The sequence below is a fragment of the Brucella anthropi genome, from assembly GCF_046630315.1.
In the GTDB taxonomy this organism is placed as follows: domain Bacteria; phylum Pseudomonadota; class Alphaproteobacteria; order Rhizobiales; family Rhizobiaceae; genus Brucella; species Brucella anthropi_A.
Window position 1 is genome coordinate 56,083 of sequence record NZ_LQBD01000006.1, and the last position, 54,737, is coordinate 110,819.

The following is a 54,737-nucleotide window of genomic DNA, read 5'->3' on the forward strand; positions in this document are numbered from 1 at the left end:
GGCTCGCCCGCGCGCGTTCTGCGCGAACTGGACGAGGCTGCGGTCGCAAAGCTCAAACTGTCCGCGGAACATTATGTCGAGAAGGCCCGGTCCTTCATGCGTGGGCTGGAACCGGCCTGAAAAGAAAAAGGACGGGGCCAGAGGGAGACTGGCGGCCCGTCCTTGTCCTGTCAGATAATCAGTTCTTGATGCTGCCGACGAGAAGTTCGCGGCCGCTCTTGATCGAAACCCAGCTGCCGGTATTGGTGGTCGACTGGCGCTTCAGATATGTATAGTCGGTCTTGTTCCAGGCGAGGACGCGGGGATCGAGATTGTCGAGAATGAAGTCGCCGCGGTCGGTGCGAACCGTCAGGACGGCATGGCCTTCGCCGTTTTGCTGGCGAACCACCGTGAAAAGCAGCGTGTTGGCCGGGATGCCGAGCGCCATCAATTCGCGGCGCTTCAAAAGCATGTAGTCGTCGCAATCGCCAACCGTTGTCGGATATTCCCAATATTCCTCGCGGCCCCAGGCTTCCATGTCGGTCATCGGCGCGATCTTTTCGTTGACGCGCGCATTGACCGCAACGATCTCTTTCCAGTTTTCCGGGGTCAGCTTCAGCATGGCGCTGTTGCGGCTGGTGATGTTGCACTCGGACTGGTAGCGCTCGCAGAATTCGTAATGGCCAATCGGCTGCGAGGTGCGCTCGCCGGTGGTCATCCATGGTGAATTGGAGGCGGGGCTTGCCGCCTCCGCCAGTCCTGTTCCAAGCAGCATCAGGATGGCTGCGATGATGGTTTGTCTGGTCATTCTTTTGTCTCCCTGTTGGGGACCAAGATGACTTGGACAATTTGAAGGCACGCAAATTTACGCGCGAAAATGCGAGTCAAATTCGATTAAAACTGCAAATAACGCTGAAACTTTTTGTCAACGAACGGACAAATTCAGGGCAAATCGGGCTGTTTTTACGGCTTTTTTGTGATTGGCCGCATTTTGCGGTTTGCCATTGCGTAACCTTGACGCGCGTTTATCTTTTCAATGGATGCTTTCAGCCGAAAAGATTGTCCAGTGTCGTGCTCGTCTGGATGGTGGCGAACTCGATGGCGAAACCGCCCTGGAAATGACGGACGACAGTTCCCCGGACCGGGCCCAGCATGACGCCGCTCTTGATCGCGGGCCTGAACTCGCTTTCGATGGCCGCGCCGGAAAGCGAAAGGTCGGCAATGCGGCACAGTCTTTGGCTGCCATCGGCAAAAGTGATGTTGTGCAGGGTCTTGCGCGGGGCAACGCGTTCGTGACGGCGATCTTCGGGCAGGGCAAGCTCGTGCTTGTTGGCAAGCCAGGTCAACTGCGCGGAAAGCTTGTCCTTCTTCTGTTCGGAAGTCGACAGGAGAATATGAAACCCCTCCGATGTGATTTCGTTGGCAATGCCCTCGATGCGTCCCACATGGTCGATATAGGCGATGATCCGTTCGCCGTTGCGCGGTGTTGCAATGCCGCTCAACAGCGCGGTTCCCGGCGACATGCGCTTGACGATGCAGGGAAATTCGCTGCGGTTTTCCAGCATGTAGCGGCCATTGAGATCGACATTGACGGCGTTGAAATTTTCCTGCCGCACATTGCCCGCAGAAGATCTGTTCATCACAGCCGATCCATTCCGAATTTTGCCCATTCTTCCTGCAGCGCACATTACATCACGGGCCGATAAAGCGAAATCGCGATTTCAGCCCTGTTTCAAGCCTTGCCGCCCTTGATGAGGCGCAGTTTCGGCGCCGCCTGTTCGTGCGGCCTTGTCAGCCGCATATTTGTCCACGATCTGCCTGTTGCGGGCGCGTTGACCCGGATGGCTGCCGGTTTGTGGATGTCATCTGCGAGAATGAGATCGGGCGCCAGCGGTTCGATCGCATTCAGATGGCCGAGGACGATCGGATCGGCGCCGACCCAGGGAACGCAATCAAGCACGGCGATGCTGCCAAGGAGACTGACCTGCCCGTCCGGCGCTTCAAGCGGGGCGAGGAACATTTCCAGGCCGAGACTGCGCCCGGACATGCTGATTCCCACATGCGAAACGAGGGCAGGGACTTCCAGCCCACTGACATTTTCCGACAATTCCCGAAGGGCTTCCCGGTCGCGTTCGGACCAGAGCGAGAGAAAGCGCGTATTCTTCAGTTCACGCCCGAACAGGGTGCAGATGCCTGTTCCGGCAAGACGAAACGACAGATCGCCGTGTTTGCCGGCTTCAAGGAAGAAGAGGTCGGACAGATGGCGTCCAAGCTTGCGCGGCTCGATCCGTTCGCGCATCGGGGCGCGAAAGGCGCCGCGTTCCGTGCGGGCCAGGCGCTGCCATTCGCTGAAGATCGCGATCGTCGTGCGGTGTTTCATCATGCGCCGTTGATTTGTCGGTTGCACGCGGAGGCGGGCTCCGCTGGTGAACGCATTAAAATAGTATTAACGGCGAGGATGCCAGTTTAACCCTTTCTTCATCCACCGGGCTCGTCCGTTAAGGTTAACAATAAGTAATGGTTGCGCGGCGCTGGAAGACGCGCTTTGATAAGACATCAGACGAAGCCTTTGACTTGGTTATGGTTTTTCTGAGCTCCAGATTTGATTTCGCGAAAGATTTCTGTTCGCGTCAAGGCCGGCCGGGAACCTCCGTCGGCCTTTATTTTTAACGGATTGTGCCCTATCAACAGGCATCGACCCATGCAAACGGCTCCTTCGATCCGATTGCGGTGTTTCGCATAAAAGAGAAGGCAGCAGTTCATGAGCGTTCCCCAGCCGGAAATGAACGGCAGCAACCGCCGGTCGGGCGGCGGCGAGCCGATATTCAACATTCCAGGTGTCGTGATCGCCCTGATCGGCCTGTGCGTCGCGGTCTATGTCTATCAGAACTACCTCATCAGCGAGCAGCAGGACTATGCGTTCATGCTGAATTTCGCGCTCATCCCGGCGCGGTTCTCGCTCGCAGGCGGTTTTACCGATCCGGCAGCGCTTTTCACGCTCATCAGCTATTCCTTCATGCATGGCGGCATTGCCCATATCGTGGTCAACATGATCTGGCTTGCCGCTTTCGGTTCGCCGCTTGCGGGGCGCATCGGCACGGGGCGGATGATCATTTTCTGGATATTCACCGCGGTCATCGCCGGATTGACCCATTATGCGATCTATCCGGAGAGCGTGACGCCGCTGGTGGGCGCTTCGGGCGCGATTTCGGGAATGATGGGGGCTGCTGCGCGCTATGGTTTCCGGCGCATCGGCCATGGGCGCAGATCCGAATTCGCAGGCCCCGTCCTGCCCGTGGGGCTGACCCTGACGCTGAAACCGGTCCTGACCTTTGTGGGTGTCTGGTTCCTGATCAATATCATTACCGGCCTTTACTCGACCGGCGGCGCCGATCTTTCCAGCATCGCCTGGGAAGCGCATATAGGCGGCTTCATCGCCGGGTTTTTCGGGATTCCACTGATGGACCGCCCGCGCAGCTATGACGCTGTGTTGCGGCGATAGGGCCCCGCGCCGGTTCCGGCCCTGACCGGGCCGTCCCCCATTTGATGCCACTTGCCAATCAGACGATCAAAGCGCACCATCATGGAACGTGGTGGGGGGAACTGCGTTCTGGTTCCGATGGCGTTTCCAACGCCGGAAGCAGCGAGTGCTCAATTCTGGAGGAGTTTGGCATGACCGTAAGATCGATTCTCGAGACAAAGGGCAGGGATGTGGTGGTGATCGCGCCTGCCGACACGCTTTCCCATGCCGTCGCCATGTTGAACAAACACAAGATCGGTGCGCTGGTGGTGTGCGACGAGGCCGGTCGAATCAAGGGTATTCTGTCCGAGCGCGATGTGGTGCGCGCCGTGGCTGCGCAGGAAGGCAAGGCCATGAGCATGGCCGTCGCGGATGTCATGACGGCGAAAGTGCAGGTCTGCCGCGAACATCACACGATCAATCAGGTCATGGAAATCATGACGCGCAGCCGCTTCCGCCATATGCCGGTGGAAGAAAGCGGCAAGCTGGTGGGAATCATCTCCATCGGCGACGTTGTGAAACGGCGCATCGAGGATGTGGAGCGCGAGGCGGAGGATATTCGCACCTATATCGCCACGGCTTGAGAGCCGAACGATCCGCTTTTGCCTGTTCTCCCGGATGGAAAGACCCGCCGGGAGAGGCTTTCATAGTCGAATCAGCGAGCGAATCAACGGGCGCGCAAATACCGCTCGGCGGCATAGAGGGAGATTGCAGCCGCATTCGAAACATTGAGCGACTTGATCTCGCCCGGCATGTCGAGGCGGGCAAGCGCGGTCACGGTTTCGCGCGTCTTTTGCCGCAGGCCCTTGCCCTCCGCACCAAGCACGAGAGCGATTCGTCCGCCGGACAAGGTCGCCTCCATTTCCAGCGGCCCTTCCGAATCAAGGCCGATGGTCTGGAACCCGAGGCTATGCAGCTCTTCAATCGCTTCGGCCAGATTGCGCACTTCGATATGCGAGATCATTTCCAGCGCGCCGGAGGCGGCCTTCGCCAGAACGCCGGTTTCCTGCGGGCTGTGGCGGCTTGTGGTGATCAGCGCGCCGGCGCCGAACGCAACGGCGGAGCGCATGATGGCGCCGACATTGTGCGGGTCCGTCACCTGGTCGAGGACGAGAAGCAGCGGGCTGTCCTTCAATTCGGACAGTTTGCGGGCGCGAAGCGGTTCGGCCTCGATCATGACGCCCTGATGCACGGCTTCCGACCCGGTTTCCTTGTCGATATCGCGCGGATCGACGATTTCGACGGGGAAGGGGAGAGATTCGGCCTCTCCGATCTCCAGACGTGCGAATCCGTTGCGCGTGGCGCGCATGCGCAGAATCCTGCGTTGCGGGTTTTCCACGGCGGCGCGGACCGTATGCAGGCCATAAAGGCGCACGGTTCCTTCCGTGACGGCGCTTGCCGGAATCGAAGCACGCTGCGGTTTGCGCGGCGATTTGCCTTCCGCGCCGGCCTTCTGGTCGCGATGCTGGCGGCGCAGGCGCGCATAATGAGAATCTTTTGGTGTGCGGGGCGAATTTTGATCGGTCATGGCGTGCTTATAGCGCTTTGGCGGGGCAGAAGATAGCGGCTTGCCCCGCAAATGCTATCAGGCTGTTCTGATTGCGGAATAATGCGCAAAGCCCGCTAAACCGGGCCTTTCATTCGCTATCGACGGTCAGGCGGAGGCAATGTTTCCACGAGCTTGTGGCCGGACATGCATTCTTTTCGCTTTTACCCTGTTGACAGGGGATAAGCTTATCGTCATAAGGCCCCTCGCGGATCGACGGCTGGCCCAACAGTCAGCCAGAAGCCCCGCGGAAATGCCTAGTCGCTCGACTCTGCTGATAGTGATATCTGGAGGGATGCCCGAGTGGTTAAAGGGGACGGACTGTAAATCCGTTGGCTATGCCTACGTTGGTTCAAATCCAACTCCCTCCACCACTGTCGGATCAGGGTCAAGAGTGCGCGGGTATAGCTCAATGGTAGAGCAGCAGCCTTCCAAGCTGAATACGCGGGTTCGATTCCCGCTACCCGCTCCAAATTTTTCCGAGCGGTTTGGCGTGTAAGGAATCATCGACGGGCGGTTCGCCGTTCCGTTTTGGCATAAATGCTGGCCCGGAAGCCAAACGGCTTTTGTGCTGGCGCTTGAGCGGTTCTAGAACAAAGAGAACAACGGCGATGGCAAAGAGCAAATTCGAACGTACGAAGCCCCACGTTAACATCGGCACGATTGGTCACGTTGACCACGGCAAGACGTCGCTGACGGCGGCGATCACGAAGTTTTTCGGCGAGTTCAAGGCGTATGACCAGATCGACGCCGCTCCTGAAGAGCGCGCCCGCGGCATCACGATCTCGACGGCGCACGTCGAGTACGAAACCGCAAACCGTCACTACGCACACGTCGACTGCCCCGGCCACGCCGACTATGTGAAGAACATGATCACCGGTGCCGCCCAGATGGACGGCGCGATCCTGGTTGTTTCGGCTGCTGACGGCCCGATGCCGCAGACCCGCGAGCACATCCTGCTCGCCCGTCAGGTCGGCGTTCCGGCAATCGTCGTGTTCCTCAACAAGTGCGACCAGGTTGACGATGCTGAACTGCTCGAACTGGTTGAACTGGAAGTGCGCGAACTTCTGTCGAAGTACGACTTCCCGGGCGACGAAGTTCCGATCATCAAGGGCTCGGCTCTTGCTGCTCTGGAAGATTCCTCGAAGGAACTGGGCGAAGATGCCGTCCGCAACCTGATGGACGCCGTCGACAGCTACATTCCGACCCCGGAACGTCCGATCGACCAGCCGTTCCTGATGCCGATCGAAGACGTGTTCTCGATCTCGGGCCGCGGTACGGTTGTGACGGGTCGCGTTGAGCGCGGTATCGTCAAGGTTGGTGAAGAAGTTGAAATCGTCGGCATCAAGGCGACGACGAAGACGACGGTTACCGGCGTTGAAATGTTCCGCAAGCTGCTCGACCAGGGCCAGGCCGGCGACAATATCGGCGCTCTGATCCGCGGCGTTGGCCGTGAAGACGTTGAACGCGGCCAGGTTCTCTGCAAGCCGGGTTCGGTGAAGCCGCACACCAAGTTCAAGGCAGAAGCCTATATTCTGACCAAGGACGAAGGTGGCCGTCATACGCCGTTCTTCACGAACTACCGTCCGCAGTTCTACTTCCGCACGACGGACGTGACCGGTGTTGTCACGCTGCCGGCCGGCACCGAAATGGTCATGCCTGGCGACAACGTCGCCATGGACGTCACCCTGATCGTGCCGATCGCCATGGAAGAGAAGCTCCGCTTCGCTATCCGTGAAGGCGGCCGCACCGTCGGTGCAGGCATCGTCTCCTCGATCATCGAGTAATGATTTCGACTGGCGGTCACGCCGCCAGTCTGGCATTGTAAATGCCGCATAGGGGTATAGCTCAGTTGGTAGAGCGACGGTCTCCAAAACCGTAGGTCGCGGGTTCGAACCCTGCTGCCCCTGCCATTTCGGAACGGGTGCTCATGGCTTGACTGTGGGCGCCCGTTTTCTATATGATGATCCGGGCGGCAATCGATGCCGCCCTGCCTTTTCGATGATGGCGCCGGTTTCAGTTCGGCGACGCCGTCGAAAATGATAATTCCCCGTCGGATTTGTTGGCCGGACGGGGAAGGATCGCCGCCGCACGATTGGATGGTGCGCCGAGTGATATTCGCAAGGATCGGATTTCCGATAAGCCTGTATGGTATTCTTTTAACCTTTGGGCTTGTTTTTTTGGGGAATCGATTCTATGTAGCGTCAACAGACACGCGGCGCGTGGGGCTGATATTACAGCTTTGCGTGCCGTATACGCGTGACTTCAGGCTTTTGATTCGTTTCGACGGGCGGGTCTGGAGAGAGCGCCGGATCAATGACAGAGCGGCAGATGGCATCCAAGACGAATCCGATCACCTTTTTTCAGCAGGTACGCGCCGAAACGGCGAAAGTAACCTGGCCGACCCGGCGTGAAACGGTCATCTCCACCATCATGGTGGTGATCATGGCGTTTCTGGCTGCTGCATTCTTTTTTCTTGCCGACCAGCTTATGGCCTATGGCGTGGAATTTATTCTCGGCCTTGGTCGATAAGTCAGGATTGGGGAGTTTTTAGATGACGGCGCGCTGGTACATCGTTCATGCCTATTCCAATTTCGAAAAGAAGGTCGCCGAGGATATCGAGGCCAAGGCAAAGCAGAAGGGTCTGTCCGAGCTGATCGAACAGATCGTCGTGCCGACCGAGAAGATCGTTGAAGTGCGCCGCGGCCGCAAGGTGGACGCAGAGCGCAAGTTCTTTCCGGGCTATGTGCTGGTTCGCGCAAACCTGACCGACGCCGTCTTTTCGCTTATCAAGAATACGCCGAAAGTCACTGGTTTCCTTGGTGATTCCAAGCCGGTTCCGGTTTCCCAGAAGGAAGTCGACCAGATTCTGAACCAGGTTCAGGATGGCGTCGAACGTCCGAAGACGTCGGTATCCTTCGAGATCGGTGAAAACGTTCGCGTTTCCGACGGTCCGTTCGCCTCGTTCAACGGCATCGTTCAGGAAGTCGATGAAGAGCGCGCGCGTCTCAAGGTCGAGGTTTCCATCTTCGGGCGCGCAACGCCCGTGGATCTGGAATACGGTCAGGTCGACAAGCTCTGATCGTTTGGCCCGCAAGGGCTTCATCCGGGCCGGGTTTCGGGCCGGGTGAACATGGTGGAAGGGAAGGCGGCTTAGCCGGCCGTCGATCTCCGGACCACCGAACTGCCCGCCAGTTGAACTGGCGTCAGTCGAGAGCCGGATTTTCCGGCATGAATCGAGAAAGCCGGATTGTCCGGCAAATTATGAAGGCAGAAAGCAATGGCTAAGAAAATTGCAGGCCAGCTGAAGCTCCAGGTAGCGGCAGGTGCGGCCAATCCGTCGCCCCCGATCGGTCCGGCCCTGGGTCAGCGCGGCATCAACATCATGGAATTCTGCAAGGCGTTCAACGCTGCCTCGCAGGACATGGAAAAGGGTTCGCCGATTCCGGTCGTGATCACCTATTACCAGGACAAGTCCTTCACTTTTGTGATGAAGACGCCTCCGGTGACTTACTTCCTCAAGAAGGCCGCCAACCTCAAGTCCGGTTCGAAGACGCCGGGCAAGGCAAGCGCCGGCACGATCACGCGCGACAAGGTCCGCACGATCGCTGAAGCGAAGATGAAGGATCTGAACGCCGCTGACATTGAAGCAGCGATGCGCATGATCGAAGGTTCTGCCCGTTCGATGGGCCTGGAAGTGGTGGGCTGAGACGATGGCGAAGATTTCCAAGCGCATTAACAAGATCCGCGAAGGCGTCGATCGCAACAAGCTGTACGATCTGTCGGCTGCCATCGGCCTCGTCAAGGAACGTGCTGTCGCCAAGTTCGATGAAACCATCGAGATCGCGATGAATCTCGGCGTCGATCCGCGCCATGCCGACCAGATGGTCCGCGGCGTCGTCAACCTGCCGAACGGCACGGGCCGCACGGTTCGCGTTGCTGTTTTCGCCCGCGGCGACAAGGCTGAGGAAGCCAAGAAGGCCGGCGCCGACATCGTCGGTGCGGAAGACCTGTTCGAAATCGTCAATGGCGGCAAGATCGACTTCGATCGCTGCATTGCAACCCCGGACATGATGCCGCTCGTTGGCCGTCTCGGTAAGGTTCTCGGCCCCCGCGGCATGATGCCGAACCCGAAGGTCGGCACCGTCACCACCGACGTCGCAGCCGCTGTTGCTGCTTCCAAGGGCGGTGCAGTCGAGTTCCGCGTCGAGAAGGCTGGTATCATCCATGCCGGCATCGGCAAGGTCTCCTTCGACAATGCCAAGCTCGAAGAAAACATCAAGGCTTTCGCAGACGCCGTCATCAAGGCAAAGCCGTCGGCTGCCAAGGGTGAATACGTCAAGCGCGTGTCGATTTCCTCGACCATGGGCGTTGGCGTCAAGGTCGATCCGGCAACCGTCAAGGTCGTCGCCTAAGTTTTCAGGGCTCCGGTTCGCCGGGGCCCAAGCCTTTCCGATGGGGAGGCATGGCCGCCAGCCAGTTCTGCGATGCAGGGCGAAAGGCAAGAATTCCGGATCGCAAGATCCGGATAGCCGGATGAAAATCCGGTTATCCTGTCCGAGATTGCAGGCGGATCATCATCTTCGGGTGATAATCCTTAAACATATGGCCTGCATGAGACGTGGAATAACCCTGTTTCGCACGAATGTGCATGCAAGGTTTGAACCGTAGTTGCCTTTGAGTGAAGCCTGTTCGCAGGCGGAGCTGAAGGGGACAGGATCCTCGAACGTCGGACCGGCTGTGAAGTTTGTCCGGCAAAGGCAACCCGGCAGGGCATATGTTGTCCTGTCAACTGGAGAGAGACAGTGGATAGAGCGGAAAAGCGCGAATTTGTCGCGTGGCTGAACGGCGCTTTCAAAGAGTCCGGTTCGGTCGTCGTGGCCCACTATACCGGTCTCACCGTTGCGCAGATGAGCGATCTTCGCTCGAAGATGCGTGATGCAGGTGGGTCCGTTAAAGTCGCGAAAAACCGCCTTGCCAAAATCGCTCTTCAGGGCACGGAATCGGAAGGTATTGCTGACCTGTTTACGGGTCAGACGGTCGTTGCTTATGCAAACGATCCGATCACCGCTCCGAAAGTAGCCGTCGAATTCGCCAAGGCCAACGACAAGCTCGTTATCCTCGGCGGTGCAATGGGTGCAACGACGCTTAACGCCGAAGGCGTCAAGTCGCTTGCTTCGCTCCCGTCGCTCGACGAACTGCGCGCAAAGCTGGTTGGTATGATCCAGACCCCGGCCCAGCGTCTTGCAGTACTTACCAGCGCTCCGGCGGGCCAGATCGCCCGCGTTATCGGCGCGCACGCCCGGAAGAACGAGGCGGCTTAAGGCCGTTTCTCGCTGTCAACAGTTCAAACCTTTATAATAGGAAGTACAAAAATGGCTGATCTCGCAAAGATCGTTGAAGACCTTTCGGCCCTGACCGTTCTGGAAGCCGCTGAGCTGTCCAAGCTTCTCGAAGAGAAGTGGGGCGTTTCGGCTGCTGCTCCGGTCGCTGTTGCTGCTGCCGGTGGCGCTGCCCCTGCTGCTGCTGCAGAAGAAAAGACCGAATTCGACGTCGTTCTCGCTGACGGCGGCGCTAACAAGATCAACGTGATCAAGGAAGTGCGCGCAATCACCGGTCTCGGCCTCAAGGAAGCCAAGGACCTGGTCGAAGGCGCTCCGAAGGCTGTCAAGGAAGGCGCTTCGAAGGACGAAGCTGAGAAGATCAAGGCACAGCTCGAAGCTGCTGGCGCCAAGGTCGAACTCAAGTAAGTTCGGACACTTCTGGCGGATGGTTTTCCATCCGCCAGTTCCCGCCGGACTTTCCCGGTGGGTCGGTTGACTGGAACCCTTTTCCTGAGTGCCGGAACGGCTTTCAGGAAACGGGTTTTAGCCCGTTAAGAGCGCCGCGCATCGGCAACGATGCCAAAGGCTGCTCCGGAAAGTTTGCACATGATCCTTTTCGATCCATCCGATCTGAAGGGGCCGATCTGAAGGACTGTGTGCTCGAAGGACCGCTGAAAGGCGGCGATGATAAAGGCCGCAAGGCGTGAGCAAGCCGCAAGGCTATAGAACGAGGAGCGACGATGGCTCAGACCCATTCTTTCAATGGTCGCAAGCGCGTACGCAAATTTTTCGGCAAGATCCCAGAGGTCGCCGAGATGCCGAACCTTATCGAGGTTCAGAAGGCGTCTTACGACCAGTTCCTTATGGTTGAAGAACCATCCGGCGGGCGTCCTGACGAGGGTTTGCAGGCGGTTTTCAAGTCTGTTTTCCCTATCCAGGATTTCTCCGGCGCTTCCATGCTCGAATTCGTCCGTTACGAATTCGATCCACCGAAGTTCGACGTTGACGAATGCCGCCAGCGCGACTTGACCTATTCGGCGCCGCTCAAGGTGACGCTGCGTCTTATCGTGTTCGATATTGACGAAGATACCGGTGCGAAGTCGATCAAGGACATCAAGGAGCAGGATGTCTACATGGGCGATATGCCGCTCATGACCGACAACGGCACCTTCATCGTCAACGGCACCGAGCGCGTGATCGTTTCGCAGATGCACCGTTCGCCGGGCGTCTTCTTCGATCATGACAAGGGCAAGACCCATTCGTCGGGCAAGCTCCTGTTCGCGGCTCGCGTCATCCCTTATCGCGGTTCCTGGCTCGATATCGAATTCGATTCCAAGGACATCGTCTATGCGCGCATCGACCGCCGCCGCAAGCTGCCGGCAACGACGCTGCTGATGGCGCTTGGCATGGACGGCGAAGACATTCTGTCGACGTTCTACAAGACCGTCACCTATACGCGTGACGGCGACAACTGGCGCATTCCCTATTCGGCTGACCGCTTCAAGGGCATGAAGATCATCTCCGATCTCGTCGATGCGGACACCGGCGAAGTCGTTCTGGAAGCCGGCAAGAAGCTGACCGCCCGTTCGGCCAAGCAGCTTGCCGAAAAGGGCCTCAAGGCCATCAAGGCGACGGAAGACGATCTGTTCGGCTCCTATCTTGCGGAAGATGTCGTCAATTACGCAACCGGCGAGATCTATCTCGAAGCCGGTGACGAAATCGACGAGAAGGTCCTCAAGACCCTGATCGACACCGGCGAAACGGAAATCAACGTTCTCGATATCGACCATGTCAATATCGGCGCCTATATCCGCAACACGCTGGCTGTCGACAAGAACGAGAGCCGCCAGGAAGCCCTGTTCGACATCTATCGCGTCATGCGTCCGGGCGAGCCGCCCACGATGGATTCCGCCGAGGCGATGTTCAATTCGCTGTTCTTCGATGCCGAGCGCTACGATCTTTCGGCCGTCGGCCGCGTCAAGATGAACATGCGTCTGGACCTCGACGCGGAAGACACCGTGCGCGTCCTGCGCAAGGAAGACATCCTGGCCGTGGTCAAGATGCTGGTGGAACTGCGCGACGGTCGCGGCGAAATCGACGATATCGACAATCTCGGCAACCGCCGCGTGCGTTCGGTCGGCGAACTGATGGAAAATCAGTATCGCGTCGGTCTGCTGCGCATGGAGCGCGCGATCAAGGAACGCATGTCCTCGATCGAGATCGACACGGTCATGCCGCAGGACCTGATCAACGCGAAGCCGGCAGCCGCTGCCGTGCGCGAGTTCTTCGGCTCCTCGCAGCTGTCGCAGTTCATGGACCAGACCAACCCGCTTTCGGAGATCACCCACAAGCGCCGTCTTTCGGCTCTTGGACCGGGCGGTCTGACCCGCGAGCGCGCCGGCTTCGAAGTCCGCGACGTGCATCCGACCCATTATGGCCGTATCTGCCCGATCGAAACGCCGGAAGGCCCGAATATCGGTCTCATCAACTCGCTCGCAACCTTTGCCCGCGTCAACAAGTACGGCTTCATCGAAAGCCCGTACCGCAAGGTTGTCGACGGCAAGGTGACGAACGACGTTGTCTATCTGTCGGCCATGGAAGAAGCCAAGCACTCGGTCGCGCAGGCTAACGTCGAGCTGGACGAGCAGGGCGGTTTCGTTGACGAATTCGTCATCTGCCGTCATGCGGGCGAAGTGATGATGGCGCCGCGTGAAAACGTGGACCTGATGGACGTGTCGCCGAAGCAGCTCGTTTCGGTTGCCGCGGCTCTCATCCCGTTCCTGGAAAACGACGACGCCAACCGCGCTCTCATGGGCTCGAACATGCAGCGTCAGGCTGTGCCGCTCGTGCGCGCTGAAGCGCCGTTCGTCGGCACGGGCATGGAACCGATCGTCGCCCGCGATTCCGGCGCCGCCATTGCGGCGCGCCGCGGCGGTATCGTCGATCAGGTCGATGCAACGCGTATCGTCATCCGTGCGACCGAAGATCTCGATCCGTCCAAGTCGGGCGTCGATATCTATCGCCTGATGAAGTTCCAGCGTTCGAACCAGAACACCTGCATCAACCAGCGTCCGCTCGTGCGCGTTGGCGATCGCATCCATAAGGGTGACATCATCGCCGACGGTCCGTCGACGGATCTGGGCGATCTGGCTCTCGGCCGCAACGTGCTCGTCGCGTTCATGCCGTGGAACGGCTACAACTACGAAGATTCGATCCTTCTTTCCGAGAAGATCGTTTCGGACGACGTGTTCACCTCGATCCATATCGAGGAATTCGAAGTTGCCGCCCGCGACACCAAGCTTGGACCTGAGGAAATCACCCGCGATATTCCGAACGTTTCGGAAGAAGCGCTGAAAAACCTCGACGAAGCCGGTATCGTCTATATCGGTGCCGAAGTGCATCCTGGCGACATTCTCGTCGGCAAGATCACGCCGAAGGGCGAAAGCCCGATGACGCCGGAAGAAAAGCTTCTGCGCGCCATCTTCGGTGAAAAGGCATCGGATGTCCGCGACACCTCCATGCGCATGCCGCCCGGAACCTACGGTACGGTTGTGGAAGTTCGCGTTTTCAATCGCCACGGCGTTGAAAAGGACGAACGCGCCATGGCGATCGAGCGCGAGGAAATCGAGCGTCTCGCCAAGGACCGTGACGACGAACAGGCGATCCTGGACCGCAACGTCTATGGCCGTCTGGCCGACATGATCGATGGCAAGGTTGCCGCAGCCGGTCCGAAGGGCTTCAAGAAGGGCACGGCGATCACCCGTGAACTGATGACCGAATATCCGCGGTCGCAGTGGTGGCAGTTCGCCGTCGACGACGAGAAGCTCCAGGGCGAACTCGAAGCGCTCCGCAGCCAGTACGACGATTCCAAGAAGCTGCTCGAAGCACGCTTCATGGACAAGGTCGAAAAGGTACAGCGCGGCGACGAGATGCCTCCGGGCGTCATGAAGATGGTCAAGGTCTTTGTCGCTGTGAAGCGCAAGATCCAGCCAGGCGACAAGATGGCTGGCCGTCACGGCAACAAGGGTGTGGTTTCGCGCATTCTGCCGGTGGAAGACATGCCGTTCCTCGAAGACGGTACGCATGCCGACATCGTGTTGAACCCGCTCGGCGTTCCAAGCCGCATGAATGTGGGCCAGATTCTGGAAACCCACCTCGGCTGGGCATGTGCCGGCATGGGCAAGAAGATCGGTGAGCTCATCGACGTTTATCGCAAGACGGCCAATATCCAGCCGCTGCGCGAAACGCTGGAGCACATCTATCCCGACAACGACCGCAACGAGCCGGTCCGGTCTTATGACGACGATTCCGTCCTCATGCTGGCCAACCAGGTGAAGCGCGGCGTGTCGATCGCAACGCCGGTCTTCGACGGTGCGGTGGAAGCCGACATCAATGCGATGCTGACGGATGCCGGACTTGCAACGTCGGGTCAGTCGACGCTTTACGATGGCCGTACGGGTGAGCCGTTCGACCGTCAGGTGACCATGGGCTACATCTATATGCTGAAGCTCCACCACCTGGTCGACGACAAGATCCACGCGCGTTCGATCGGACCTTACTCGCTCGTCACGCAGCAGCCTCTGGGCGGCAAGGCCCAGTTCGGCGGCCAGCGCTTCGGCGAAATGGAGGTCTGGGCTCTGGAAGCATATGGTGCGGCCTACACGCTGCAGGAAATGCTGACCGTCAAGTCGGACGACGTTGCGGGCCGTACCAAGGTCTACGAAGCGATCGTGCGCGGCGACGACACGTTCGAAGCGGGCATTCCGGAGAGCTTCAACGTTCTCGTCAAGGAAATGCGTTCGCTCGGCCTCAATGTCGAGCTGGACGATACGCGCGACGCGGAACAGCCAGCCCTGCCGGACGCGGCGGAATAAACATCGAGGCGCGCCATGGTATCGCCGTGGCGCGCCCGTATTGTCAGTTAAGAACTGAATAATACCGCGATTTCTTTTCAGGATGGCAAGGGTTTTCAGCTTGTCATCGACGACACAGGGCGACGGATCGCCCTCAAGGAGAACGGCATGAACCAAGAGGTCATGAATCTTTTCAATCCTCAGGCTCCGGCACAGACGTTCGATTCCATCAGAATCTCGATTGCCAGCCCTGAGAAGATTCTGTCCTGGTCATACGGCGAGATCAAGAAGCCGGAGACGATCAACTACCGTACGTTCAAGCCTGAACGCGATGGTCTCTTCTGCGCGCGCATCTTCGGCCCGATCAAGGACTATGAATGCTTGTGCGGCAAGTACAAGCGTATGAAATACAAGGGCATCATCTGCGAAAAATGCGGCGTGGAAGTCACGCTCTCGCGCGTTCGCCGCGAGCGCATGGGCCATATCGAACTCGCTGCCCCGGTTGCCCACATCTGGTTCCTGAAGTCGCTGCCAAGCCGCATCGGCACGCTGCTGGACATGACGCTCAAGGATATCGAGCGCGTCCTGTACTTCGAGAACTACATTGTCACCGAACCGGGCCTGACCTCGCTGAAGGAGCATCAGCTTCTTTCGGAAGAGGAATATATGATCGCCGTCGATGAATTCGGCGAAGATCAGTTCACGGCCCTGATCGGCGCTGAAGCTATCTATGAGCTTCTGGCTTCGATGGAACTCGAAAAGATCGCCGCCGACCTGCGCGTCGATCTGGCCGAGACGACCTCGGACCTGAAGCAGAAGAAGCTTATGAAGCGTCTGAAGATCGTCGAGAACTTCCTGGAGTCGGGAAACCGCCCGGAATGGATGATCATGAAGATCGTTCCGGTGATCCCGCCGGACCTGCGCCCGCTCGTGCCGCTGGATGGCGGTCGTTTCGCGACGTCGGATCTGAACGATCTCTATCGCCGCGTCATCAACCGCAACAATCGTCTGAAGCGCCTGATCGAACTGCGCGCGCCGGGCATCATCATCCGCAACGAAAAGCGCATGCTGCAGGAAGCTGTCGATGCGCTGTTCGATAACGGCCGTCGCGGCCGCGTCATCACCGGCGCCAACAAGCGTCCGCTGAAGTCGCTGTCCGACATGCTCAAGGGCAAGCAGGGCCGCTTCCGTCAGAACCTGCTCGGCAAGCGCGTCGACTATTCCGGTCGTTCGGTCATCGTGACCGGCCCGGAACTCAAGCTGCACCAGTGCGGCCTGCCGAAGAAGATGGCGCTCGAACTGTTCAAGCCGTTCATCTATGCCCGCCTTGACGCCAAGGGTTACTCCTCGACCGTCAAGCAGGCAAAGAAGCTGGTTGAAAAGGAACGTCCGGAAGTCTGGGATATCCTCGATGAAGTGATCCGCGAGCATCCGGTGCTGCTCAACCGCGCGCCGACGCTGCACCGTCTGGGCATCCAGGCCTTCGAACCCACCCTGATCGAAGGCAAGGCCATCCAGCTGCATCCGCTCGTCTGTACAGCGTTCAACGCCGACTTCGACGGCGACCAGATGGCCGTCCACGTTCCGCTGTCGCTTGAAGCCCAGCTTGAAGCCCGCGTGCTGATGATGTCGACCAACAACATCCTGCATCCGGCCAACGGCGCGCCGATCATCGTTCCGTCGCAGGACATGGTTCTCGGCCTCTATTATCTGTCCATCGTGGCGGAGAAGGAGCCCGGCGAGGGCATGATGTTCGCCGATATGGGCGAGTTGCAGCATGCGCTTGAAAACAAGGTCGTCACGCTGCACACCAAGATCAAGGGCCGCTTCAAGTCGGTCGATGCCGAAGGCAAGCCGGTGTCGAAGATCTACGACACGACGCCTGGCCGCATGATCATCGGCGAGCTTCTGCCGAAGAACGTCATGGTGCCGTTCGACATCTGCAATCAGGAGATGACCAAGAAGAACATCTCCAAGATGATCGACCACGTCTACCGCCATTGCGGTCAGAAAGAGACGGTTATCTTCTGCGATCGCATCATGCAGCTCGGCTTCGCCCATGCCTGCCGCGCGGGCATCTCCTTCGGCAAGGATGACATGGTCATTCCGGACACGAAGGCGAAGATCGTTGCCGACACCGAAGCGCTCACGACCGAATATGAACAGCAGTACAATGACGGCCTGATCACACAGGGCGAAAAGTACAACAAGGTCGTCGACGCCTGGGGCAAGGCCACCGACAAGATCACCGAAGAGATGATGGCGCGCCTGAAGGCCGTCGAATTCGATCCGGTGACCGGTCGCCAGAAGCAGATGAACTCGGTCTACATGATGTCGCATTCGGGTGCCCGCGGTTCGGTCAACCAGATGCGTCAGCTTGGCGGCATGCGCGGCCTGATGGCCAAGCCGTCGGGTGAAATCATCGAGACCCCGATCATCTCGAACTTCAAGGAAGGCCTGACCGTGAACGAGTACTTCAACTCGACCCACGGCGCCCGCAAGGGTCTGGCAGACACCGCCTTGAAGACGGCCAATTCGGGCTACCTGACTCGCCGTCTCGTTGACGTTGCACAGGATGCGATCATTTCGGAAGTCGATTGCGGCGCCGAAATCGGTCTCACCATGCAGCCGATCGTCGATGCCGGCCAGATCGTGGCTTCCATCGGCCAGCGCGTTCTGGGCCGCACGGCCCTCGATCCGATCCTGCATCCGGCAACCGGCGAAGTCATCGTCGAAGCCGGCCGCATGATCGAGGAAAAGGACGTCGAGATCATCGAGAAGGCCGGTATCCAGTCGATCCGCATCCGTTCGGCCCTGACCTGCGAAACCCGCAACGGCGTTTGCGCCAAGTGCTATGGTCGCGACCTTGCACGCGGTACGCCGGTCAACCAGGGTGAAGCGGTCGGCGTTATCGCCGCGCAGTCGATCGGCGAGCCGGGCACCCAGCTCACCATGCGTACCTTCCACCTGGGCGGCACCGCACAGGTCGTCGACAGCTCCTATCTCGAAGCGTCGTATGAAGGCACCGTCAAGCTGCGCAACCGCAATGTGGTTCGCAACTCCGATGGCAACCTCGTGGTGATGGGCCGTAACATGGCTGTCCTGATCCTCGATGCGACGGGCAAGGAACGTGCGGTCCATCGCGTGACCTACGGTTCGCGTCTGTTCGTGGACGAGGGCGACACGGTCAAGCGCGGCCAGCGCATTGCCGAGTGGGACCCGTATACCCGTCCGATCATGACCGAAGTCGAAGGCTATGTTGAGTTCGAAGATCTCGTCGATGGCCTGTCGGTTTCGGAAACGGCCGACGAGTCGACCGGCATCACCAAGCGCGTCGTCATCGACTGGCGTTCGACCCCGCGCGGTTCGGATCTCAAGCCTGCCATGGTCATCAAGGACAAGGCCGGCAAGATCCTTAAACTGTCGAAGGGTGGCGATGCCCGCTTCCTGCTCTCCGTGGAATCGATCCTTTCGGTCGAGCCCGGCGCGCATGTGAAGGCCGGCGACGTTATCGCCCGTCTGCCGATGGAAAGCGCCAAGACCAAGGACATCACCGGCGGTCTGCCGCGCGTGGCCGAACTGTTCGAAGCCCGTCGTCCGAAGGATCACGCCATCATCGCCGAGATCGATGGTACGGTCCGCTTCGGCCGCGACTACAAGAACAAGCGCCGCATCATCATCGAGCCGAACGACGAAACGATCGAGCCGGTCGAGTATCTCATTCCGAAGGGCAAGCCGTTCCATCTTCAGGACGGCGACGTCATCGAAAAGGGTGAGTACATCCTCGACGGCAACCCGGCGCCGCATGACATTCTGGCGATCAAGGGCGTCGAAGCTCTGGCTTCGTATCTCGTGAACGAAATCCAGGAAGTCTATCGCTTGCAGGGCGTTTTGATCAACGACAAGCACATCGAAGTGATTGTCCGTCAGATGCTGCAGAAGGTGGAAATCACGGAATCCGGCGATACGGGCTATATTCCGGGCGACCACGTCGACCGCATCGAGCTGGAAGAGATCAACGAGCGTCTTATCGAAGAAGGCAAGAAGCCGGGCTCCGGCAACCCTGTCCTCCTCGGTATCACCAAGGCTTCGCTGCAGACGCCTTCGTTCATCTCGGCGGCGTCGTTCCAGGAAACGACCCGCGTTCTCACCGAAGCTGCGGTTGCCGGCAAGATGGACACGTTGCAGGGTCTGAAGGAAAACGTCATCGTCGGCCGTCTCATCCCGGCCGGTACCGGTGGCATGACCAACCAGATCCGTCGCATCGCAACCGCGCGCGACGAACTGATTATCGACGAGCGCCGCAAGACTTCCGGTTCTGCCGAAGCCAATGCGATGCTGGTCGACATGACCAACAACGCTGCCGAATAAGACCGGCAGATATGAAACTGAAAAAGGCCGCCTTTCGGGGCGGCCTTTCTGTTTCCAACGCAGGATAAAAAAGAGCCGGTCGGAACCGGCACTTTCTTTCTGATCCTTACTCTTCCTCTTCGTCGTCGCCGTCGAATTCGATCAGCGCGACTTCACCGGAAAGCGCCGTCGCCCAGGCGCTCTTGTGCGGTTCTTCTTCCGGTTCTTCGGTGAGCGTGCCCATCTCCAGAAGTTCGGCTTCATGATAGCCTTCTTCGGCAAGAATGCTGAGAACGGTCTGGACGAGATCTTCATTCTCATCCGATTTCAGGAGCAGGTGCACTTCGACCGGGGATTCTTCACCCTCGTTCCAGACATCGGCAATGACCAGATGGACGGTTGGCGAATCGTCGCCGTTTGTTGTGGACGTGGATGACATTGAGAAACCCTTAATATTGTGTTGCGTTTCGACTCGGATGTGCTTCAATAGCCTGAGCTGAGTGGCTGCGCCATGCTTGCATAAGAAAATGACGGTTTTGATCGCGAAATATGTGCGAATAGACGTCAAATGCGGCGCAACAACATGTCCGGCCGCAACCAAAACGCCGGTTTTAGGACCTCTGTTGAAGAAACTTGAGCCGCTGCCCTTGACGAAAGGCTGCTAAAGACGTATCAGCAGCCCATCTGAGCCGATGTGAGACAGGCTTTTTCGGGACGACGCGTCCTGAAGTTCATCTCAAACAGGGTTCGTTTTACGATCGAAATGCAACTTGCCGTTCGCATGAAGCGTCAGCTTCCTCTGCTTTTGTTCGGGGTGGCCACCGGTTGACGAGGGCTGACTCCGAATTTGCGCATGAGCATGCCGGTGAAACGGCCCTTTGGGGCGTGGATACGAGATTTTTTAAAGAGGAAGGTTGTATGCCAACCGTAAACCAGCTTATCCGCAAGCCGCGCATTGCGCCGGTAAAGCGTAATAAGGTTCCTGCATTGCAGGCAAACCCTCAGAAGCGCGGCGTTTGCACCCGCGTTTACACGACGACCCCGAAGAAGCCGAACTCGGCTCTGCGTAAGGTTGCCAAGGTTCGTCTGACGAACGGCTTCGAAGTCATCGGTTATATCCCTGGTGAAGGGCATAACCTGCAGGAGCACTCCGTCGTCATGATCCGCGGCGGTCGTGTGAAGGACTTGCCGGGTGTGCGTTACCACATCATCCGCGGCGTTCTCGACACCCAGGGCGTCAAGAACCGCAAGCAGCGCCGCTCCAAGTACGGTGCAAAGCGTCCGAAGTAAGATTTTCCGGGGATACCGGTCGCCGGAAGGCGAGCTGAGCCCGATGTAATTGAAAGAAGAGACGAAATGTCCAGACGCCATAAGGCTGAGAAGCGTGAGATCAATCCGGATCCGAAGTTCGGCGATCTCGTTATCACGAAGTTCATGAATGCAGTCATGCTTCATGGCAAGAAGTCGGTTGCCGAAAGCATCGTTTACGGTGCGCTCGATGCAATCGAAGCCAAGGCCAAGTCCGAGCCGGTCGCGCTGTTCCATCAGGCGCTCGACAACGTAGCTCCGCACATCGAAGTCCGTTCGCGCCGCGTTGGCGGTGCAACCTACCAGGTTCCGGTCGATGTGCGTCCAGAACGCCGCCAGGCACTTGCCATCCGTTGGCTCATCAATGCTGCTCGTGGCCGTAACGAGACGACGATGATCGATCGTCTTTCCGGTGAGCTGCTTGACGCTGCCAACAACCGTGGTTCTGCTGTGAAGAAGCGTGAAGACACGCACCGCATGGCTGAAGCCAACCGCGCCTTCTCGCATTACCGCTGGTAATCGTCGAAACCTATTCAAAGAGCGACTATCATGGCCCGCGAATATAAAATCGAAGACTACCGCAATTTCGGTATCATGGCTCACATCGACGCCGGCAAGACGACGATGACAGAGCGTATCCTGTTCTATACCGGCAAGAACCACAAGATCGGCGAAACCCACGATGGTGCGTCGACCATGGACTGGATGGAGCAGGAGCAGGAACGCGGTATCACGATCACTTCCGCTGCTACGACCACGTTCTGGCAGGGCCGTGACGGTAAGAAGCGCCGCTTCAACATCATCGACACGCCCGGTCACGTCGACTTCACGATCGAAGTCGAACGCAGCCTGCGCGTTCTCGACGGCGCAATCGCGCTGCTCGACGCCAATGCCGGCGTTGAACCCCAGACCGAAACCGTGTGGCGTCAGGCTGAAAAGTACCACGTCCCGCGCATGGTCTTCGTCAACAAGATGGACAAGATCGGCGCCGATTTCTACCGTTGCGTGGAAATGGTTGGCTCGCGTCTTGGTGCAGTCGCTCTTCCGGTTCAGCTGCCGATCGGCGCTGAAAACGAGTTCGAAGGCGTCATCGACCTGATCGAAATGAAGGCCCTGACCTGGGATGGCACCATCGGCGCATCTGCGACGGTTGGTGAAATCCCCGATCACCTCAAGGATCAGGCTGAAGAATACCGCGAAAAGCTCATTGAGCTCGCCGTGGAAATCGACGAAGCCGCCATGGAAGCTTACCTCGAAGGCACCATGCCCACGAATGACGAGCTGCGCGCTCTGATCCGCAAGGGCACCATCGAGGTCAAGTTCCATCCGATTCTCTGCGGTACCGCGTTCAAGAACCGTGGCGTTCAGCCGCTTCTCGACGCCGTTGTGGAATTCCTTCCGGCTCCGACCGACGTGCCTGCCATCAAGGGCATCGACGTCAAGACGGAAACCGAAACCACCCGTGAATCGTCGGATGAAGCACCGCTTTCGATGCTGGCATTCAAGATCATGAACGACCCGTTCGTTGGTTCGCTGACCTTCGCCCGCATCTATTCGGGCAAGCTGACCAAGGGCGTTTCGCTCGAAAACACCGTCAAGGGCAAGCGTGAGCGCATCGGCCGTATGCTGCAGATGCACTCCAACAGCCGTGAAGACATCGACGAAGCTTTTGCAGGCGACATCGTTGCTCTGGCTGGCCTCAAGGAAACCACCACTGGCGATACGCTCTGCGATCCGCTGAAGCCGGTTATCCTCGAGCGCATGGAATTCCCTGATCCGGTTATCGAGATCGCCATCGAGCCGAAGACCAAGGCCGACCAGGAAAAGATGGGCATCGCGCTCAACCGTCTGGCTGCCGAAGATCCTTCCTTCCGCGTCAAGTCGGACGAAGAATCCGGTCAGACCATCATCGCCGGCATGGGCGAACTTCACCTCGACATTCTCGTCGATCGCATGAAGCGCGAATTCAAGGTTGAAGCCAATGTCGGCGCTCCGCAGGTTGCTTACCGTGAATCGATCACCCGCGCTGCGGAAATCGATTACACCCACAAGAAGCAGTCGGGCGGTTCGGGTCAGTTCGCTCGCGTGAAGATCATCTTCGAACCGCATGAAGGCGACGATTTCATCTTCGAATCGAAGATCGTCGGCGGCTCGGTTCCGAAGGAATACATTCCGGGTGTCCAGAAGGGTATCGAAAGCGTCATGGGTGCAGGCCCGCTGGCTGGCTTCCCGATGCTCGGCGTGAAGGCCACCCTGATCGACGGCGCATATCATGACGTTGACTCGTCTGTTCTCGCCTTCGAAATCGCGTCCCGTGCAGCGTTCCGTGAAGGTGCGCAGAAGGCTGGCGCCCAGCTCCTCGAGCCGATCATGAAGGTCGAGGTTGTGACGCCGGAAGATTACGTCGGCGACGTTATCGGCGATCTGAACTCGCGTCGCGGTCAGATTTCCGGCACCGAAGCCCGCGGCATCGCCACGGTCGTCAATGCAATGGTTCCGCTGGCCAACATGTTTGGCTACGTGAATTCGCTGCGTTCGATGTCCCAGGGCCGTGCACAGTACACGATGCAGTTCGACCATTATGAGCCGGTTCCGACGGCGGTCGCACAGGAAATCCAGAAGAAGTTTGCGTAATCGGAGCGCATGTCTCCCGGAAGTGGATACCGGTTCCGGGAGAAAGACATGCGTAATCTGAAGGTTACGCTCCCAATTAAAAGAATGCCTGAGCAGGCTAAATTTACGGAGAGCTCAAATGGCAAAGAGTAAGTTTGAACGTACGAAGCCCCACGTTAACATCGGCACGATTGGTCACGTCGACCATGGCAAGACGTCGCTGACGGCGGCGATCACGAAGTTTTTCGGCGAGTTCAAGGCGTATGACCAGATCGACGCCGCTCCTGAAGAGCGCGCCCGCGGCATCACGATCTCGACGGCGCACGTCGAGTACGAAACCGCAAACCGTCACTACGCACACGTCGACTGCCCCGGCCACGCCGACTATGTGAAGAACATGATCACCGGTGCCGCCCAGATGGACGGCGCGATCCTGGTTGTTTCGGCTGCTGACGGCCCGATGCCGCAGACCCGCGAGCACATCCTGCTCGCCCGTCAGGTCGGCGTTCCGGCAATCGTCGTGTTCCTCAACAAGTGCGACCAGGTTGACGATGCTGAACTGCTCGAACTGGTTGAACTGGAAGTGCGCGAACTTCTGTCGAAGTACGACTTCCCGGGCGACGAAGTTCCGATCATCAAGGGCTCGGCTCTGGCTGCTCTGGAAGATTCCTCGAAGGAACTGGGCGAAGATGCCGTCCGCAACCTGATGGACGCCGTCGACAGCTACATTCCGACCCCGGAACGTCCGATCGACCAGCCGTTCCTGATGCCGATCGAAGACGTGTTCTCGATCTCGGGCCGCGGTACGGTTGTGACGGGTCGCGTTGAGCGCGGTATCGTCAAGGTTGGTGAAGAAGTTGAAATCGTCGGCATCAAGACGACGACGAAGACGACGGTTACCGGCGTTGAAATGTTCCGCAAGCTGCTCGACCAGGGCCAGGCCGGCGACAATATCGGCGCTCTGATCCGCGGCGTTGGCCGTGAAGACGTCGAACGCGGCCAGGTTCTCTGCAAGCCGGGTTCGGTGAAGCCGCACACCAAGTTCAAGGCAGAAGCCTATATTCTGACCAAGGACGAAGGTGGCCGTCATACGCCGTTCTTCACGAACTACCGTCCGCAGTTCTACTTCCGCACGACGGACGTGACCGGTGTTGTCACGCTGCCGGCCGGCACCGAAATGGTCATGCCTGGCGACAACGTCGCCATGGACGTCACCCTGATCGTGCCGATCGCCATGGAAGAGAAGCTCCGCTTCGCTATCCGTGAAGGCGGCCGCACCGTCGGTGCAGGCATCGTCTCCTCGATCATCGAGTAATGAAGGTTTGTGCAGGAGCGTCTCTCCGGAGACGCTCCGCGTAACAAGGAACAGATGAAATGAACGGTCAAAACATCCGCATTCGCCTGAAGGCGTTTGATCATCGGATCCTTGACGCTTCGACGCGGGAAATCGTGTCGACTGCCAAGCGTACCGGTGCAAATGTGCGCGGACCGATCCCGCTTCCAACACGGATCGAGAAGTTCACGGTTAACCGGTCGCCGCACATCGACAAGAAGAGCCGCGAGCAGTTCGAGATGCGCACGCACAAGCGTCTTCTCGATATCGTTGACCCGACCCCGCAGACGGTGGACGCGCTGATGAAGCTCGATCTGTCCGCCGGTGTCGATGTCGAGATCAAGCTTTAATCGGCTTGAGGACGGAAGGAACGAACCCGATGCGTTCAGGTGTTATTGCACAGAAGCTGGGCATGACCCGCGTCTATAACGACGCCGGCGAGCATGTGCCGGTGACGGTTCTCCGCATGGAGAATTGCCACGTGGTAGCTCAGCGTACAGTTGAAAAGAACGGTTACACGGCTGTTCAGCTTGGCGTTGGTATCGCCAAGGTAAAGAACACGTCCAAGGCTATGCGCGGTCATTTCGCGAAGGCCGAGGTCGAGCCGAAGGCGAAGGTCGCGGAATTCCGCGTTTCGCCGGACAACCTCCTCGAAGTCGGCGCTGAAATCACCGCCGAACACTTCGTCGCCGGCCAGAAGGTCGATGTGACGGGTACTTCGATCGGTAAGGGCTTTGCCGGTGTCATGAAGCGTCACAACTTCGCCGGTCATCGCGCTTCCCATGGTAACTCCATTACCCACCGCGCTCACGGCTCGACCGGTCAGCGTCAGGATCCGGGCAAGGTGTTCAAGGGCAAGAAGATGGCTGGTCACATGGGCCAGACCCGCGTAACCACGCAGAATATTGAAGTTGTCTCGACGGACAGCGATCGCGGCCTTATCCTGGTCCGCGGTGCGGTTCCGGGCTCCAAGGGCGCCTGGATCATCGTGCGCGACGCGGTAAAGGTCTCGCTGCCTGAGAACGCGCCGAAGCCGGCCGCTCTGCGTGCAGGTGCCGCGAAGGCTGAAGCTGCCGCGACTGAGGGAGCCGAATAATGGATCTCACGATTACCACTCTTGAAGGCAAGGATGCCGGCAAGGTCAAGCTGAACGAAGAAATCTTCGGCCTCGACCCGCGTGACGACATTCTTCAGCGCGTCGTGCGCTGGCAGCTGGCTCGCCGCCAGCAGGGCTCCCACAAGGCTCAGGGCCGTGGCGACGTCAGCCGCACCGGTTCCAAGATGTACAAGCAGAAGGGTACGGGCCGCGCCCGTCACCATTCGGCTCGCGCACCGCAGTTCCGCGGCGGCGGTCAGGCTCACGGACCGGTTGTCCGTTCGCACGACCACGACCTGCCGAAGAAGGTTCGCGCTCTTGGCCTGCGTCATGCCCTGTCTGCAAAGGCAAAGGCATCCGACCTGATCATCATCGATGATCTGGCTGCAACGGAAGCCAAGACGAAGCAGCTTGTTTCGCAGTTCGCCAAGCTCGGTCTTGAAAATGCACTCGTCATCGGCGGTGCGGAGATCGACGTGAACTTCCAGCGCGCGGCTTCGAACATCCCGAACATCGACGTTCTGCCGGTGCAGGGGATCAATGTTTACGACATCCTTCGCCGCGGCAAGCTCGTTCTTTCCAAGGCGGCTGTCGAAGCCCTTGAGGAGCGTTTCAAATGACTGATCTTCGCCATTACGACGTGATCGTCAGCCCGGTTATCACCGAGAAGTCCACCATGGTTTCCGAACACAACCAGGTTGTCTTCAACGTCGCCCGCAAGGCAACGAAGCCGGAAATCAAGGCTGCAGTCGAAGCGCTGTTCGGCGTCAAGGTTACGGCAGTCAACACTGCAGTGCGCAAGGGTAAGGTCAAGCGGTTCCGCGGCCTTATCGGGCGCCAGAGCGACGTCAAGAAAGCGATCGTAACTTTGGCCGAAGGCCAGAGCATCGACGTTTCGACCGGTCTCTGAGAGGCCATGGAGTAAGAGACAATGGCACTCAAGCATTTTAATCCGATCACGCCAGGCCAGCGTCAGCTGGTCATCGTGGACCGCTCGGAACTCTACAAGGGCAAGCCGGTCAAGTCCCTGACCGAAGGTCTGTCCAAGAAGGGTGGCCGCAACAATACCGGTCGTATCACTGTTCGCTTTCAGGGCGGCGGTCACAAGCGTTCGTACCGTTTCGTCGACTTCAAGCGCCGCAAGCTTGACGTCGTCGGCACTGTGGAGCGTCTGGAATACGATCCGAACCGCACCGCGTTCATCGCGTTGATCCGTTACGAAGACGGAGAACTGGCCTACATCCTGGCTCCGCAGCGTCTGGCTGTCGGCGACAAGGTGGTTGCAGGCAATTCCGTCGACGTGAAGCCGGGCAACGCAATGCCGCTCGCTTCCATGCCGGTCGGCACGATCATCCACAATGTCGAGCTGAAGCCGGGCAAGGGCGGTCAGATCGCCCGTTCGGCCGGCACCTATGCACAGCTCGTCGGTCGCGACCAGGGCATGGCCATCCTGCGCCTCAATTCCGGTGAACAGCGTCTGGTTCCAGGTGCCTGCTTCGCTTCGGTCGGCGCAGTGTCCAACCCGGACCACGGCAACATCAACGACGGCAAGGCCGGTCGTTCGGTATGGCGTGGCAAGCGTCCGCACGTTCGCGGCGTTGCAATGAACCCGGTCGATCACCCGCATGGTGGTGGTGAAGGTCGTACCTCGGGTGGTCGTCACCCTGTCACTCCGTGGGGCAAGCCTACGAAGGGCAAGAAGACGCGCTCGAACAAGGCGACCGACAAGTTCATCATGCGTTCGCGCCATCAGCGCAAGAAGTAAGAGAGGTAGTCTGAAGTGGCTCGTTCAGTTTGGAAAGGTCCGTTTGTCGACGGCTATCTTCTCAAGAAGGCTGAGAAGGTACGCGAAGGCGGTCGTAATGAAGTTATCAAGATGTGGAGCCGCCGCTCCACCATCCTGCCGCAGTTTGTCGGTCTGACTTTCGGCGTCTACAACGGCAACAAGCATGTGCCGGTGTCGGTTTCGGAAGAAATGGTCGGACACAAGTTCGGTGAATTCGCGCCTACGCGTACCTATTACGGTCACGGCGCGGACAAGAAGTCGAAGAGGAAGTAACGATGGGCAAGGCTAAAGCTCCCCGTCAGCTCAAGGACAACGAAGCGCAAGCTGTTGCCCGTACGCTGCGCGTCAGCCCGCAGAAGCTGAACCTTGTTGCGAGCATGATCCGCGGCAAGAAGGTGAATGCGGCTCTTGCCGATCTGACGTTCTCGCGCAAGCGGATCGCCGATACGGTCAAGAAGACGCTCCAGTCCGCTATTGCGAACGCCGAAAACAACCATGACCTCGACGTCGATTCCCTGATCGTCGCCGAAGCCTATGTGGGCAAGTCGATCGTCATGAAGCGCTTCCACGTCCGTGGCCGTGGCCGCGCGAGTCGTATCGAGAAGCCGTTTTCGCATCTCACCATTGTTGTCCGCGAAGTCGCGGAAAAAGGGGAGGCCGCATAATGGGTCAGAAGATTAATCCGATCGGTCTTCGTCTCGGCATCAACCGTACTTGGGATTCGCGTTGGTACGCGAATACCGGCGAGTACGGCAAGCTGCTGCATGAAGATGTCAAGATCCGCGAATTCCTCACCGAGGAACTCAAGCAGGCCGCGATCTCCAAGATCGTGATCGAGCGTCCGCACAAGAAGTGCCGCGTGACGATCCATTCGGCTCGTCCGGGCATCATCATCGGCAAGAAGGGTGCAGACATCGAAAAGCTCCGCAAGAAGCTTTCCGAGATGACCAATGCCGATACGTCGCTCAACATCGTCGAAGTTCGCAAGCCGGAAATCGACGCGACGCTGATCGCCCAGTCGATCGCTCAGCAGCTCGAACGCCGTGTGGCATTCCGTCGCGCCATGAAGCGTGCCGTTCAGTCGGCAATGCGTCTTGGAGCCGAAGGCATCCGTATCAACTGCTCGGGTCGTCTGGGCGGCGCGGAAATCGCTCGCATGGAATGGTACCGTGAAGGCCGCGTTCCGCTTCACACGCTGCGCGCCGATATCGACTACGGCACGGCAGAAGCGAAGACCGCCTATGGTATCTGCGGCGTGAAGGTCTGGGTCTTCAAGGGCGAGATCCTTGAACACGACCCGATGGCTTCCGAGCGTCGTTCGGTCGAGGGTGACAATCAGGGTTCCTCGTCGAACCGCCGCCGCGAAAACGCTTAAAAAGCGGGCCGCGGGCGAGAAATTTGGAGTAGAGAACAATGATGCAGCCTAAGCGCACCAAGTTCCGCAAGCAGTTCAAGGGCCGTATCCACGGCAACTCGAAAGGCGGCACGGATCTGAATTTCGGTGCTTTCGGTCTGAAGGCTCTTGAGCCTGAACGCGTCACCGCACGTCAGATCGAAGCGGCTCGCCGCGCGATCACCCGCCACATGAAGCGTGCGGGCCGCGTGTGGATCCGCATCTTCCCTGACCTGCCGGTTACTTCGAAGCCTACCGAAGTCCGTATGGGTAAAGGTAAGGGTTCGGTTGACTACTGGGCATGCCGTGTGGCACCAGGTCGCGTGATGTTTGAGCTTGACGGCGTACCCGAAGATGTGGCACGCGAAGCCCTCAGACTCGGCGCAGCAAAGTTGCCGATCAAGACGCGCTTTATCCAGCGCATTGCTGAATAAGGAGAGGCAACTATGAAAGCCGCAGACGTTCGGGCGAAAAGCCTCGATCAACTGAATGACGAGCTGGGCACCCTGAAGAAAGAGCAGTTCAACCTGCGCTTCCAGAAGGCAACCGGCCAGCTCGAAAAAACCGCGCGCGTGAAGCAGGTTCGCCGCGACATTGCGCGTATCAAGACTATTGCCCGCCAGAAGGCGGCCGCAAGCAAGGCATAAGGAAAAATATAATGCCTAAACGCGTTCTGCAGGGCGTTGTCGTCAGCGACAAGAATGACAAGACTGTTGTGGTCAAGGTTGAGCGCCGCTATTCGCATCCGCTCCTCCAGAAGACCGTGCGTCAGTCGAAGAAGTACAAGGCGCATGACGAAAACAACCAGTTCAAGGTTGGTGATCTCGTTTCCATCCAGGAATCGGCTCCGATCTCGAAGGACAAACGCTGGGTCGTTCTCACGAACGAAGCAGCAGGCTAAATTATAAACACGCAGCTTAGGTAGGGCAGGAGCCCTTAACCAGCTGAGAGGAAAGAAGGCGGCCAGTCATGATTCAGATGCAAACAAACCTCGACGTGGCGGATAATTCCGGCGCACGTCGTGTCATGTGCATCAAGGTGCTGGGCGGCTCGAAGCGGCGTTACGCTTCCGTTGGCGACATCATTGTGGTGTCGATCAAGGAAGCTATTCCGCGCGGCCGCGTCAAAAAGGGTGACGTGATGAAGGCGGTTGTTGTACGCACCGCCAAGGATATCCGTCGTCCGGACGGCAGCGTTATTCGTTTCGATAACAATGCAGCCGTTCTCATCGATAACAAGAAAGAGCCGATCGGCACGCGTATCTTCGGACCGGTTCCGCGCGAACTCCGCGCAAAGAACCACATGAAGATCATCTCGCTGGCTCCGGAAGTTCTGTAAGGAAGCAAGACGATGCAGAAGATTCGCAAAGGCGACAGCGTTGTCGTGCTGTCCGGTAAGGACAAGGGCCGTAAGGGCGAAGTTCTCAAGGTTATGCCGAAGGACGAGCAGGCGCTCGTTCGCGGTATCAACATCGTGAAGCGTCATCAGCGTCAGACCCAGACACAGGAAGCCGGCATCATCTCCAAGGAAGCGCCGATCCACCTGTCCAACCTGGCAATTGCTGACCCCAAGGACGGCAAGCCGACCCGCGTCGGTTTCCGCGTCGAGGACGGCAAGAAGGTTCGTGTCGCAAAACGTTCTGGAGCGCTGATCGATGGCTGAAGCTAAGGCACTTCCCCGCTTCAAGAAGCTTTACAATGAAAACATTCGTAAGGCTCTGCTTGAAGAATTCAAATACGACAACGAGATGCAGATTCCGCGCATCACCAAGGTTGTCCTCAACATGGGCGTCGGCGAAGCCACGGGCGATTCCAAGAAGCCTGCGATTGCCGCTGAAGACCTCAGCCAGATCGCCGGCCAGAAGGCCGTCGTGACCCGCGCCCGTAACTCGATCGCAACGTTCAAGTTGCGTGAAGGCATGCCGATCGGCACGAAGGTTACCCTTCGCCAGGACCGCATGTACGAATTCCTTGATCGTCTTGTCACGATCGCTCTTCCTCGCGTCCGCGACTTCCGCGGCCTGAACCCGAAGAGCTTTGACGGCCGCGGCAACTATGCCATGGGCATCAAGGAGCACATCGTGTTTCCGGAAATCAACTACGATAAGGTTGATCAAATCTGGGGCATGGACATCATCGTTTGCACGACCGCCAAGACGGATGATGAAGCGCGCGCTCTTCTGCGTGCATTCAACTTCCCCTTCCGGCAGTAACGGCAAGCGTAGCGAGGTATATTAATATGGCCAAGACTAGCGCAGTCGAAAAAAACAAGCGCCGCGAAAAGTTGGTTAAGCGTCACGCTGGCAAGCGTGCACGTCTGAAGGCGATCGTCATGGATCAGGGCCTTCCGCTGGAGGAGCGCTTCCGCGCCACTATCCGGCTTGCCGAACTGCCGCGCAATTCATCGAAGGTTCGTATTCGCAATCGTTGCGAAGTTTCGGGCCGTCCGCGTGGTTATTACCGTAAACTGAAGATGTCGCGTATTGCGCTGCGTCAGTTGGGTTCGCTCGGTCAGATTCCGGGCATCGTCAAGTCGAGCTGGTAAGGAGTAGCATATGTCTGTGTCAGATCCTCTCGGCGATATGCTGACCCGTATCCGCAACGCAGTAGGCCGCAAGAAGACCAAGGTTACGACCCCGGCTTCCAAGCTGCGCGCTCGCGTTCTCGATGTCCTTCAGGCTGAAGGTTACATCCGCGGTTACACGCAGAGCGAATTCGAAAACGGCAAGGCCGAGATCGAAATCGAGCTGAAGTACTATGAAGGTGTTCCGGTTATCCGTGAGATCAGCCGCGTATCGAAGCCTGGCCGTCGCGTCTACGTGTCGGTCAAGTCGATCCCGCAGGTCGCGAACGGCCTCGGCATCTCGATCCTCTCCACGCCGAAGGGCGTGATGGCGGATCATGAAGCCCGTGAACAAAACGTTGGTGGTGAGCTGCTCTGCCGCATCTTCTGATGCGGTTGACAGCGAACAGATAAAAGACAGGTATCAAAATGTCTCGTATCGGTAAAAAACCCGTGCCGGTCCCGGCAGGCGTGACCGCCAGTGTTGATGGGCAGATCGTCAAGGCCAAGGGCGCGAAGGGTGAACTCTCCTTCGTCGTGCACGATGAAGTTCTGGTCAAGATGGAAGACGGCGCTGTCCGCGTCGATCCGCGCGACCAGTCGAAGGAAGCTCGTTCGAAGTGGGGCATGTCCCGCACGATGATCTCCAACATCTTTGTTGGCGTGAAGGACGGCTTCGAGAAGAAGCTCGAAATCAGCGGCGTCGGTTACCGCGCTGCCATGCAGGGCAAGAACCTGCAGCTTTCGCTCGGCTTCAGCCATGAAGTGGTCTACGACGTGCCTGCCGGCATCACGGTTGCTGTTCCCAAGCCGACGGAAATCGTCGTCTCTGGCATCGACAAGCAGCAGGTCGGTCAGGTCGCGGCTGAGATCCGCGAATATCGCGGCCCCGAGCCTTACAAGGGCAAGGGCGTCAAGTATGCTGGCGAGAAAATCGTCCGCAAAGAAGGCAAGAAGAAGTAAGGGAAGCGCGTCATGGCATCGCCAAAAGAAACTTTGCAGCGTCGCGCTGCTCGTGTACGCCGCCAGGTCAAGGCTGTCGCCAATGGCCGTCCGCGTCTCAGCGTGCACCGTTCTTCCAAGAACATCTACGCCCAGATCATCGACGACGTCCGCGGCGTTACGCTCGCGGCCGCTTCGACGCTGGACGGCGACCTCAAGGGCAAGCTCAAGACCGGAGCCGATTCCGCAGCAGCCGCTGCCGTCGGCAAGCTGGTTGCTGAGCGCGCCGTCAAGGCTGGCGTCAAGGACGTGGTGTTCGACCGTGGTGCATTCATTTACCACGGCCGCGTGAAGGCTCTCGCCGAAGCAGCTCGCGAAAGCGGCCTTAGCTTCTAATTAGCATTTGTGCTTCCGGAAAAGAAAAAGGAAATCAGGATATGGCACAGAGAGAACGTAACCGCGAAGATCGCGGCCGTGAGGAGCGCGACAGCGAATTCGTCGACAAGCTCGTTCACATCAACCGTGTTGCCAAGGTCGTCAAGGGCGGCCGCCGCTTCGGTTTTGCTGCGCTCGTCGTTGTCGGCGATCAGAAGGGCCGCGTCGGCTTCGGTCATGGCAAGGCACGTGAAGTGCCGGAAGCCATCCGCAAGGCGACCGAAGCTGCCAAGCGCGACATGATCTTCGTACCGCTGCGTTCGGGCCGTACGCTGCATCACGATGTCGAAGGCCGTCACGGCGCCGGCAAGGTTCTGCTTCGCGCAGCCCCTGCCGGTAAGGGTATCATCGCCGGTGGTCCGATGCGTGCAGTGTTCGAAACGCTCGGCGTTCAGGACGTTGTCGCCAAGTCGCTCGGTTCGTCGAACCCTTACAACATGGTTCGTGCGACGTTCGATGCTCTGAAGCATCAGATGCATCCGAAGGACATCGCTGCACAGCGCGGCATCAAGTACTCGACCCTTCAGGCTCGCCGCCATGATGTGGTCGGTTCGGAAGAATAGCCGATAGTTTGTGTTAGTCCGGGGCCGCGCGGTTCCAAGCAAAAGTGTGAAACGGTTTTGCGTTTGGAACTGCGGTAAAAAGGCCGCCGGATACGCCATAGACAAGGAATTTGAGTGATGGCTGAGAAGAAGGGCAAGACGGTTACGGTCGAGCAGATCGGAAGCCCAATCCGTCGTCCAGCCGAACAGCGCGCAACGCTGATCGGTCTGGGTCTTAACAAAATGCACCGCCGCAGCACGCTGGAAGATACTCCGGCAGTCCGTGGCATGATCGCCAAGCTTCCACACCTCGTTCGCGTTGTGGACGAGGCGTGATAGCGCAGGGAGACAGAGATATGAAACTCAACGATCTGCGTGACAAGCCAGGTTCGGTCAAGGCACGCAAGCGCGTCGGCCGCGGTATCGGTTCGGGCACCGGCAAAACCGGTGGTCGCGGCGTCAAGGGTCAGAAGTCCCGTTCGGGCGTCTCGATCAATGGCTTCGAAGGCGGCCAGATGCCAATCTACCGCCGTCTGCCGAAGCGCGGCTTCACCAACATCTTCGCAAAGAGCTTCAATGTTGTGTCGCTCGGCCGTATCCAGGCCGCTATCGATGCAGGCAAGCTCGACGCCAAGGCTGTTGTGAACCTCGATTCGCTGAAGGCTGCCGGCGTGATTCGCCGCGCCAAGGACGGTGTTCGCATCCTTTCGGACGGCGAACTGAAGGCAAAGGTTGCCTTCGAGGTAGCCGGTGCTTCCAAGGCTGCGGTCGAAAAGATCGAAAAGGCCGGCGGCAGCATCAAGCTTCCCGAAGCCGCTGCCGAATAAGGCTTCGATACCAAAATAAAAAGCGGCGGCCTTTGTGCCGCCGCTTGCACATTTATGCCAATGCGCATATCTGGGTAGGGTCTTTTTAGTCTCAAGGTGCGACCGGTGTGGATTGCGCTTTCGGGGGCGGAGGACCGGAGACTTTTCACCGGAGAAATTTAATGGCATCGGCTGCTGAACAGCTAGTTTCCAATCTCAATTTTTCGGCTTTCTCGAAGGCAGAAGAACTCAAGAAGCGCATCTGGTTCACGCTGGGTGCTTTGCTCGTATACCGGTTCGGCACCTATATTCCGCTTCCCGGCATCAATCCTGACGCGCTTGCGCAGGCTTTCCAGCAGCATAGCCAGGGTGTGCTCGGGCTCTTCAACATGTTCGCCGGTGGCGCCGTCGGCCGTATGGCCATCTTCGCGCTCGGCATCATGCCCTATATTTCTGCCTCCATCATCGTGCAGCTCATGACGTCGGTCGTGCCGTCGCTTGAAGCGCTGAAGAAGGAAGGCGAGGCGGGCCGCAAGATCATCAATCAGTATACGCGTTACGGCACGGTGCTTCTGGCGCTCGTGCAGGCCTATGCGATTTCGGTCGGCTTGCAGTCCGGCAACGGCATTGTCACCAATCCGGGGCCGTTCTTCATTGTTTCGTCGGTGATTACGCTCGTCGGCGGCACGATGTTCCTGATGTGGCTCGGTGAGCAGATCACGGCGCGCGGCATCGGCAACGGCATTTCGCTGATCATCTTCTCCGGCATCGTCGCCAACCTGCCGCACGCCATTTCCGGCACGCTGGAACTGGGCCGCACCGGCGCCCTGTCGACCGGCCTTATTCTGGGCGTCATCGTTCTTGCCATCGTGCTGATCGCGGTCATCGTTTTTGTCGAGCGCGCGCAGCGCCGTCTTCTGATCCAGTATCCGAAGCGTCAGGTCGGCAACCGCATGTTCCAGGGCGACACGTCGCATCTGCCGCTGAAGCTCAACACCGCGGGCGTCATCCCGCCGATCTTCGCCTCGTCGCTGCTGCTTTTGCCGGCGACGGTTGCAGGCTTCGCCAATACGACGGAAATGCCTGCCTGGGCGACCACCATTCTCAATGCGCTCGGTCATGGACAGCCGCTCTATATGCTGTTCTACGCCGCATTGATGGCATTCTTCTGCTTCTTCTATACGGCCATCGTGTTCAATCCCAAGGACACCGCTGACCAGCTCAAGAAGCATTCCGGCTTTATTCCGGGCATTCGTCCGGGTGAGCGCACCGCCGAATATATAGACTATGTGCTGACACGCATCACTGTTGTCGGCGCCATCTATATCGTGCTTGTCTGTCTCCTGCCGGAATTCCTGATTTCCGCAACCGGTGTGCCGTTCTATCTTGGTGGCACCTCGCTGCTGATCGTCGTGAGCGTGACGCTCGACACGGTTGCGCAAATTCAGGGGCATCTGATCGCCCATCAGTATGAAGGGCTGATCAAGAAGTCCAAACTCAGAGGTGGGAAACGTAATAGATGAGACTGATACTTCTTGGGCCGCCCGGAGCAGGTAAGGGGACGCAGGCTGGACTTCTTACCAAGAAGCATGGAATTCCTCAGCTCTCGACCGGCGACATGCTGCGTGCAGCCGTCGCCCAGCAGAGCGAAATCGGGAAGCGCGCCAAGGCCGTGATGGACGCGGGGCAACTGGTTTCCGATGAGATCGTGAACCAGATCGTTTCGGAGCGGATCGACGCTCCCGACTGCGCGAACGGTTTCATCCTTGACGGTTATCCGCGCACCGTGCCGCAAGCCCAGGCTCTGGGCGTGATGCTGGCGGGTAAGGGCCTGAAGCTCGATGCGGTCATCGAACTGAAGGTCGATGAGAATGCTCTCGTCAAGCGGATGGAAAGCCGCGTGGCCGAAACGATTGCCAAGGGCGGTCAGGTCCGCTCGGACGACAATCCGGAGGCTTTCCGCAAGCGTCTTGTGGAATACCGCGAAAAGACCGCGCCGCTTTCGAGCTATTATGCCGGAACCGGCGAACTGCGCGTCATCAATGGCATGGCGCCGGTTGAGGAAGTCACCGCTGAAATCGAGCGAATCCTTGTTCCAGCCTGATTGGCCGGCATGAGAAATGAAGGGGCTTGAAGAAGCCTCGATCCAATACGGGCAGGGAAAGCGTGAAGCATTTTCTGCCCGTTTATTGCTTCCAGAAGTTGATTGATTCGTCCGTTGGCCGGGTTTCATGGCTTTACGAACGTTTAAGAGTTGACTTTTTCGGGCGATTCCGTCAAAGACTGCGCCACTTCAACTGGTTTTGAATGGCGGGTAGCGGCGGAAATCGAAAGAGGCCGGTACCGGTCGTTTAATGCTGTCTGGTTGATCGCATCTGCCAGATGGAATTTTTTATAACTCAAGGAGAACAGACGTGGCACGTATCGCTGGCGTCAACATCCCGACGAACAAGCGCGTTGTTATTGCGCTTCAGTACATCCACGGGATCGGACCGAAATTTGCTCGGGAAATCGTAACGAAGGTCGGCATTGCCGATGATCGTCGCGTGAACCAGCTGTCGGATGCTGAAGTCCTTCAGATCCGCGAAGCAATCGATGCTGACTACCAGGTCGAAGGCGATCTGCGTCGTGAAGTTTCGATGAACATCAAGCGCCTGATGGACCTGGGCTGCTACCGCGGTCTGCGTCATCGCCGTTCGCTGCCGGTTCGCGGTCAGCGCACGCACACCAACGCACGCACCCGCAAGGGTCCGGCGAAGGCAATCGCAGGCAAGAAGAAGTAATTTCGACGGAACGCATGTTCCGTCGGGCCTTTCCGGTGCGCCGGTTGGGTTTGATGCTGGTCCTTTTCTTGGGACCGGTGTAGCCGCTGGAATTACGGCGGTGTAGAGATCGATTGAAAGGACTGTCATGGCCAAGGAAGCCACGCGCGTTCGCCGTCGCGAGCGTAAAAACATCTCGTCGGGCGTTGCCCACGTCAATTCGACGTTCAACAACACCATGATCACCATCACGGATGCTCAGGGCAATGCGATTGCCTGGTCGTCTGCCGGTGCCCAGGGTTTCAAGGGTTCGCGTAAGTCGACCCCGTTCGCCGCTCAGATCGCTGCCGAAGATTGCGCCAAGAAGGCGCAGGAACATGGCATGCGCTCCCTCGAAGTCGAGGTTTGCGGACCGGGCTCTGGCCGTGAATCCGCGCTGCGCGCCCTTCAGGCTGCCGGCTTTGTGATCACGTCGATCCGCGATGTTACGCCGATCCCGCACAATGGCTGCCGTCCGCGCAAGAAGCGCCGGGTCTAATCCTCGTTCACATGCCGTATGAGCCTCGGGCTTTTCAAGTTCGGGGTTCCTCTGCGGTTTCTTCACTTGATCGCTACGATAGGATGGTAGTGACGATTGATAGAGGGATACTTACATGATCCAGAAGAACTGGCAGGAACTCATCAAGCCGAACAAGGTGGATTTCATCACCAACGGCTCCCGCACGCATGCAACCGTCGTTGCCGAACCGCTGGAACGCGGCTTTGGCCTGACGCTCGGCAATGCTCTGCGTCGCGTGCTTCTGTCGTCGCTGCGCGGCGCTGCCGTGACCGCTATCCAGATCGATGGCGTTCTGCATGAATTCTCTTCGATTCCGGGCGTCCGCGAAGACGTGACGGATATCGTTCTGAACGTCAAGGAAATCGCCATCCGCATGGAAGGCGAGGGCCCGAAGCGCATGGTCGTCCGCAAGGAAGGCCCAGGCGTCGTTACGGCCGGCGACATTCAGACCGTCGGCGATGTCGAGATCCTCAACCCGGATCACGTCATCTGCACGCTGGACGAAGGCGCTGAAATCCGCATGGAATTCACCGTCAATACCGGCAAGGGCTATGTGCCTGCCGACCGCAACCGCGCGGAAGACGCTCCGATCGGGCTTATCCCGGTCGACAGCCTCTACTCCCCGGTTCGCAAGGTGTCGTACAAGATCGAGAACACCCGTGAAGGTCAGGTTCTCGATTATGACAAGCTGACGCTGAACATCGAGACAAACGGCTCGGTTACGGGTGAAGACGCAGTGGCCTATGCTGCCCGTATTCTCCAGGACCAGCTGGCGATCTTCGTCAACTTCGAAGAGCCGCAGAAGGAAGCTCCGCAGGAACAGGTTGCGGAACTGGCTTTCAACCCGGCTCTGCTCAAGAAGGTGGACGAGCTCGAACTGTCCGTCCGTTCGGCAAACTGCCTGAAGAACGACAACATCGTCTATATCGGCGATCTGATCCAGAAGACGGAAGCCGAGATGCTGCGGACTCCGAATTTCGGCCGCAAGTCGCTCAACGAGATCAAGGAAGTTCTGGCATCGATGGGTCTCCATCTCGGTATGGAAATCCCGTCCTGGCCGCCGGAAAACATCGAAGATCTCGCAAAGCGCTACGAAGACCAATACTAAGCATTTCCAGCGAAAGTGCGAAGCGGTTTCGCGCGGGATAATGCTTGAATTAAAGACCAGCATTTCCAGCGAAAGTGCGAAGCGGTTTCGCGTCGGATAATGCGTAAAACGAAAATGAGACCGGCAATCCGGCTAGAACTAATTAAGGAGAAGGCTCATGCGTCACGGTAACGGATACCGTAAGCTGAACCGCACTGCCTCGCATCGCAAGGCGATGTTCGCCAACATGGCTGCTTCGCTTATCGAACACGAGCAGATTGTGACGACGCTTCCAAAAGCTAAGGAAATTCGCCCGATCGTTGAAAAGCTTGTCACGCTCGGCAAGCGCGGCGATCTGCATGCCCGCCGTCAGGCTATCTCGGCTATTCGCGACGTCAAGCTCGTCGCAAAGCTGTTCGATACGTTGGCTGCTCGCTATGCAACCCGCAACGGCGGCTATATCCGCATCATGAAGGCTGGCTTCCGCGCTGGCGACAATGCGCCTCTGGCCGTTGTCGAATTCGTGGAACGCGACGTCGATGCAAAGGGCAAGGCTGACCGCGCCCGCGTCGAAGCCGAACAGGCCGCTGAAGCAGACGCAGCGTAATCTGCGCTATTTCCGATTGTCAAAAAGGGTCGCCTTGTGCGGCCCTTTTTATTTGCGCTCGCCATGTTCCGGTCATTCCTATGCGGGCGGTTCACGAAAAATTGCCGGTTTGCTCGCCAAGGTCACAATCTGGCCCTTTATCCTTGTCCTCACTTGGCTACATTCAAGATCGAGTCCTGCATGCTTCCCCGGAAGCGGCAGCAAGCTTGATAGACGGAGTATGTGCATGAATTGGCGACGTTTGGGTATAATGGGTCTTGTCGTGGCATCCATCGGACTGGCCGTGCCGTCCGCCATGGCGCAGGCAGCGCCGGCGCAAAAGCAGATACCGCTCAGCCGGGCCGATATGCAGTTGTCCTTCGCGCCGCTCGTGAAGGAAACCACTCCCGCCGTTGTGAACGTCTATGCCGCGCGTCAGGTGCAGGCGCGTTCGCCATTCGCGGGCGATCCGTTCTTCGAGCAGTTCTTCGGGCGGCAGTTTGGCGAAAGCAAACCACGCATCCAGCAATCGCTCGGTTCCGGGGTGATCGTCGACAGTTCGGGCATTGTCGTGACTAACAATCACGTCATCAAGGATGCCGATGAGATCAAGGTTGCCCTGTCGGATGGTCGCGAGTTTGAAAGCAAACTGCTTCTGCGCGATGAAACCACGGATCTTGCCGTTCTGAAAATCGAAGCCAAGGACAAGTTTCCGGTACTGGGGCTCGGCAATTCCGACGATGTCGAGGTCGGCGATCTGGTGCTGGCCGTCGGCAATCCTTTCGGCGTCGGGCAGACCGTGACGAGCGGTATCGTGTCGGCGCAGTCGCGCACACAGGTCGGCATTTCCGATTTCGATTTCTTCATCCAGACGGATGCCGCCATCAATCCCGGCAACTCCGGCGGCGCATTGATCGACATGCGCGGGCGGCTGATCGGTATCAATACAGCCATCTATTCGCGCTCGGGCGGCTCGGTCGGGATCGGCTTTGCTATTCCGTCGAATATGGTTCGCGCCGTTGTCGAGGCGGCGCGAAACGGCAGCACAAGCTTCGAGCGCCCCTATATCGGCGCGACTTTCCAGGGCGTGACCGCCGATCTGGCCGAAGGACTCGGCATGGAAAAGCCTTACGGAGCCCTGATTACCGCGATCGCAAAAGGCGGACCGGCGCAGGCCGCCGGGCTGAAAATTGGCGATGTGGTCCTGTCCGTTCAGGGTGTTCGCGTCGATAATCAGGATGTGCTCGGTTATCGCCTGTCGACGGCGGGCATTGGCAGTACCGTATCGGTCGAAGTCATGCGCAATGGCAAGAACCAGACCATCCCGGTGAAGCTTTCCAAGGCGCCTGAAGTCAAGGAAACCGCGCCGCAGGTCATTGAGGGCGATAATCCCTTTGCGGGCGCCTCCGTGCTGGAACTCACGCCTTCGACGGCGGCAAAACTGCGTCTCAAGCGCGATAGCCGGGGGGTGGCCGTTGTCGATGTCTATTCCGGCTCGCCGGCGGCAAGGCTTGGATTGCGCCCCGGTGACATTGTTCGCAGCATCAACGGCAATCCAATCCGCACGGTGGGCGATATGACTGCCGTACTGGACGCAGGACGCGGTCTTGCCTGGCGGCTTGAGGTGGAGCGCAACGGAACGCTGTTGCGCCAGTTTGTGCGTTAAAACGGGTGCCGGCATAGCGCCGAAAGTTGCATGCCGCTTCGGGTCGCATTATGCCTGAAGCGGCATCAGTTTTGTGATAGAGCAAGTAAATGAGCGACCTTTTTTCAGCAGCGGCTGATCCCAATGCGGACCGCAATCGGCCGCTTGCTGACCGCCTGCGCCCCAGGCATTTGTCGGAAGTGACCGGTCAGGAGCATCTGACCGGCCCTGAAGGCGTGCTGACGCGCATGATTGCCTCCGGTTCGCTCGGCTCCATGATCTTCTGGGGGCCTCCGGGCACCGGCAAGACGACTGTTGCCCGCCTGCTGGCGGGCGAGACCGATCTGGCGTTTGAACAGATTTCCGCGATCTTCTCCGGTGTTGCCGATCTCAAGAAGGTTTTTGAAGCGGCCCGCGCGCGGCGCATGTCGGGGCGGCAGACGCTGCTTTTCGTGGATGAGATTCATCGCTTCAATCGCGCCCAGCAGGATAGTTTTCTGCCGGTCATGGAAGACGGCACCGTTATTCTGATCGGCGCCACGACGGAAAACCCGTCTTTCGAACTCAATGCCGCTCTTTTGTCGCGGGCGAGGGTGCTGACTTTTCATCCGCATGACGGGACGAGCATTGCAACGCTTCTGGCCCGTGCCGAAGAGCAGGAGGAGCGGCCTTTGCCGCTCGATGAGGAGGCGCGGGCAAGCCTCATTCGCATGGCTGATGGCGATGGGCGCGCGGCTTTGACACTTGCCGAAGAAGTCTGGCGTGCGGCGCGTCCCGGCGAAATCTTTACCGCGGAAAAGTTGCAGGATGTCGTGCAGCGCCGGGCTCCGGTCTATGACAAGGGCCAGGACGGGCATTACAATCTCATTTCGGCGCTGCATAAATCCGTGCGGGGGTCGGACCCCGACGCGGCGCTCTATTATCTTTCCCGTATGTTCGATGCGGGCGAAGATCCGCTATATCTTGGACGACGCCTCGTGCGCATGGCGGTGGAAGACATTGGCCTTGCCGATCCGCAGGCCCTGGTCGTCTGCAATGCCGCCAAGGACGCCTATGACTATCTGGGCTCGCCGGAAGGGGAGCTGGCGCTGGCGCAGGCCTGCGTCTATCTCGCGACGGCCCCGAAGTCGAACGCCGTCTATGTGGCCTATAAAGCCTCGATGCGCGCCGCGAAGGAAAACGGTTCGCTTCTGCCGCCGAAGCATATTCTCAACGCGCCGACCAAGCTGATGAAGAATGAGGGGTATGGCGAGGGCTACGCTTACGACCATGACCAGCCCGACGCCTTTTCGGGGCAGGATTACTTTCCGGAAAGCATGGGCAGGCAGAAATTCTACGATCCGCCGGAGCGGGGTTTCGAGCGGGATATTCGCAAGCGCCTGGACTATTGGGCGCGGCTGCGGCAGGAGCGTCAGGGACGACGCTGACGTCTGGAGCGGGCTCGCTTTTGATGGAAACGTTCTATCCCCATAGTTATCCACATTCATCCACAGTTTGAGCCGCCTGCATCGCCTTGGGCGGCTTTTGTTTTGCGCCTTCACGCAGGGTTTGAAGCGGTCGGGAACCGCCGACCCATCGTTAGAGCGGTTCCGGTTTAAACGGAATCGTCGGAACCGCTCTAACTATTTGTTTTGTCGCATTATCCTCACGCAAAACCGTTTCACACTTTTGCTGGAAATGCTCTGGAAAGGTCTTTTTAATCTTTACGCTTTATCAATTTTTGCAAAGAGACGAGGTTTTCCATGATGCGCGTTTTGTTTCTCGTCGCGCTCGTGATCCTTGGAGGCTGTGCGACCGCCCCACGGCAGGTCAACAATGTATGTGCGGTCTTCGATCAACGCGACGGATGGTTCAATAACTGGCAGACGGCTGCCACGCGGGTTTCACGCGAGTTCGGGGTGCCGGTTCCGGTTCTGATGGCCACGATCTATACCGAATCCGGCTTCCGGCCCTATGCCCGCCCGCCGCGCACCAAGATTCTCTGGATCATTCCATGGAAACGGCCTTCCAGCGCCTATGGTTATTCGCAGGCGCTGAACGGCACCTGGAACCGTTACAAGCGGGAAACAGGCCGCTGGACCGCATCGCGCACCAATTTTGCAGACGCCGTCCATTTCATCGGCTGGTATCACTATCAAAGCTATCTGAAGAACGGCATCAATCGTGCCGATGCCTACAGCCTTTATCTTGCTTACTATTCGGGACATGGCGGCTATGCGCGCGGTGCCTGGCGCGGCAATGCAACGGCGCTCAATGGCGCGAAACGCGCCCAATCCATGGCCAATCGTTATGCCGTGCAGCTGCGCCGTTGCGGCGGCGTCCGTTAAAACGCGAAAGGCCGGTTTCATGCAGATTTGTGACACCTTCCGGCCTTAATCGATATTATTATGCGAGCGGATTCGCTAATTGAGGATGACCATTCCATGCTGAAGAAGATCGGTATTGCCCTTTTCGCCGCCACATTTCTGGCTGGCTGCACCACTGATCCCTATACGGGGGAACAGAAGATGTCGAACACCGCCGGCGGTGCTGCGCTGGGCGCGGCTGTGGGCGCACTCGGCGGCTTGATGGTCGGCGGTTCCAGCCGCGCGCAGCGCAATGCCGTCTTGATCGGTGCCGGTATCGGCGCGCTCGGCGGCGGCGCCATCGGCAATTACATGGATCGTCAGGAAAACGAACTTCGCGCGCAGTTGCAGGGCACCGGCGTGTCCGTGACCCGCAATGGCGACCAGATCATCCTGAACATGCCTTCGAGCATCACTTTCGATACCGATCAGGACCAGGTGAAGAGCCAGTTCTATCCGACGCTCAATTCCGTTGCGATCGTGCTGCGCAAGTTCAACCAGACCCTCGTGGACGTTTACGGCCATACCGATTCGACCGGCAGCGCCAGCTACAATCAGGGCCTCTCGCAGCGCCGCGCCGCTTCGGTTGCAAGCTATCTCGGTTCGCAGGGCATCGACCCGCGCCGCTTTGCCGTCATCGGCTATGGGGCAAGCCAGCCGGTTGCCACCAACGCAACGCCGGAAGGCCGTGCGCAGAACCGTCGCGTGGAAATCCAGATTTCGCCGCTTCGCGCCGCCAGCTGATTCCATTTCGCACATTCAGTCACCGCAAAAACGCAGTCCTTCGAAAGAAGGGCTGCGTTTTTGCCTGTTTGGGCGAATCGTCCGCCCCCGCGGTTTGGTTTGAATTCGGTTAACTGGTGGATAGTTTCATTATTTTCGTAATCGCTGATGTTAGAGAACGATTATAGAACAAAAATACGAAATTCTTTATAATCAATGAGTTAGTCTTATTGCCAAATGAGAACAAAAGGGATACAAATAGATCGTGGCAACGAGCCTGCCGGGCTTCTAGCGAGACAAGGGGATGGTGTAAGATGTCTCAGAATTCATTGCGACTTGTTGAGGAAAATTCAGTGGACAAGACTAAGGCTCTCGATGCGGCGCTGTCGCAAATCGAACGGGCATTCGGCAAGGGCTCGATCATGCGCCTGGGGAAAAATGCCCCGGTAATTGAAATCGAAACCGTTCCGACCGGCTCGCTTTCTCTGGACATCGCGCTCGGCGTCGGTGGCTTGCCCAAGGGACGTATTGTCGAGATTTACGGGCCGGAAAGCTCCGGCAAGACCACGCTGGCGCTGCACACGATTGCGGAAGCACAGAAGAAGGGCGGTATCTGCGCATTCGTCGACGCGGAACATGCGCTTGATCCGGTCTATGCGCGCAAGCTGGGTGTCGATCTTGAAAATCTGCTGATTTCACAGCCTGATACCGGTGAGCAGGCGCTTGAAATTACCGACACGCTGGTGCGCTCGGGCGCTATCGACGTTCTGGTGGTCGACTCCGTCGCAGCCTTGACGCCGCGTGCCGAAATCGAAGGCGAGATGGGCGACTCCCTGCCTGGCCTCCAGGCGCGTCTCATGAGCCAGGCGCTGCGCAAGTTGACCGCGTCGATCTCGCGTTCGAACTGCATGGTGATCTTCATCAACCAGATCCGCATGAAGATCGGCGTCATGTTCGGTTCGCCGGAAACGACGACCGGCGGTAACGCGCTCAAGTTCTATGCCTCGGTTCGTCTCGATATCCGCCGCATCGGTTCGATCAAGGAACGTGACGAGGTCGTGGGCAACCAGACCCGCGTGAAGGTGGTCAAGAACAAGCTTGCACCGCCCTTCAAGCAGGTCGAATTCGACATCATGTACGGGGCTGGTGTTTCCAAGACCGGTGAGCTGGTCGATCTTGGCGTGAAAGCCGGTGTTGTCGAGAAGTCCGGCGCGTGGTTCTCATATAATTCCCAGCGATTGGGGCAGGGCCGTGAAAACGCCAAGCAGTTTCTCAAGGACAATCCGGAAGTCGCCCGCGAGATCGAGACGACGTTGCGCCAGAATGCCGGTCTGATTGCCGAGCAATTCCTCGAAGATGGCGGACCGGAAGACGATGTCGGCGACGCTGCCGAGATGTAGGATCGCCAATATCCGATGCATTATCGAAGCCCCGTGCAAGCGCATGGGGCTTTATTCTGCGGGGGGGGGCCTGCAAAGTGGAAATGGGCGATTTTCGCGCCTGCTTTTATCGTCGTCCGGCAGAAATTGCTTTTATAGCGCAGCGTAGTTATCTGGACAGAAAAGCAAGGCACCGTTAAAAGCGGTCAACCGAAAACTCCACTTCACGTCCCCGCAGTGCGGGAGAGCCTCGGGCCTTCGACGACCCTTGGCGACTGTGGGAGTTTGAACAGGACAATTGATGCGGCTTCCCGCGAAGCTGCATCCGTGCAGGGCAAAAAAGCCCAAGGGTGACTTATGGCTGGCGTCAACGAGATAAGGTCCACATTCCTCGACTATTTCCGCAAGAACGGGCATGAGGTCGTTCCATCGAGCCCGCTCGTTCCGCGCAACGACCCGACGCTGATGTTCACCAATGCGGGCATGGTGCAGTTCAAGAACGTTTTTACCGGTCTTGAACATCGCTCCTACAATCGCGCGACCACCTCGCAGAAATGCGTTCGCGCCGGGGGCAAGCATAACGATCTGGACAATGTCGGCTATACTGCGCGCCACCACACTTTCTTTGAAATGCTGGGCAATTTCTCCTTCGGCGACTATTTCAAGGAAGATGCCATCAGCTTCGCCTGGAACCTGATCACGAAGGAATTCGGCCTTCCGAAGGACAAGCTGCTCGTTACCGTCTATCACACGGATGATGACGCCGCGAATTACTGGAAGAAGATCGCCGGTCTTTCCGACGACCGCATCATCCGCATTGCCACCAGCGACAATTTCTGGGCCATGGGCGATACCGGGCCTTGCGGACCATGCTCGGAAATCTTCTTCGACCACGGCGATCATATCTGGGGCGGCCCTCCCGGATCGGCCGACGAAGACGGGGACCGTTTCATTGAAATCTGGAACCTCGTTTTCATGCAGTTCGAGCAGGTGACGCCTGAACAGCGTATCGACCTGCCGCGTCCGTCCATCGACACCGGCATGGGGCTGGAGCGCGTCGCTGCGGTGTTGCAGGGTGTGCATGACAATTACGATATCGATCTCTTCAAGGCCTTGATCCGCGCTTCGGAAGAAGCGACCGGCGTGAAGGCCGAGGGCGAATTCCGCGCCAGCCACCGCGTGATCGCCGATCACCTGCGCGCTTCGAGCTTCCTGATCGCCGATGGCGTGCTGCCGTCCAATGAAGGTCGCGGCTATGTGCTGCGCCGCATCATGCGCCGCGCAATGCGCCACGCGCAGCTGTTGGGCGCAAAAGAGCCGCTGATGTGGCGCCTGCTGCCCGCCCTGATCCGCGAAATGGGACAGGCCTATCCGGAACTGATCCGCGCCGATGCGCTGATCTCGGAAACGCTCAAGCTTGAGGAAACCCGTTTCCGCAAGACGCTCGATCGCGGTCTTGGCCTTCTGTCAGATGCGACGGAAAATCTGGTCGAAGGTGATTGCCTCGACGGTGAAACCGCCTTCAAGCTTTACGATACATACGGTTTCCCGCTCGATCTGACGCAGGATGCGCTGCGCCAGCGCGGCATTGCCGTCGATACGGAGGGCTTCAGCGCGGCCATGGAGCGCCAGAAGGCCGAAGCGCGCGCCAACTGGGCAGGCTCGGGTGAAGCTGCAACCGAGACCATCTGGTTCGGCATCAAGGACAAGGTCGGCGCGACCGAATTCCTTGGATACGAAACCGAGATTGCCGAAGGCGTCATTACGGCGCTTGTCCGCGACGGCGGGGAAGTGCAGTCCGCTGCCGAGGGCGATGCTGTTTCGGTGGTGGTCAATCAGACTCCGTTTTATGGCGAATCCGGCGGCCAGCAGGGCGATACCGGCACGATTTCCGGTGAAGGCTTTGTCATCGCCATCAAGGATACCCAGAAGAAGGGCGAGGGCGTCTTCGTTCACATCGGCGAAGTCACCAAGGGAACCGCGAAGAACGGCGATGCGGTAGAGCTGAAAGTGGATTCGGCGCGCCGCACGCGCATTCGCTCCAACCATTCGGCGACGCATCTTCTGCATGAGGCGCTGCGGGAAACGCTGGGCAGCCATGTCGCCCAGAAGGGCTCGCTCGTTGCACCGGATCGTCTGCGCTTCGACTTTTCGCATCCGAAGCCGATTTCGGCTGAAGAACTGACGCAGGTGGAAAGCCTCGCCAATGAAATCATTCTGCAGAATGCGCCCGTCAGCACGCGCCTGATGGCCGTGGACGATGCCATTGCCGAAGGCGCCATGGCATTGTTCGGCGAGAAATACGGCGATGAAGTGCGCGTCGTTTCCATGGGCACCGCCAAGCATGGTCCGAAGGAAGGCAAGGCCTATTCGGTCGAACTTTGCGGCGGCACGCATGTGCGCCAGACCGGCGATATCGGCCTTGTCCGCATCGTCTCGGAAGGGGCGGTTGCCGCCGGTGTTCGCCGCATGGAAGCGCTGACCGGCGAGGCGGCACGTCTTTATCTCGAAGAGCAGGACGAGCGCGTAAAGGCCATTGCCGGTGCATTGAAGACCACGCCGTCGGAAGCACTGGAGCGGGTCAATGCGCTGCTCGACGAACGCAAGAAGCTCGAACGCGAGCTTGCCGATGCCCGCAAGAAGCTGGCGCTTGGCGGCGGTTCGGCCGAGGGCGGCAGCGCCGTGGAAGCCGTCAATGGCGTCAATTTCCTCGGCAAGGTCGTGACCGGCGTTTCCCCACGCGATCTGAAGCCGCTTGCCGATGAAGGCAAGAAGCAGGTCGGCTCGGGCGTGGTGCTGTTCATCGGCGTTGGCGAAGATAACAAGGCCAGTGCTGTCGCTGCCGTGACGGAGGATCTGGTCGGCCGTTTCAGCGCGGTCGATCTGGTCCGCGCAGCTTCGGCCGCGCTTGGAGGCGCAGGCGGCGGCGGTCGCCCGGACATGGCGCAGGCCGGTGGCCCTGATGGCGCGAAGGCGGCGGACGCAATCGCAGCCGTCAAGGCTCTCATCGGTTAGGGGCGGATATGGAAATGAGGAGCCGGGCTTTTGCCCGGCTCAGGCTGCTGACAAACCTCCGGCAGGGTCAAAATGGCCTCAGATTCACGGAACGTCACAGATTCAAAACGTGAACAGATCGGAATCAAAACCCCTCGTTTTTGACTGCGGCCAAAAATCGAAGGGTTTGTCATCAATCTGAGCCGGGCTTTTGCCCGGCTTTTTCTATGCTGCATGGACGGCACGGCTGTCTTCTGGGGCTTGAATACGCTCCTTCAGGCCATAGTCACGCATCACGTCCGCCACGCGTAGACGGTAATTCTCAAAGACACCGTCGCGGCCCTGTCCCTGTGCCGCCCGATGCGAGGGCAGGTTGCGCCATTGGCGCACCGCTTCTTCGTCGCGCCAGAAAGAGAGCGAGAGCAGCTTGCCGGGTTCGGCCAGGCTCTGAAATCGCTCGATCGACAGAAAGCCGTCGATCTTTGCAAGGTCTTTTCGCAAGTCTGCGGCAATGTCGAGATATTGGCCGCGCCTGTCGTCATCGGCTGGCCAGACTTCAAATATGACGGCGATCATGGCTTGATGAACTCCCCATGCGGCGCGGATTGGAGTTTGAGGAAGATGCGGTCCTCGGATCGGATGAATTGCTCCTGCCTTGCAAATTCATAGTTCTCGCGTCCCAGCGGATCGGCGGCGAGCCGCGCCCGGTATGCTTCATAAGCGGCAAGGTTTTCGATAGAGTAGACGCCATAGGCCGTTGTCGACGATCCTTCATGCGGCCCGAAATAGCCGATCAGATTTGCACCGTTGCGCGGAATGGCCTGTCCCCAGTTGCGCGCATATTCTGCAAAGGCATCCGCCTTGAACGGGTCGATCTGATAGCGGATGAAACAGGTAATCATGCGTGTCTCCTTCAAATGCATGTCCTTGATGGCGGCAATGTAGCAGTTGAAACCCATTCATAGTTCGGTTAGCGTCGAAGTATGAAAGATGGTCCGATCATCGCTTCCGTTGCCGCACTCCTCGGTGATCCCGCACGGGCAAATATGCTCACGGCGCTGATGGACGGTCGCGCTTTGACGGTCAGCGAACTTGCGTCGGCTGCCGGTGTGACGCTGCAAACGGCAAGCGGACATCTTGCAAAGCTTGATGCAGCCAATCTGCTGGTTGCGGAGAAACAGGGGCGGCATCGCTATTTCCGTCTTTCAGGAACGGATGTGGCGCAGGTTCTGGAAGGCCTTATGGGCCTTGCGCAGCGCACCGGCGCTGTGCGGGTGCGGACCGGCCCGAAGGATCAGGCGCTACGCAAGGCGCGCGTCTGCTACGATCATCTGGCTGGCGAACGCGGTGTCGAGATGCTCGATGCCTCGCATCGGCTGGGGCTGATCATCGATGGCAATGAGCCGGTGCTGACAGAGAAGGGCAAATCCTTTTTCTGCTGCCTTGGCGTGGATGTGAGCCATCTGGAGCAGGGCAAGCGGCCCGTCTGCCGTCACTGTCTCGACTGGAGCGAACGCCGCAACCATCTGGGTGGTGCGCTTGGCGCCGCGCTGTTGAACCATTTCCTTTCGCAAGGATGGGCACGCCGGGAAGAGGGGCGCGTGATCGCGTTCTCGCCCAAGGGAGCGCAGGCTTTTTCGCGCATATTTGAACTGGCTGGCCAGGTTGCGTGACCTGAACAGCCAGCAATCTCGGTATCAGTGTTGTGTGGCGGCAGCGGCTGCGTCGTCCAATTCGGTGGCCCGTTTCATGGCCGGGCGATCCTTCAGGCGATCCCAATAGGCGACGAAAGCGCCACGGGCGGGCAGCGTGCCAAAGCGCAGGCCCCAGCCGATATGCGAGCCGACGTAAACGTCGGCGGCTGTAAAGCGGTCGCCAGTGATATAGGGGTGGCGCGCAACCGCTTTCTCCAGCGTGTTCACCACCGTATCGTAACTGCCGTAGCCGACCATCCCCTGCTTGTCTGCCGGGATTTCGAAGCCAAGCGCATGATTGGACAGGGCGGCTTCCACGGGGCCGGATACAAAGAAAAGCCAGCGGAAGAAATCCGCGCGCTCATCGGGGTGCGGCGCCAAGCCGGCCTCGGGAAATGTCGTTGCCAGATAGGCGCAGATCGCCGCCACTTCCGTCACCACGGCATCGCCATGGCGGAGCGCCGGAACTTTTCCCATCGGATTGATCGTGCAGTAGTCCGGCCCCTTCATCGGCGGGCCGAAATCCAGAATTTCCACATCATAGGGTTTGCCGATCTCTTCCAGCATCCAGCGCGCAATGCGTCCGCGCGACATCGGGTTGGTGTAGAGCTTCAACTCAGCCATTTCATCCTCCCTGTAAGAGAGGGCAGGATGCGCTTTTTCCCTTGAAAAGGAAACGAAAAAACCCGGCAGCAGCGCTGCCGGGCTTTCCGTATCGACGGTGAGGCCGAATATTGATCAGGCGGCCATGGCCTTCTGAAGATTCTCGTCGATCTTGTCGAGGAAGCCGGTGGTCGAGAGCCAAGGCTGATCCGGGCCGATGAGGAGCGCCAGATCCTTGGTCATGAAGCCGCTTTCGACGGTATCCACGCAGACCTTTTCCAGCGTTTCGGCGAACTTCTTCAGATCGGCATTGTTGTCGAGCTTGGCGCGATGCGCCAGACCGCGGGTCCATGCGAAGATCGAAGCGATCGAGTTGGTCGAGGTTTCCTCGCCCTTCTGATGCTGGCGGTAGTGACGGGTCACGGTGCCGTGAGCGGCTTCCGCTTCCACCGTCTTGCCATCCGGCGTCATCAGAACGGAGGTCATCAGGCCGAGCGAGCCAAAACCCTGCGCCACGATGTCCGACTGCACGTCGCCATCGTAGTTCTTGCAGGCCCAGACATAGCCGCCCGACCACTTGAGCGCCGAAGCGACCATGTCGTCGATGAGGCGGTGTTCGTACCAGATCTTCTTTTCTTCGAATTTCGACTTGAATTCCGCGTCGAAGACTTCCTGGAAGATATCCTTGAAGCGGCCGTCATAGGCCTTGAGGATGGTGTTCTTCGTGGAGAGATAGACCGGATAGCCGCGCTGCAGGCCATAGTTGAACGAAGCGCGGGCGAATTCGCGGATCGATTCGTCAAGGTTGTACATGGCAAGAGCCACGCCAGCCGAAGGCGCCTGATAGACTTCGTGTTCGATGGTCTGGCCATCTTCACCGACGAACTTGATCGTCAGCGTGCCCTTGCCGGGGAACTTGAAATCGGTCGCGCGGTACTGGTCGCCGAAAGCGTGGCGGCCGACGATGATCGGCTGGGTCCAGCCCGGCACGAGGCGCGGAACATTCTTGCAGATGATCGGTTCGCGGAAGATCACGCCGCCCAGAATGTTGCGGATGGTGCCGTTTGGCGACTTCCACATTTTCTTGAGCTTGAATTCTTCAACGCGCGCTTCGTCGGGCGTGATGGTTGCGCACTTCACGCCGACGCCATGTTCCTTGATGGCATTGGCTGCATCGATCGTGACCTGGTCGTTGGTCGCATCGCGATTTTCAACCGACAGATCATAATATTTCAGATCGATGTCGAGGTAAGGATGGATAAGCTTGTCCTTGATGAACTGCCAGATAATGCGGGTCATCTCGTCGCCGTCGAGTTCGACGACCGGGTTCGCAACCTTGATTTTTGCCATGGATGAAGCCTCTTTTTCAATGCGTCGCGCCCGTATAGCACTCACGACGGATAAGGCAAAGCGTAAGAGGCTTATTCTTTGGCCTATAAACTGTTTGGACGGTCAAAATTTCGGGATAGATTTGCCGATAGCGCAAAACGGCTTATGAATGGAGCGGATCATGCCGCACGGTGTGCCGACGGGTCGCCTTTGCGCGATTTTTCCCATGCGGATTGCCGCTCGCGATAGTTCATCTTCTCGCTCGCCAGAATGGCATCGGCATCCAGCGTGGAGATGGCAGCCGACCTGTTGGCGGGAACCAGTCCGTCCAGTTGCAGCGAAAGATAGCGCCCGCAGCAGACCCGCAGGAATGATGCGAAATTATCGAGGTCATGCCCTTCGTTGCGGGATTCATCGTAAAGCTTGCCGATCAGGCGGGTGGCGGTGAGGCCGTCGCGCGCCGCAATATCCTCCAGCGTCCACCAGAAGAAATTTTCCAGCCGCACGCTTGTCACCGCACCGTCGATGCGCAGCGACCGTGTCACGCTCAGCCAGAGTTCGGGATCGGCGCCGATGAACAGCCTGCACATGATTTCCCTCCGGAACGTTCCCCATTTGATTACTGTCGCGCAGTTTCGCCCTGCCTGCAACCCGGCCGGAAAACAGGCAGGGCGCTGCGATCAGCCATGCGTGATCCTGGTGCCCAGAACCGCAAGAAACTGCGACAGCCATGCGGGATGGGCCGGCCATGCGGGCGCGGTGACGAGATTGCCATCCGTGACGGCCTTGTCGATCGGGATATCGGCATATTTGCCACCGGCAAGTTCAACTTCCGGGCGGCATGCGGGATAGGCCGAGCAGGTGCGGCCCTCCAGAACGCGCGCCGCGGCCAGCAATTGCGCGCCATGGCAGACGGCGGCGACGGGCTTGTTCGCCTCGAAGAAGTGCTTCACCACCGCGATCACCTTCGCATCAAGGCGCAGATATTCGGGCGCGCGACCGCCCGGAATGACAAGCGCGTCATAGCTTTCCGGTTTCACCTCGGCGAAGGTCGCATTGAGAGCGAAGTTATGGCCCGGCTTTTCCGTATAGGTCTGATGGCCTTCAAAGTCGTGAATGGCTGTCGCGATATGGTCGCCGGCCTTCTTGCCGGGGCAGACGGCGTGCACCGTATGACCGACGGTCAAAAGCGTCTGGAACGGGACCATGGTTTCATAATCCTCGCCAAAATCGCCGCAAAGCATGAGTATCTTTTTACCGGACATGGTTTCCTCCCTTGAACGTATCTGGTGGGAGCAGTCTGGCACGAACCGGCGGCATTGAGGTGTTATCGGGCTACTACACAGGCTTTTCCTCAAAAGCTGTAAGGGGAATCTTTGCGATTGCGCGTCAATTATGTAAGGAAACGCCACGATTTTTAATGAGTGCGGATGATATCATGGCAGGAACAGACAAACAGCGCCCCATACTCGCGGAAGGACCGGCAATCGTTCTGGTCGAGCCGCAATTGCCGGAGAATATCGGCATGGTGGCGCGCGCCATGGCGAATTTCGGTCTGGCGGAACTGCGCCTCGTCAATCCGCGCGAGGAGTTTCCAAGCGAAAAGGCGAGGGCGGCAGCCAGCAAGGCCGATCATGTGATCGACAATGCAGTGGTTTATGACGACCTGCCTTCCGCCATCGCCGATCTCAATTTCGTCTATGCGACGACCGCGCGTGAACGTGACGGTTTCAAGCAGGTTCGCAGTGCCGTGGAAGCGGGCCATGAGCTGCGCCGTCGTTTCAGGACCGGGGAGAAGACCGGCATCCTGTTTGGCCGCGAGCGGTTCGGTCTCAGCAATGAGGAAGTCGGCCTTGCGGATGAACTGGTGACGTTTCCGGTCAATCCGGCCTTCGCATCGCTCAATATCGCGCAGGCCGTTCTGCTCATGTCCTATGAATGGATGAAATCGGGCCTTGGAACGGAAACGGAGACGGTATTCCGCGGGCCGGAGCTCGAAATGGCGCCGAAGCAGGAATTGCAGGGGCTTTTCAATCATCTTGAAGAAGCGCTTGATGTCAGGGGTTATTTCCGCCCCGAAGCCCGCAAGGAAATCATGGTCAATAATCTGCGCGCCGTGCTGACGCGGGCGGGGTTTGCATCGGCGGAGTTGAAGCTGCTGCGCGGCGTCATCACGTCGCTTGATGTCTTCACGCCGAAGAAGCCGCGCGGCTCCGGCGCACCGGAAGGGCGCGCGCGCAAGCCCGCCGGGGACATTCCGGAAACAAAGGACAAGGACGAATGAAAAACGCACCGGCTGCGAGCGTTTCCGCAATCCCTTCTTCCGCCGATCCTGAAAGACCCGTTCTGGTTTTCGACAGCGGCATCGGGGGCTTAACGGTTTTGCGCGAAGCGCGGGTGCTGATGCCGGATCGCCGTTTCGTCTACGTTGCCGACGATGCGGGATTTCCCTATGGCGGGTGGGAAGAAGAGGCGTTGCGGGCGCGAATCGTCGAACTGTTCGGCAGGCTCATTGCCGCCTATGATCCTGAAATCGCGGTCATTGCCTGCAATACGGCCTCCACTCTGGTGCTGGACGATCTGCGCCGCGCCTATCCCTCGGTGCCATTTGTCGGCACTGTGCCCGCAATCAAGCCTGCCGCC

63 protein-coding genes and 3 tRNA genes (2 of these 66 only partly in view) are annotated in these 54,737 nt (G+C 58.6%); 55 read left to right on the forward strand and 11 right to left on the reverse strand.

Features of this window, described 5'->3' with window-relative positions; genetic code table 11:
- Positions 1–120: the 3' portion of a gamma carbonic anhydrase family protein gene (locus AVM02_RS04365; protein ID WP_411505797.1), read on the forward strand. The gene continues 408 nt to the left of window position 1, outside the view; only the last 120 of its 528 coding nucleotides appear in the window; its start codon lies beyond the left edge, outside the window; its stop codon occupies positions 118–120.
- A 58-nt stretch (positions 121–178) separates the two neighbouring features.
- Here the strand turns inward: AVM02_RS04365 and AVM02_RS04370 are convergent, their stop codons facing one another.
- The 3 genes from AVM02_RS04370 to AVM02_RS04380 all read right to left on the reverse strand — a co-directional run bounded on the left by AVM02_RS04370 (position 179) and on the right by AVM02_RS04380 (position 2,359).
- The gene (locus AVM02_RS04370) at positions 179–787 is read right to left on the reverse strand and encodes a transglutaminase-like cysteine peptidase (RefSeq protein WP_411505798.1); all 609 of its coding nucleotides are present in this window, start codon (positions 785–787) and stop codon (positions 179–181) included.
- A 238-nt stretch (positions 788–1,025) separates the two neighbouring features.
- Positions 1,026–1,619, reverse strand: coding sequence for a PilZ domain-containing protein (locus tag AVM02_RS04375; protein ID WP_411505799.1), 594 nt, complete (start codon positions 1,617–1,619; stop codon positions 1,026–1,028).
- A 92-nt stretch (positions 1,620–1,711) separates the two neighbouring features.
- Complete coding sequence (locus AVM02_RS04380) at positions 1,712–2,359, reverse strand: PAS domain-containing protein (RefSeq protein WP_411505882.1); 648 nt, start codon at positions 2,357–2,359, stop codon at positions 1,712–1,714.
- A gap of 381 nt (positions 2,360–2,740) precedes the next feature.
- Between AVM02_RS04380 and AVM02_RS04385 the strand changes: the two genes are divergently transcribed.
- Positions 2,741–3,481 carry a rhomboid family intramembrane serine protease gene (locus AVM02_RS04385; protein WP_411505800.1) on the forward strand — a complete coding sequence of 247 codons (741 nt, stop codon included), beginning with the start codon at positions 2,741–2,743 and terminating at the stop codon, positions 3,479–3,481.
- Between the two features lie 170 nt (positions 3,482–3,651).
- Positions 3,652–4,083 carry a CBS domain-containing protein gene (locus AVM02_RS04390; protein ID WP_411505801.1) on the forward strand — a complete coding sequence of 144 codons (432 nt, stop codon included), beginning with the start codon at positions 3,652–3,654 and terminating at the stop codon, positions 4,081–4,083.
- An 83-nt stretch (positions 4,084–4,166) separates the two neighbouring features.
- Here the strand turns inward: AVM02_RS04390 and rlmB are convergent, their stop codons facing one another.
- Positions 4,167–5,027 carry a 23S rRNA (guanosine(2251)-2'-O)-methyltransferase RlmB gene (gene rlmB, locus AVM02_RS04395; protein ID WP_411505802.1) on the reverse strand — a complete coding sequence of 287 codons (861 nt, stop codon included), beginning with the start codon at positions 5,025–5,027 and terminating at the stop codon, positions 4,167–4,169.
- Positions 5,028–5,334: 307 nt separating this feature from the next.
- On the opposite strand from rlmB, the gene AVM02_RS04400 reads away from it, so the two are divergent.
- The 12 genes from AVM02_RS04400 to rpoC all read left to right on the forward strand — a co-directional run bounded on the left by AVM02_RS04400 (position 5,335) and on the right by rpoC (position 19,593).
- Positions 5,335–5,419: transfer RNA gene (locus tag AVM02_RS04400), tRNA-Tyr, on the forward strand.
- Positions 5,420–5,443: 24 nt separating this feature from the next.
- A tRNA-Gly gene (locus AVM02_RS04405) sits at positions 5,444–5,517 on the forward strand.
- A gap of 139 nt (positions 5,518–5,656) precedes the next feature.
- Positions 5,657–6,832: an elongation factor Tu gene (tuf, locus tag AVM02_RS04410; RefSeq protein WP_411505803.1), complete on the forward strand. Its 1,176-nt coding sequence runs from the start codon at positions 5,657–5,659 to the stop codon at positions 6,830–6,832.
- 50 nt (positions 6,833–6,882) lie between these two features.
- Positions 6,883–6,958 (forward strand) — tRNA-Trp (locus tag AVM02_RS04415).
- Between the two features lie 418 nt (positions 6,959–7,376).
- Positions 7,377–7,577: a preprotein translocase subunit SecE gene (secE, locus tag AVM02_RS04420; RefSeq protein WP_002964376.1), complete on the forward strand. Its 201-nt coding sequence runs from the start codon at positions 7,377–7,379 to the stop codon at positions 7,575–7,577.
- 22 nt (positions 7,578–7,599) lie between these two features.
- The gene (nusG, locus tag AVM02_RS04425) at positions 7,600–8,127 is read left to right on the forward strand and encodes a transcription termination/antitermination protein NusG (RefSeq protein WP_411505804.1); all 528 of its coding nucleotides are present in this window, start codon (positions 7,600–7,602) and stop codon (positions 8,125–8,127) included.
- 198 nt (positions 8,128–8,325) lie between these two features.
- Complete coding sequence (gene rplK / locus AVM02_RS04430; protein WP_411505805.1) at positions 8,326–8,754, forward strand: 50S ribosomal protein L11; 429 nt, start codon at positions 8,326–8,328, stop codon at positions 8,752–8,754.
- 4 nt (positions 8,755–8,758) lie between these two features.
- Positions 8,759–9,460, forward strand: coding sequence for a 50S ribosomal protein L1 (rplA, locus tag AVM02_RS04435; RefSeq protein WP_411505806.1), 702 nt, complete (start codon positions 8,759–8,761; stop codon positions 9,458–9,460).
- A gap of 390 nt (positions 9,461–9,850) precedes the next feature.
- The gene (gene rplJ / locus AVM02_RS04440) at positions 9,851–10,369 is read left to right on the forward strand and encodes a 50S ribosomal protein L10 (RefSeq protein WP_411505807.1); all 519 of its coding nucleotides are present in this window, start codon (positions 9,851–9,853) and stop codon (positions 10,367–10,369) included.
- Positions 10,370–10,420: 51 nt separating this feature from the next.
- Positions 10,421–10,795: a 50S ribosomal protein L7/L12 gene (gene rplL / locus AVM02_RS04445; protein WP_006467038.1), complete on the forward strand. Its 375-nt coding sequence runs from the start codon at positions 10,421–10,423 to the stop codon at positions 10,793–10,795.
- A 314-nt stretch (positions 10,796–11,109) separates the two neighbouring features.
- Positions 11,110–15,243, forward strand: a complete 4,134-nt coding sequence (gene rpoB, locus AVM02_RS04450; RefSeq protein WP_411505808.1) for a DNA-directed RNA polymerase subunit beta — start codon at positions 11,110–11,112, stop codon at positions 15,241–15,243.
- A 147-nt stretch (positions 15,244–15,390) separates the two neighbouring features.
- Complete coding sequence (rpoC, locus tag AVM02_RS04455; RefSeq protein ID WP_411505809.1) at positions 15,391–19,593, forward strand: DNA-directed RNA polymerase subunit beta'; 4,203 nt, start codon at positions 15,391–15,393, stop codon at positions 19,591–19,593.
- 106 nt (positions 19,594–19,699) lie between these two features.
- Here rpoC and AVM02_RS04460 read toward each other — a convergent pair whose 3' ends face one another.
- Complete coding sequence (locus AVM02_RS04460) at positions 19,700–20,011, reverse strand: hypothetical protein (protein WP_411505810.1); 312 nt, start codon at positions 20,009–20,011, stop codon at positions 19,700–19,702.
- A gap of 479 nt (positions 20,012–20,490) precedes the next feature.
- On the opposite strand from AVM02_RS04460, the gene rpsL reads away from it, so the two are divergent.
- From rpsL to alaS, 37 genes are all read left to right on the forward strand, one after another.
- Positions 20,491–20,862, forward strand: a complete 372-nt coding sequence (rpsL, locus tag AVM02_RS04465; protein WP_006471111.1) for a 30S ribosomal protein S12 — start codon at positions 20,491–20,493, stop codon at positions 20,860–20,862.
- Positions 20,863–20,928: 66 nt separating this feature from the next.
- Positions 20,929–21,399 carry a 30S ribosomal protein S7 gene (gene rpsG, locus AVM02_RS04470; RefSeq protein ID WP_006467033.1) on the forward strand — a complete coding sequence of 157 codons (471 nt, stop codon included), beginning with the start codon at positions 20,929–20,931 and terminating at the stop codon, positions 21,397–21,399.
- 30 nt (positions 21,400–21,429) lie between these two features.
- Entirely contained in the window at positions 21,430–23,514 is a 2,085-nt protein-coding gene (gene fusA, locus AVM02_RS04475) for an elongation factor G (RefSeq protein ID WP_411505811.1), read from the forward strand.
- 118 nt (positions 23,515–23,632) lie between these two features.
- Positions 23,633–24,808: an elongation factor Tu gene (gene tuf / locus AVM02_RS04480; RefSeq protein ID WP_411505812.1), complete on the forward strand. Its 1,176-nt coding sequence runs from the start codon at positions 23,633–23,635 to the stop codon at positions 24,806–24,808.
- A 59-nt stretch (positions 24,809–24,867) separates the two neighbouring features.
- Positions 24,868–25,176 (forward strand): 30S ribosomal protein S10, encoded by a 309-nt coding sequence (gene rpsJ / locus AVM02_RS04485; RefSeq protein WP_002964363.1) that lies wholly within the window; start codon positions 24,868–24,870, stop codon positions 25,174–25,176.
- 29 nt (positions 25,177–25,205) lie between these two features.
- A complete protein-coding gene (rplC, locus tag AVM02_RS04490) occupies positions 25,206–25,922 on the forward strand; it encodes a 50S ribosomal protein L3 (protein ID WP_139976078.1) in 717 nt (238 codons plus the stop codon).
- A complete protein-coding gene (gene rplD / locus AVM02_RS04495; RefSeq protein WP_411505813.1) occupies positions 25,922–26,542 on the forward strand; it encodes a 50S ribosomal protein L4 in 621 nt (206 codons plus the stop codon). The genes rplC and rplD overlap by 1 nt, the downstream gene beginning before the upstream one ends.
- Positions 26,539–26,832: a 50S ribosomal protein L23 gene (locus AVM02_RS04500; protein WP_006467028.1), complete on the forward strand. Its 294-nt coding sequence runs from the start codon at positions 26,539–26,541 to the stop codon at positions 26,830–26,832. Before rplD ends, AVM02_RS04500 begins: the two co-directional genes overlap by 4 nt.
- Before the next feature lie 21 nt (positions 26,833–26,853).
- Positions 26,854–27,687 carry a 50S ribosomal protein L2 gene (rplB, locus tag AVM02_RS04505; protein ID WP_112591563.1) on the forward strand — a complete coding sequence of 278 codons (834 nt, stop codon included), beginning with the start codon at positions 26,854–26,856 and terminating at the stop codon, positions 27,685–27,687.
- Positions 27,688–27,702: 15 nt separating this feature from the next.
- Positions 27,703–27,981: a 30S ribosomal protein S19 gene (gene rpsS / locus AVM02_RS04510; RefSeq protein WP_006467026.1), complete on the forward strand. Its 279-nt coding sequence runs from the start codon at positions 27,703–27,705 to the stop codon at positions 27,979–27,981.
- A 2-nt stretch (positions 27,982–27,983) separates the two neighbouring features.
- On the forward strand, positions 27,984–28,373 hold the full coding sequence (rplV, locus tag AVM02_RS04515) for a 50S ribosomal protein L22 (protein ID WP_010659918.1): 390 nt from the start codon (positions 27,984–27,986) through the stop codon (positions 28,371–28,373).
- Positions 28,373–29,083 carry a 30S ribosomal protein S3 gene (gene rpsC / locus AVM02_RS04520; RefSeq protein ID WP_411505814.1) on the forward strand — a complete coding sequence of 237 codons (711 nt, stop codon included), beginning with the start codon at positions 28,373–28,375 and terminating at the stop codon, positions 29,081–29,083. The genes rplV and rpsC overlap by 1 nt, the downstream gene beginning before the upstream one ends.
- Positions 29,084–29,121: 38 nt before the next feature.
- Positions 29,122–29,535, forward strand: coding sequence for a 50S ribosomal protein L16 (gene rplP, locus AVM02_RS04525; RefSeq protein WP_002964355.1), 414 nt, complete (start codon positions 29,122–29,124; stop codon positions 29,533–29,535).
- A 12-nt stretch (positions 29,536–29,547) separates the two neighbouring features.
- The gene (gene rpmC / locus AVM02_RS04530) at positions 29,548–29,748 is read left to right on the forward strand and encodes a 50S ribosomal protein L29 (protein WP_006467022.1); all 201 of its coding nucleotides are present in this window, start codon (positions 29,548–29,550) and stop codon (positions 29,746–29,748) included.
- A gap of 11 nt (positions 29,749–29,759) precedes the next feature.
- Positions 29,760–30,002, forward strand: a complete 243-nt coding sequence (gene rpsQ, locus AVM02_RS04535; protein WP_010659919.1) for a 30S ribosomal protein S17 — start codon at positions 29,760–29,762, stop codon at positions 30,000–30,002.
- 68 nt (positions 30,003–30,070) lie between these two features.
- The gene (rplN, locus tag AVM02_RS04540) at positions 30,071–30,439 is read left to right on the forward strand and encodes a 50S ribosomal protein L14 (RefSeq protein WP_004683923.1); all 369 of its coding nucleotides are present in this window, start codon (positions 30,071–30,073) and stop codon (positions 30,437–30,439) included.
- Between the two features lie 12 nt (positions 30,440–30,451).
- Positions 30,452–30,763 (forward strand): 50S ribosomal protein L24, encoded by a 312-nt coding sequence (gene rplX, locus AVM02_RS04545; protein WP_006467020.1) that lies wholly within the window; start codon positions 30,452–30,454, stop codon positions 30,761–30,763.
- Positions 30,756–31,313, forward strand: a complete 558-nt coding sequence (gene rplE, locus AVM02_RS04550; protein WP_100650252.1) for a 50S ribosomal protein L5 — start codon at positions 30,756–30,758, stop codon at positions 31,311–31,313. The genes rplX and rplE overlap by 8 nt, the downstream gene beginning before the upstream one ends.
- Positions 31,314–31,339: 26 nt before the next feature.
- Complete coding sequence (rpsN, locus tag AVM02_RS04555) at positions 31,340–31,645, forward strand: 30S ribosomal protein S14 (protein WP_104756407.1); 306 nt, start codon at positions 31,340–31,342, stop codon at positions 31,643–31,645.
- A 10-nt stretch (positions 31,646–31,655) separates the two neighbouring features.
- Positions 31,656–32,054 carry a 30S ribosomal protein S8 gene (rpsH, locus tag AVM02_RS04560; RefSeq protein WP_411505815.1) on the forward strand — a complete coding sequence of 133 codons (399 nt, stop codon included), beginning with the start codon at positions 31,656–31,658 and terminating at the stop codon, positions 32,052–32,054.
- Between the two features lie 38 nt (positions 32,055–32,092).
- Complete coding sequence (gene rplF / locus AVM02_RS04565) at positions 32,093–32,626, forward strand: 50S ribosomal protein L6 (RefSeq protein WP_411505816.1); 534 nt, start codon at positions 32,093–32,095, stop codon at positions 32,624–32,626.
- A gap of 12 nt (positions 32,627–32,638) precedes the next feature.
- Complete coding sequence (rplR, locus tag AVM02_RS04570; RefSeq protein ID WP_006467011.1) at positions 32,639–33,001, forward strand: 50S ribosomal protein L18; 363 nt, start codon at positions 32,639–32,641, stop codon at positions 32,999–33,001.
- 41 nt (positions 33,002–33,042) lie between these two features.
- A complete protein-coding gene (gene rpsE / locus AVM02_RS04575; protein WP_006467009.1) occupies positions 33,043–33,603 on the forward strand; it encodes a 30S ribosomal protein S5 in 561 nt (186 codons plus the stop codon).
- A 117-nt stretch (positions 33,604–33,720) separates the two neighbouring features.
- Entirely contained in the window at positions 33,721–33,918 is a 198-nt protein-coding gene (gene rpmD, locus AVM02_RS04580) for a 50S ribosomal protein L30 (protein ID WP_002967737.1), read from the forward strand.
- A 20-nt stretch (positions 33,919–33,938) separates the two neighbouring features.
- The gene (gene rplO / locus AVM02_RS04585; RefSeq protein ID WP_002964343.1) at positions 33,939–34,409 is read left to right on the forward strand and encodes a 50S ribosomal protein L15; all 471 of its coding nucleotides are present in this window, start codon (positions 33,939–33,941) and stop codon (positions 34,407–34,409) included.
- Between the two features lie 161 nt (positions 34,410–34,570).
- Entirely contained in the window at positions 34,571–35,911 is a 1,341-nt protein-coding gene (gene secY / locus AVM02_RS04590) for a preprotein translocase subunit SecY (RefSeq protein ID WP_411505817.1), read from the forward strand.
- Entirely contained in the window at positions 35,908–36,492 is a 585-nt protein-coding gene (locus AVM02_RS04595; RefSeq protein WP_411505818.1) for an adenylate kinase, read from the forward strand. Before secY ends, AVM02_RS04595 begins: the two co-directional genes overlap by 4 nt.
- A 310-nt stretch (positions 36,493–36,802) precedes the next feature.
- Entirely contained in the window at positions 36,803–37,171 is a 369-nt protein-coding gene (gene rpsM, locus AVM02_RS04600) for a 30S ribosomal protein S13 (protein ID WP_006467002.1), read from the forward strand.
- Between the two features lie 127 nt (positions 37,172–37,298).
- Positions 37,299–37,688: a 30S ribosomal protein S11 gene (gene rpsK / locus AVM02_RS04605; RefSeq protein WP_002964339.1), complete on the forward strand. Its 390-nt coding sequence runs from the start codon at positions 37,299–37,301 to the stop codon at positions 37,686–37,688.
- Positions 37,689–37,803: 115 nt separating this feature from the next.
- Entirely contained in the window at positions 37,804–38,817 is a 1,014-nt protein-coding gene (locus AVM02_RS04610; RefSeq protein ID WP_122001593.1) for a DNA-directed RNA polymerase subunit alpha, read from the forward strand.
- A 157-nt stretch (positions 38,818–38,974) separates the two neighbouring features.
- Positions 38,975–39,403: a 50S ribosomal protein L17 gene (gene rplQ / locus AVM02_RS04615; RefSeq protein WP_006467000.1), complete on the forward strand. Its 429-nt coding sequence runs from the start codon at positions 38,975–38,977 to the stop codon at positions 39,401–39,403.
- A 226-nt stretch (positions 39,404–39,629) separates the two neighbouring features.
- A complete protein-coding gene (locus AVM02_RS04620; protein ID WP_411505819.1) occupies positions 39,630–41,048 on the forward strand; it encodes a DegQ family serine endoprotease in 1,419 nt (472 codons plus the stop codon).
- 89 nt (positions 41,049–41,137) lie between these two features.
- Positions 41,138–42,454: a replication-associated recombination protein A gene (locus AVM02_RS04625; protein ID WP_411505820.1), complete on the forward strand. Its 1,317-nt coding sequence runs from the start codon at positions 41,138–41,140 to the stop codon at positions 42,452–42,454.
- A gap of 315 nt (positions 42,455–42,769) precedes the next feature.
- Positions 42,770–43,354, forward strand: coding sequence for a transglycosylase SLT domain-containing protein (locus tag AVM02_RS04630; protein ID WP_411505821.1), 585 nt, complete (start codon positions 42,770–42,772; stop codon positions 43,352–43,354).
- 96 nt (positions 43,355–43,450) lie between these two features.
- Positions 43,451–44,116 carry an OmpA family protein gene (locus AVM02_RS04635; protein ID WP_411505822.1) on the forward strand — a complete coding sequence of 222 codons (666 nt, stop codon included), beginning with the start codon at positions 43,451–43,453 and terminating at the stop codon, positions 44,114–44,116.
- 293 nt (positions 44,117–44,409) lie between these two features.
- Positions 44,410–45,495: a recombinase RecA gene (gene recA, locus AVM02_RS04640; protein ID WP_411505823.1), complete on the forward strand. Its 1,086-nt coding sequence runs from the start codon at positions 44,410–44,412 to the stop codon at positions 45,493–45,495.
- 336 nt (positions 45,496–45,831) lie between these two features.
- Positions 45,832–48,489 (forward strand): alanine--tRNA ligase, encoded by a 2,658-nt coding sequence (alaS, locus tag AVM02_RS04645; RefSeq protein WP_411505824.1) that lies wholly within the window; start codon positions 45,832–45,834, stop codon positions 48,487–48,489.
- A 204-nt stretch (positions 48,490–48,693) separates the two neighbouring features.
- Here alaS and AVM02_RS04650 read toward each other — a convergent pair whose 3' ends face one another.
- Both AVM02_RS04650 and AVM02_RS04655 read right to left on the reverse strand, forming a co-directional pair.
- Positions 48,694–49,044 carry an antibiotic biosynthesis monooxygenase family protein gene (locus tag AVM02_RS04650; RefSeq protein ID WP_411505825.1) on the reverse strand — a complete coding sequence of 117 codons (351 nt, stop codon included), beginning with the start codon at positions 49,042–49,044 and terminating at the stop codon, positions 48,694–48,696.
- A complete protein-coding gene (locus AVM02_RS04655; RefSeq protein ID WP_411505883.1) occupies positions 49,041–49,370 on the reverse strand; it encodes an NIPSNAP family protein in 330 nt (109 codons plus the stop codon). Before AVM02_RS04655 ends, AVM02_RS04650 begins: the two co-directional genes overlap by 4 nt.
- Before the next feature lie 81 nt (positions 49,371–49,451).
- Here AVM02_RS04655 and AVM02_RS04660 point away from each other — a divergent pair, with 81 nt between their 5' ends.
- A complete protein-coding gene (locus tag AVM02_RS04660) occupies positions 49,452–50,141 on the forward strand; it encodes an ArsR/SmtB family transcription factor (protein WP_411505826.1) in 690 nt (229 codons plus the stop codon).
- Positions 50,142–50,165: 24 nt separating this feature from the next.
- Here AVM02_RS04660 and AVM02_RS04665 read toward each other — a convergent pair whose 3' ends face one another.
- The 4 genes from AVM02_RS04665 to AVM02_RS04680 all read right to left on the reverse strand — a co-directional run bounded on the left by AVM02_RS04665 (position 50,166) and on the right by AVM02_RS04680 (position 53,359).
- Positions 50,166–50,786, reverse strand: coding sequence for a glutathione S-transferase family protein (locus AVM02_RS04665; protein ID WP_411505827.1), 621 nt, complete (start codon positions 50,784–50,786; stop codon positions 50,166–50,168).
- A 114-nt stretch (positions 50,787–50,900) separates the two neighbouring features.
- The gene (locus AVM02_RS04670) at positions 50,901–52,115 is read right to left on the reverse strand and encodes an NADP-dependent isocitrate dehydrogenase (protein ID WP_411505828.1); all 1,215 of its coding nucleotides are present in this window, start codon (positions 52,113–52,115) and stop codon (positions 50,901–50,903) included.
- Between the two features lie 158 nt (positions 52,116–52,273).
- Complete coding sequence (locus tag AVM02_RS04675) at positions 52,274–52,684, reverse strand: ribbon-helix-helix domain-containing protein (protein WP_411505829.1); 411 nt, start codon at positions 52,682–52,684, stop codon at positions 52,274–52,276.
- Positions 52,685–52,774: 90 nt separating this feature from the next.
- Complete coding sequence (locus AVM02_RS04680; protein WP_411505830.1) at positions 52,775–53,359, reverse strand: DJ-1/PfpI family protein; 585 nt, start codon at positions 53,357–53,359, stop codon at positions 52,775–52,777.
- Between the two features lie 173 nt (positions 53,360–53,532).
- Between AVM02_RS04680 and AVM02_RS04685 the strand changes: the two genes are divergently transcribed.
- Both AVM02_RS04685 and murI read left to right on the forward strand, forming a co-directional pair.
- Complete coding sequence (locus AVM02_RS04685; protein ID WP_411505831.1) at positions 53,533–54,378, forward strand: RNA methyltransferase; 846 nt, start codon at positions 53,533–53,535, stop codon at positions 54,376–54,378.
- Positions 54,375–54,737, forward strand: partial view of a glutamate racemase gene (murI, locus tag AVM02_RS04690; protein ID WP_411505832.1) — the 5' portion only. It continues 477 nt past the right edge of the window; the window shows 363 of its 840 coding nt (coding positions 1–363); the start codon lies at positions 54,375–54,377; the stop codon falls past the right edge of the window. Before AVM02_RS04685 ends, murI begins: the two co-directional genes overlap by 4 nt.

Coding starts and splice junctions, on each gene's coding strand:
- AVM02_RS04635 (WP_411505822.1), top strand. CDS start 43,451: ATGCTGAAGAAGATCGGTATTGCCCTTTTCGCCGCCACATTTCTGGCT.
- rpsQ (WP_010659919.1), top strand. CDS start 29,760: ATGCCTAAACGCGTTCTGCAGGGCGTTGTCGTCAGCGACAAGAATGAC.
- rpoC (WP_411505809.1), top strand. CDS start 15,391: ATGAACCAAGAGGTCATGAATCTTTTCAATCCTCAGGCTCCGGCACAG.
- rplK (WP_411505805.1), top strand. CDS start 8,326: ATGGCTAAGAAAATTGCAGGCCAGCTGAAGCTCCAGGTAGCGGCAGGT.
- rplD (WP_411505813.1), top strand. CDS start 25,922: ATGGATCTCACGATTACCACTCTTGAAGGCAAGGATGCCGGCAAGGTC.
- AVM02_RS04370 (WP_411505798.1), bottom strand. CDS start 787: ATGACCAGACAAACCATCATCGCAGCCATCCTGATGCTGCTTGGAACA.
- secY (WP_411505817.1), top strand. CDS start 34,571: ATGGCATCGGCTGCTGAACAGCTAGTTTCCAATCTCAATTTTTCGGCT.
- tuf (WP_411505803.1), top strand. CDS start 5,657: ATGGCAAAGAGCAAATTCGAACGTACGAAGCCCCACGTTAACATCGGC.
- alaS (WP_411505824.1), top strand. CDS start 45,832: ATGGCTGGCGTCAACGAGATAAGGTCCACATTCCTCGACTATTTCCGC.
- AVM02_RS04650 (WP_411505825.1), bottom strand. CDS start 49,044: ATGATCGCCGTCATATTTGAAGTCTGGCCAGCCGATGACGACAGGCGC.
- rplA (WP_411505806.1), top strand. CDS start 8,759: ATGGCGAAGATTTCCAAGCGCATTAACAAGATCCGCGAAGGCGTCGAT.
- fusA (WP_411505811.1), top strand. CDS start 21,430: ATGGCCCGCGAATATAAAATCGAAGACTACCGCAATTTCGGTATCATG.
- rplV (WP_010659918.1), top strand. CDS start 27,984: ATGGGCAAGGCTAAAGCTCCCCGTCAGCTCAAGGACAACGAAGCGCAA.
- AVM02_RS04375 (WP_411505799.1), bottom strand. CDS start 1,619: ATGAACAGATCTTCTGCGGGCAATGTGCGGCAGGAAAATTTCAACGCC.
- rpmD (WP_002967737.1), top strand. CDS start 33,721: ATGGCTGAGAAGAAGGGCAAGACGGTTACGGTCGAGCAGATCGGAAGC.
- AVM02_RS04670 (WP_411505828.1), bottom strand. CDS start 52,115: ATGGCAAAAATCAAGGTTGCGAACCCGGTCGTCGAACTCGACGGCGAC.
- AVM02_RS04595 (WP_411505818.1), top strand. CDS start 35,908: ATGAGACTGATACTTCTTGGGCCGCCCGGAGCAGGTAAGGGGACGCAG.
- recA (WP_411505823.1), top strand. CDS start 44,410: ATGTCTCAGAATTCATTGCGACTTGTTGAGGAAAATTCAGTGGACAAG.
- nusG (WP_411505804.1), top strand. CDS start 7,600: ATGACGGCGCGCTGGTACATCGTTCATGCCTATTCCAATTTCGAAAAG.
- AVM02_RS04630 (WP_411505821.1), top strand. CDS start 42,770: ATGATGCGCGTTTTGTTTCTCGTCGCGCTCGTGATCCTTGGAGGCTGT.
- AVM02_RS04380 (WP_411505882.1), bottom strand. CDS start 2,359: ATGAAACACCGCACGACGATCGCGATCTTCAGCGAATGGCAGCGCCTG.
- rpsC (WP_411505814.1), top strand. CDS start 28,373: ATGGGTCAGAAGATTAATCCGATCGGTCTTCGTCTCGGCATCAACCGT.
- rpmC (WP_006467022.1), top strand. CDS start 29,548: ATGAAAGCCGCAGACGTTCGGGCGAAAAGCCTCGATCAACTGAATGAC.
- tuf (WP_411505812.1), top strand. CDS start 23,633: ATGGCAAAGAGTAAGTTTGAACGTACGAAGCCCCACGTTAACATCGGC.
- AVM02_RS04625 (WP_411505820.1), top strand. CDS start 41,138: ATGAGCGACCTTTTTTCAGCAGCGGCTGATCCCAATGCGGACCGCAAT.
- rplQ (WP_006467000.1), top strand. CDS start 38,975: ATGCGTCACGGTAACGGATACCGTAAGCTGAACCGCACTGCCTCGCAT.
- rplP (WP_002964355.1), top strand. CDS start 29,122: ATGATGCAGCCTAAGCGCACCAAGTTCCGCAAGCAGTTCAAGGGCCGT.
- AVM02_RS04660 (WP_411505826.1), top strand. CDS start 49,452: ATGAAAGATGGTCCGATCATCGCTTCCGTTGCCGCACTCCTCGGTGAT.
- rpsJ (WP_002964363.1), top strand. CDS start 24,868: ATGAACGGTCAAAACATCCGCATTCGCCTGAAGGCGTTTGATCATCGG.
- rpsG (WP_006467033.1), top strand. CDS start 20,929: ATGTCCAGACGCCATAAGGCTGAGAAGCGTGAGATCAATCCGGATCCG.
- rplL (WP_006467038.1), top strand. CDS start 10,421: ATGGCTGATCTCGCAAAGATCGTTGAAGACCTTTCGGCCCTGACCGTT.
- AVM02_RS04685 (WP_411505831.1), top strand. CDS start 53,533: ATGGCAGGAACAGACAAACAGCGCCCCATACTCGCGGAAGGACCGGCA.
- rplC (WP_139976078.1), top strand. CDS start 25,206: ATGCGTTCAGGTGTTATTGCACAGAAGCTGGGCATGACCCGCGTCTAT.
- rplB (WP_112591563.1), top strand. CDS start 26,854: ATGGCACTCAAGCATTTTAATCCGATCACGCCAGGCCAGCGTCAGCTG.
- rpoB (WP_411505808.1), top strand. CDS start 11,110: ATGGCTCAGACCCATTCTTTCAATGGTCGCAAGCGCGTACGCAAATTT.
- AVM02_RS04610 (WP_122001593.1), top strand. CDS start 37,804: ATGATCCAGAAGAACTGGCAGGAACTCATCAAGCCGAACAAGGTGGAT.
- rpsN (WP_104756407.1), top strand. CDS start 31,340: ATGGCCAAGACTAGCGCAGTCGAAAAAAACAAGCGCCGCGAAAAGTTG.
- AVM02_RS04460 (WP_411505810.1), bottom strand. CDS start 20,011: ATGTCATCCACGTCCACAACAAACGGCGACGATTCGCCAACCGTCCAT.
- rpsK (WP_002964339.1), top strand. CDS start 37,299: ATGGCCAAGGAAGCCACGCGCGTTCGCCGTCGCGAGCGTAAAAACATC.
- rplO (WP_002964343.1), top strand. CDS start 33,939: ATGAAACTCAACGATCTGCGTGACAAGCCAGGTTCGGTCAAGGCACGC.
- rplF (WP_411505816.1), top strand. CDS start 32,093: ATGTCTCGTATCGGTAAAAAACCCGTGCCGGTCCCGGCAGGCGTGACC.
- rpsL (WP_006471111.1), top strand. CDS start 20,491: ATGCCAACCGTAAACCAGCTTATCCGCAAGCCGCGCATTGCGCCGGTA.
- AVM02_RS04390 (WP_411505801.1), top strand. CDS start 3,652: ATGACCGTAAGATCGATTCTCGAGACAAAGGGCAGGGATGTGGTGGTG.
- secE (WP_002964376.1), top strand. CDS start 7,377: ATGGCATCCAAGACGAATCCGATCACCTTTTTTCAGCAGGTACGCGCC.
- rplN (WP_004683923.1), top strand. CDS start 30,071: ATGATTCAGATGCAAACAAACCTCGACGTGGCGGATAATTCCGGCGCA.
- AVM02_RS04680 (WP_411505830.1), bottom strand. CDS start 53,359: ATGTCCGGTAAAAAGATACTCATGCTTTGCGGCGATTTTGGCGAGGAT.
- AVM02_RS04385 (WP_411505800.1), top strand. CDS start 2,741: ATGAGCGTTCCCCAGCCGGAAATGAACGGCAGCAACCGCCGGTCGGGC.
- rpsE (WP_006467009.1), top strand. CDS start 33,043: ATGGCACAGAGAGAACGTAACCGCGAAGATCGCGGCCGTGAGGAGCGC.
- AVM02_RS04655 (WP_411505883.1), bottom strand. CDS start 49,370: ATGATTACCTGTTTCATCCGCTATCAGATCGACCCGTTCAAGGCGGAT.
- rpsH (WP_411505815.1), top strand. CDS start 31,656: ATGTCTGTGTCAGATCCTCTCGGCGATATGCTGACCCGTATCCGCAAC.
- rplX (WP_006467020.1), top strand. CDS start 30,452: ATGCAGAAGATTCGCAAAGGCGACAGCGTTGTCGTGCTGTCCGGTAAG.
- rplE (WP_100650252.1), top strand. CDS start 30,756: ATGGCTGAAGCTAAGGCACTTCCCCGCTTCAAGAAGCTTTACAATGAA.
- AVM02_RS04675 (WP_411505829.1), bottom strand. CDS start 52,684: ATGTGCAGGCTGTTCATCGGCGCCGATCCCGAACTCTGGCTGAGCGTG.
- rplR (WP_006467011.1), top strand. CDS start 32,639: ATGGCATCGCCAAAAGAAACTTTGCAGCGTCGCGCTGCTCGTGTACGC.
- AVM02_RS04500 (WP_006467028.1), top strand. CDS start 26,539: ATGACTGATCTTCGCCATTACGACGTGATCGTCAGCCCGGTTATCACC.
- rlmB (WP_411505802.1), bottom strand. CDS start 5,027: ATGACCGATCAAAATTCGCCCCGCACACCAAAAGATTCTCATTATGCG.
- AVM02_RS04620 (WP_411505819.1), top strand. CDS start 39,630: ATGAATTGGCGACGTTTGGGTATAATGGGTCTTGTCGTGGCATCCATC.
- AVM02_RS04665 (WP_411505827.1), bottom strand. CDS start 50,786: ATGGCTGAGTTGAAGCTCTACACCAACCCGATGTCGCGCGGACGCATT.